General features: G+C 59.5%; 53 protein-coding genes and 1 other RNA gene (1 of these 54 cut by a window edge). 35 read left to right on the top strand and 19 right to left on the bottom strand.

Going from position 1 to position 56,851, the window contains the following annotated elements; genetic code table 11:
• The first annotated feature begins 1 nt into the window (after position 1).
• Positions 2 to 781, top strand: a complete 780-nt coding sequence (locus LHAB_RS13385) for an IclR family transcriptional regulator (RefSeq protein ID WP_090047152.1) — start codon at positions 2 to 4, stop codon at positions 779 to 781.
• A 58-nt stretch (positions 782 to 839) separates the two neighbouring features.
• Here the strand turns inward: LHAB_RS13385 and LHAB_RS13390 are convergent, their stop codons facing one another.
• From LHAB_RS13390 to LHAB_RS13415, 6 genes are all read right to left on the bottom strand, one after another.
• Complete coding sequence (locus LHAB_RS13390; RefSeq protein WP_369814133.1) at positions 840 to 1,934, bottom strand: serine hydrolase; 1,095 nt, start codon at positions 1,932 to 1,934, stop codon at positions 840 to 842.
• A gap of 116 nt (positions 1,935 to 2,050) precedes the next feature.
• The gene (locus tag LHAB_RS13395; protein WP_090047155.1) at positions 2,051 to 3,589 is read right to left on the bottom strand and encodes a 2-isopropylmalate synthase; all 1,539 of its coding nucleotides are present in this window, start codon (positions 3,587 to 3,589) and stop codon (positions 2,051 to 2,053) included.
• Positions 3,590 to 3,785: 196 nt separating this feature from the next.
• A complete protein-coding gene (gene pssA, locus LHAB_RS13400) occupies positions 3,786 to 4,601 on the bottom strand; it encodes a CDP-diacylglycerol--serine O-phosphatidyltransferase (RefSeq protein WP_090047158.1) in 816 nt (271 codons plus the stop codon).
• Positions 4,602 to 4,719: 118 nt separating this feature from the next.
• Positions 4,720 to 5,736, bottom strand: a complete 1,017-nt coding sequence (gene ilvC / locus LHAB_RS13405; protein ID WP_019425312.1) for a ketol-acid reductoisomerase — start codon at positions 5,734 to 5,736, stop codon at positions 4,720 to 4,722.
• Between the two features lie 40 nt (positions 5,737 to 5,776).
• Positions 5,777 to 6,268, bottom strand: coding sequence for an acetolactate synthase small subunit (gene ilvN, locus LHAB_RS13410; RefSeq protein WP_089953931.1), 492 nt, complete (start codon positions 6,266 to 6,268; stop codon positions 5,777 to 5,779).
• 2 nt (positions 6,269 to 6,270) lie between these two features.
• Positions 6,271 to 8,034, bottom strand: coding sequence for an acetolactate synthase 3 catalytic subunit (locus LHAB_RS13415; RefSeq protein ID WP_090047161.1), 1,764 nt, complete (start codon positions 8,032 to 8,034; stop codon positions 6,271 to 6,273).
• A gap of 314 nt (positions 8,035 to 8,348) precedes the next feature.
• On the opposite strand from LHAB_RS13415, the gene LHAB_RS13420 reads away from it, so the two are divergent.
• Genes LHAB_RS13420 through LHAB_RS13445 form a run of 6 tightly spaced genes read left to right on the top strand, consistent with a single transcriptional unit; the run spans position 8,349 to position 11,634 of the window.
• Complete coding sequence (locus LHAB_RS13420) at positions 8,349 to 8,915, top strand: RNA polymerase sigma factor (protein WP_090047164.1); 567 nt, start codon at positions 8,349 to 8,351, stop codon at positions 8,913 to 8,915.
• The gene (locus LHAB_RS13425) at positions 8,912 to 9,358 is read left to right on the top strand and encodes a DUF3619 family protein (RefSeq protein ID WP_090047166.1); all 447 of its coding nucleotides are present in this window, start codon (positions 8,912 to 8,914) and stop codon (positions 9,356 to 9,358) included. Before LHAB_RS13420 ends, LHAB_RS13425 begins: the two co-directional genes overlap by 4 nt.
• The gene (locus LHAB_RS13430) at positions 9,351 to 10,070 is read left to right on the top strand and encodes a DUF3106 domain-containing protein (RefSeq protein WP_090047168.1); all 720 of its coding nucleotides are present in this window, start codon (positions 9,351 to 9,353) and stop codon (positions 10,068 to 10,070) included. The genes LHAB_RS13425 and LHAB_RS13430 overlap by 8 nt, the downstream gene beginning before the upstream one ends.
• Positions 10,067 to 10,609, top strand: a complete 543-nt coding sequence (locus LHAB_RS13435; RefSeq protein ID WP_090047170.1) for an RDD family protein — start codon at positions 10,067 to 10,069, stop codon at positions 10,607 to 10,609. Before LHAB_RS13430 ends, LHAB_RS13435 begins: the two co-directional genes overlap by 4 nt.
• 18 nt (positions 10,610 to 10,627) lie before the next feature.
• A complete protein-coding gene (locus LHAB_RS13440) occupies positions 10,628 to 11,029 on the top strand; it encodes a diacylglycerol kinase (protein WP_090047173.1) in 402 nt (133 codons plus the stop codon).
• 5 nt (positions 11,030 to 11,034) lie between these two features.
• Positions 11,035 to 11,634: an LOG family protein gene (locus LHAB_RS13445; protein ID WP_090047175.1), complete on the top strand. Its 600-nt coding sequence runs from the start codon at positions 11,035 to 11,037 to the stop codon at positions 11,632 to 11,634.
• A 42-nt stretch (positions 11,635 to 11,676) separates the two neighbouring features.
• On the opposite strand, the gene LHAB_RS13450 is transcribed toward LHAB_RS13445, so the two are convergent.
• Positions 11,677 to 12,015: a P-II family nitrogen regulator gene (locus LHAB_RS13450; protein WP_090047178.1), complete on the bottom strand. Its 339-nt coding sequence runs from the start codon at positions 12,013 to 12,015 to the stop codon at positions 11,677 to 11,679.
• Between the two features lie 35 nt (positions 12,016 to 12,050).
• Entirely contained in the window at positions 12,051 to 13,724 is a 1,674-nt protein-coding gene (locus LHAB_RS13455; protein ID WP_090047180.1) for an NAD+ synthase, read from the bottom strand.
• Between the two features lie 4 nt (positions 13,725 to 13,728).
• Between LHAB_RS13455 and LHAB_RS13460 the strand changes: the two genes are divergently transcribed.
• On the top strand, positions 13,729 to 14,916 hold the full coding sequence (locus LHAB_RS13460) for a GNAT family N-acetyltransferase (protein ID WP_228763431.1): 1,188 nt from the start codon (positions 13,729 to 13,731) through the stop codon (positions 14,914 to 14,916).
• A gap of 80 nt (positions 14,917 to 14,996) precedes the next feature.
• Here the strand turns inward: LHAB_RS13460 and ppa are convergent, their stop codons facing one another.
• Positions 14,997 to 15,533 (bottom strand): inorganic diphosphatase, encoded by a 537-nt coding sequence (gene ppa, locus LHAB_RS13465; RefSeq protein ID WP_090047183.1) that lies wholly within the window; start codon positions 15,531 to 15,533, stop codon positions 14,997 to 14,999.
• Positions 15,534 to 15,749: 216 nt separating this feature from the next.
• Between ppa and LHAB_RS13470 the strand changes: the two genes are divergently transcribed.
• The 16 genes from LHAB_RS13470 (at position 15,750) to LHAB_RS13550 (ending at position 33,493) form a co-directional block, all read left to right on the top strand.
• Positions 15,750 to 17,819: a sodium-translocating pyrophosphatase gene (locus tag LHAB_RS13470; RefSeq protein ID WP_090047187.1), complete on the top strand. Its 2,070-nt coding sequence runs from the start codon at positions 15,750 to 15,752 to the stop codon at positions 17,817 to 17,819.
• A 116-nt stretch (positions 17,820 to 17,935) separates the two neighbouring features.
• Positions 17,936 to 19,369 carry an aldehyde dehydrogenase family protein gene (locus tag LHAB_RS13475; protein ID WP_090047190.1) on the top strand — a complete coding sequence of 478 codons (1,434 nt, stop codon included), beginning with the start codon at positions 17,936 to 17,938 and terminating at the stop codon, positions 19,367 to 19,369.
• A gap of 87 nt (positions 19,370 to 19,456) precedes the next feature.
• Positions 19,457 to 20,599 (top strand): GTP 3',8-cyclase MoaA, encoded by a 1,143-nt coding sequence (gene moaA, locus LHAB_RS13480; RefSeq protein ID WP_090047192.1) that lies wholly within the window; start codon positions 19,457 to 19,459, stop codon positions 20,597 to 20,599.
• Between the two features lie 5 nt (positions 20,600 to 20,604).
• A complete protein-coding gene (gene mobA, locus LHAB_RS13485) occupies positions 20,605 to 21,228 on the top strand; it encodes a molybdenum cofactor guanylyltransferase MobA (RefSeq protein WP_090047195.1) in 624 nt (207 codons plus the stop codon).
• Between the two features lie 31 nt (positions 21,229 to 21,259).
• Entirely contained in the window at positions 21,260 to 22,558 is a 1,299-nt protein-coding gene (gene glp, locus LHAB_RS13490; protein WP_090047983.1) for a molybdopterin molybdotransferase MoeA, read from the top strand.
• A gap of 704 nt (positions 22,559 to 23,262) precedes the next feature.
• Positions 23,263 to 23,985 (top strand): SDR family NAD(P)-dependent oxidoreductase, encoded by a 723-nt coding sequence (locus LHAB_RS13500; RefSeq protein ID WP_090047201.1) that lies wholly within the window; start codon positions 23,263 to 23,265, stop codon positions 23,983 to 23,985.
• 50 nt (positions 23,986 to 24,035) lie between these two features.
• Positions 24,036 to 25,340, top strand: coding sequence for an ABC transporter substrate-binding protein (locus LHAB_RS13505; protein WP_090047203.1), 1,305 nt, complete (start codon positions 24,036 to 24,038; stop codon positions 25,338 to 25,340).
• A 119-nt stretch (positions 25,341 to 25,459) separates the two neighbouring features.
• The gene (locus LHAB_RS13510; RefSeq protein WP_228763432.1) at positions 25,460 to 26,215 is read left to right on the top strand and encodes a carbohydrate ABC transporter permease; all 756 of its coding nucleotides are present in this window, start codon (positions 25,460 to 25,462) and stop codon (positions 26,213 to 26,215) included.
• On the top strand, positions 26,212 to 27,024 hold the full coding sequence (locus LHAB_RS13515; protein WP_228763433.1) for a carbohydrate ABC transporter permease: 813 nt from the start codon (positions 26,212 to 26,214) through the stop codon (positions 27,022 to 27,024). Before LHAB_RS13510 ends, LHAB_RS13515 begins: the two co-directional genes overlap by 4 nt.
• 4 nt (positions 27,025 to 27,028) lie before the next feature.
• Entirely contained in the window at positions 27,029 to 27,994 is a 966-nt protein-coding gene (locus tag LHAB_RS13520; RefSeq protein WP_090047211.1) for an alcohol dehydrogenase catalytic domain-containing protein, read from the top strand.
• 7 nt (positions 27,995 to 28,001) lie between these two features.
• The gene (locus LHAB_RS13525; RefSeq protein ID WP_090047213.1) at positions 28,002 to 29,057 is read left to right on the top strand and encodes an ABC transporter ATP-binding protein; all 1,056 of its coding nucleotides are present in this window, start codon (positions 28,002 to 28,004) and stop codon (positions 29,055 to 29,057) included.
• Positions 29,054 to 29,959 (top strand): PfkB family carbohydrate kinase, encoded by a 906-nt coding sequence (locus LHAB_RS13530; RefSeq protein ID WP_090047216.1) that lies wholly within the window; start codon positions 29,054 to 29,056, stop codon positions 29,957 to 29,959. The genes LHAB_RS13525 and LHAB_RS13530 overlap by 4 nt, the downstream gene beginning before the upstream one ends.
• Entirely contained in the window at positions 29,956 to 30,762 is an 807-nt protein-coding gene (locus LHAB_RS13535) for a DeoR/GlpR family DNA-binding transcription regulator (RefSeq protein WP_090047218.1), read from the top strand. Before LHAB_RS13530 ends, LHAB_RS13535 begins: the two co-directional genes overlap by 4 nt.
• On the top strand, positions 30,749 to 31,624 hold the full coding sequence (locus tag LHAB_RS13540) for an aldolase (protein ID WP_090047221.1): 876 nt from the start codon (positions 30,749 to 30,751) through the stop codon (positions 31,622 to 31,624). The genes LHAB_RS13535 and LHAB_RS13540 overlap by 14 nt, the downstream gene beginning before the upstream one ends.
• A 23-nt stretch (positions 31,625 to 31,647) precedes the next feature.
• Positions 31,648 to 32,391: a class II aldolase/adducin family protein gene (locus LHAB_RS13545; protein WP_090047223.1), complete on the top strand. Its 744-nt coding sequence runs from the start codon at positions 31,648 to 31,650 to the stop codon at positions 32,389 to 32,391.
• Positions 32,392 to 32,443: 52 nt separating this feature from the next.
• A complete protein-coding gene (locus tag LHAB_RS13550; protein WP_090047226.1) occupies positions 32,444 to 33,493 on the top strand; it encodes a tagatose 1,6-diphosphate aldolase in 1,050 nt (349 codons plus the stop codon).
• 81 nt (positions 33,494 to 33,574) lie between these two features.
• Here the strand turns inward: LHAB_RS13550 and LHAB_RS13555 are convergent, their stop codons facing one another.
• The 4 genes from LHAB_RS13555 to LHAB_RS13570 form a co-directional block, all read right to left on the bottom strand.
• A complete protein-coding gene (locus LHAB_RS13555; protein ID WP_090047229.1) occupies positions 33,575 to 36,649 on the bottom strand; it encodes an efflux RND transporter permease subunit in 3,075 nt (1,024 codons plus the stop codon).
• Complete coding sequence (locus tag LHAB_RS13560; protein WP_090047232.1) at positions 36,636 to 37,967, bottom strand: efflux RND transporter periplasmic adaptor subunit; 1,332 nt, start codon at positions 37,965 to 37,967, stop codon at positions 36,636 to 36,638. Before LHAB_RS13560 ends, LHAB_RS13555 begins: the two co-directional genes overlap by 14 nt.
• A gap of 151 nt (positions 37,968 to 38,118) precedes the next feature.
• Positions 38,119 to 38,565 carry a ribonuclease HI gene (rnhA, locus tag LHAB_RS13565; protein ID WP_090047234.1) on the bottom strand — a complete coding sequence of 149 codons (447 nt, stop codon included), beginning with the start codon at positions 38,563 to 38,565 and terminating at the stop codon, positions 38,119 to 38,121.
• Positions 38,552 to 39,382 carry a class I SAM-dependent methyltransferase gene (locus LHAB_RS13570; protein WP_090047237.1) on the bottom strand — a complete coding sequence of 277 codons (831 nt, stop codon included), beginning with the start codon at positions 39,380 to 39,382 and terminating at the stop codon, positions 38,552 to 38,554. The genes rnhA and LHAB_RS13570 overlap by 14 nt, the downstream gene beginning before the upstream one ends.
• On the opposite strand from LHAB_RS13570, the gene gloB reads away from it, so the two are divergent.
• Positions 39,381 to 40,151 carry a hydroxyacylglutathione hydrolase gene (gene gloB / locus LHAB_RS13575; protein WP_090047239.1) on the top strand — a complete coding sequence of 257 codons (771 nt, stop codon included), beginning with the start codon at positions 39,381 to 39,383 and terminating at the stop codon, positions 40,149 to 40,151. The genes LHAB_RS13570 and gloB overlap by 2 nt on opposite strands.
• A complete protein-coding gene (locus LHAB_RS13580) occupies positions 40,133 to 41,719 on the top strand; it encodes a transglycosylase SLT domain-containing protein (protein WP_090047241.1) in 1,587 nt (528 codons plus the stop codon). Before gloB ends, LHAB_RS13580 begins: the two co-directional genes overlap by 19 nt.
• Positions 41,720 to 41,757: 38 nt before the next feature.
• Here the strand turns inward: LHAB_RS13580 and LHAB_RS13585 are convergent, their stop codons facing one another.
• The 4 genes from LHAB_RS13585 to dnaX all read right to left on the bottom strand — a co-directional run bounded on the left by LHAB_RS13585 (position 41,758) and on the right by dnaX (position 45,949).
• Positions 41,758 to 42,744 carry an ABC transporter substrate-binding protein gene (locus LHAB_RS13585; protein ID WP_228763435.1) on the bottom strand — a complete coding sequence of 329 codons (987 nt, stop codon included), beginning with the start codon at positions 42,742 to 42,744 and terminating at the stop codon, positions 41,758 to 41,760.
• Between the two features lie 232 nt (positions 42,745 to 42,976).
• Complete coding sequence (gene recR, locus LHAB_RS13590; RefSeq protein ID WP_090047245.1) at positions 42,977 to 43,567, bottom strand: recombination mediator RecR; 591 nt, start codon at positions 43,565 to 43,567, stop codon at positions 42,977 to 42,979.
• 10 nt (positions 43,568 to 43,577) lie between these two features.
• Entirely contained in the window at positions 43,578 to 43,901 is a 324-nt protein-coding gene (locus LHAB_RS13595) for a YbaB/EbfC family nucleoid-associated protein (protein WP_090047248.1), read from the bottom strand.
• 38 nt (positions 43,902 to 43,939) lie between these two features.
• The gene (gene dnaX / locus LHAB_RS13600; protein ID WP_090047250.1) at positions 43,940 to 45,949 is read right to left on the bottom strand and encodes a DNA polymerase III subunit gamma/tau; all 2,010 of its coding nucleotides are present in this window, start codon (positions 45,947 to 45,949) and stop codon (positions 43,940 to 43,942) included.
• A 106-nt stretch (positions 45,950 to 46,055) separates the two neighbouring features.
• On the opposite strand from dnaX, the gene ffs reads away from it, so the two are divergent.
• An RNA gene (gene ffs / locus LHAB_RS13605) (signal recognition particle sRNA small type) lies at positions 46,056 to 46,152 on the top strand.
• Positions 46,153 to 46,203: 51 nt separating this feature from the next.
• Here the strand turns inward: ffs and LHAB_RS13610 are convergent.
• Positions 46,204 to 47,502 carry a serine hydrolase domain-containing protein gene (locus tag LHAB_RS13610; RefSeq protein ID WP_090047251.1) on the bottom strand — a complete coding sequence of 433 codons (1,299 nt, stop codon included), beginning with the start codon at positions 47,500 to 47,502 and terminating at the stop codon, positions 46,204 to 46,206.
• A 173-nt stretch (positions 47,503 to 47,675) separates the two neighbouring features.
• On the opposite strand from LHAB_RS13610, the gene LHAB_RS13615 reads away from it, so the two are divergent.
• Positions 47,676 to 49,373: an AMP-binding protein gene (locus LHAB_RS13615; protein WP_090047253.1), complete on the top strand. Its 1,698-nt coding sequence runs from the start codon at positions 47,676 to 47,678 to the stop codon at positions 49,371 to 49,373.
• A gap of 80 nt (positions 49,374 to 49,453) precedes the next feature.
• Positions 49,454 to 49,840: a hypothetical protein gene (locus tag LHAB_RS14715; protein ID WP_194943184.1), complete on the top strand. Its 387-nt coding sequence runs from the start codon at positions 49,454 to 49,456 to the stop codon at positions 49,838 to 49,840.
• A 5-nt stretch (positions 49,841 to 49,845) separates the two neighbouring features.
• Here LHAB_RS14715 and LHAB_RS13625 read toward each other — a convergent pair whose 3' ends face one another.
• Positions 49,846 to 51,162 (bottom strand): BaiN/RdsA family NAD(P)/FAD-dependent oxidoreductase, encoded by a 1,317-nt coding sequence (locus LHAB_RS13625; protein ID WP_090047257.1) that lies wholly within the window; start codon positions 51,160 to 51,162, stop codon positions 49,846 to 49,848.
• Positions 51,163 to 51,266: 104 nt separating this feature from the next.
• On the opposite strand from LHAB_RS13625, the gene trxA reads away from it, so the two are divergent.
• From trxA to LHAB_RS13655, 6 genes are all read left to right on the top strand, one after another.
• Positions 51,267 to 51,599, top strand: a complete 333-nt coding sequence (gene trxA, locus LHAB_RS13630) for a thioredoxin TrxA (RefSeq protein ID WP_090047259.1) — start codon at positions 51,267 to 51,269, stop codon at positions 51,597 to 51,599.
• A 246-nt stretch (positions 51,600 to 51,845) separates the two neighbouring features.
• Positions 51,846 to 53,108, top strand: coding sequence for a transcription termination factor Rho (rho, locus tag LHAB_RS13635; RefSeq protein WP_090047261.1), 1,263 nt, complete (start codon positions 51,846 to 51,848; stop codon positions 53,106 to 53,108).
• 85 nt (positions 53,109 to 53,193) lie between these two features.
• Complete coding sequence (locus tag LHAB_RS13640; RefSeq protein ID WP_019425345.1) at positions 53,194 to 53,457, top strand: type B 50S ribosomal protein L31; 264 nt, start codon at positions 53,194 to 53,196, stop codon at positions 53,455 to 53,457.
• A gap of 72 nt (positions 53,458 to 53,529) precedes the next feature.
• The gene (locus tag LHAB_RS13645; RefSeq protein ID WP_369814121.1) at positions 53,530 to 55,311 is read left to right on the top strand and encodes a hypothetical protein; all 1,782 of its coding nucleotides are present in this window, start codon (positions 53,530 to 53,532) and stop codon (positions 55,309 to 55,311) included.
• A gap of 3 nt (positions 55,312 to 55,314) precedes the next feature.
• Positions 55,315 to 56,676, top strand: coding sequence for an MATE family efflux transporter (locus tag LHAB_RS13650; RefSeq protein ID WP_090047266.1), 1,362 nt, complete (start codon positions 55,315 to 55,317; stop codon positions 56,674 to 56,676).
• Between the two features lie 36 nt (positions 56,677 to 56,712).
• Positions 56,713 to 56,851 carry the 5' end (the start) of an antibiotic biosynthesis monooxygenase family protein gene (locus tag LHAB_RS13655; RefSeq protein WP_090047268.1) on the top strand. 164 nt of this gene lie beyond the right edge of the window, so the window shows 139 of its 303 coding nt (coding positions 1-139); the start codon lies at positions 56,713 to 56,715; the stop codon falls past the right edge of the window.

Raw genomic sequence — 56,851 nt, forward strand, 5'->3', positions numbered from 1 at the left:
CATGAAAAAAGACCCCGCATTCACGCCATCGCCCACCATCCAAGTCATAGAGCGGATGTTTTCGCTGATTGACGTGCTCGCATCTCGGGAAGAGGCCATTTCCCTGAAGGAAATCAGCGAAAAAACAGGCCTGCACCCCTCGACCGCACACCGCATCTTGAACGACCTGGCCACCGGCCGATTTGTCGATCGCCCCGAAGCGGGCAACTACCGCCTGGGCATGAGGCTTCTGGAACTGGGCAATTTGGTCAAAGGCCGGCTCAATGTGCGCGATGCAGCGCTCGCTCCCATGCGCGAATTGCACAAGCTCATTCAGCAACCTGTGAATCTCAGCATGCGCCAAAGCGATGAAATCGTTTACATCGAGCGCGCCTACAGTGAACGCTCAGGCATGCAGGTGGTTCGGGCCATCGGCGGGCGTGCACCTTTGCACCTGACCTCGGTGGGCAAACTTTTCCTGGCAGCAGATGACCCTCTGCGTGTTCGCTCTTATGCCACCCGCACGGGCCTGCTGGGCCAAACACGCAACAGCATCACGCAGCTGCAAGTCCTTGAACGGGAGCTGACACGCGTCAAGCAGCATGGCATTGCCCGCGACAACGAAGAGCTGGAGTTGGGCGTACGCTGCATCGCAGCTGGCATCTACGACGACCAAGGCAAGCTGCTGGCAGGCTTGTCGATCTCTGCGCCTGCTGACCGCCTGGACGAGGGATGGCTGCCCAAGCTGCAGGCCACGGCCCATGAAATCAGCAAAACATTGGGTTATCACGGCGACCATTGAGGCGCTTGACCCCATGAAAAAAGGCCTCTGAGAGGCCTTTTTTCATGGGACTGGCGGGTCAGCCGGGCTGGCGTTCGGCCAAAGCCGAATGCCTGACACCTGAGGCGCCCGATGACTTTTCCAACCAGCGGCGTACACGCTCTGCATCGGCAGTGCGGCTGAGTTTGCCTGCCGAATCCAAAAACACCATGATCAGTTTGCGCCCGGCCACTTGCGCCTGCATCACCAAGCACTGACCCGCTTCAGAGATGTAGCCGGTTTTTTGCAAACCGATGTCCCACTCGGCGCTTTTCACCAAGCGATTGGTGTTGTTGTACTGGAGGGTTCGACGTCCGACTTCGATCTCTCGGCCATGCGATGTGGACAGTTCACGCAAAACAGGTTCTTGGTAGGCCGCCCCCACCAAAACGGCCAGATCACTGGCGCTGGACTGGTTTCGGCTGGACAAACCCGTGGGCTCCACATAGCGTGTATCGGACATGCCCAAATTTTGTGCACGGGCATTCATACGCGAGACAAAAACAGCCAATCCACCCGGAAAACTTCTGCCCAAAGCATGTGCTGCACGGTTTTCGCTGGACATCAAAGCCAGATGCAACAAGTCACCCCGGCTGAGCACCGTGCCCACAGCCAAACGGGAAGAACTGCCTTTTTCTGTGTCCACATCGGCCTGGGTGATGGTGATCATCTCGGACATGGGCAATTGGGCCTCTGAAATGACCAAGCCGGTCATCAGCTTGGTCAAAGAGGCAATGGGCAAAACGGCATGGTCGTTTTTGCGGAACAAAACTTCCCGGGTGTCTTGGTCAATGACCAAGGCCACGCTCGAGCGCAAATCCAGAGGATCGTTGGCACTGTGAAGACCAGCCATTTGCCCGTAAGACGCACGCATGGGCACGGCCTTGCGGTTGGCTGCCCCAGGGCGCTGGCCTTTGGTTTTTTGAGCAACCGTCTGCTTCTTTTTCTGAACGGTTTTGGGCGCACTTGCAACCGGGCGCTTTTTGGCATTGGCAGTATTGTTTTGCGCCAGCACCGTGGTGGGCCATGCGGATACGGCCAGCAACACCCCTGCGGTCAAAGCGGCCAACAGACTTTGAGGCCATCGGCCGCTGGCCATTGGGGTGAAGAGTGCAGTCAATCGCATCAGGGGCATCATCATGGCGTCATTGGGTTAATTCCCGCAAGTTTACCCAAATAAAAAAAGTCACGCAAGAACAATAACTTGCGTGACTTTATTGAAGCCAGACAGTACGTCTAAATGCTTAAATCTCAGCCTTGGGCTGCCACCCTGTCAGCCTTGCTTTGCAACTTATTGAGTGCACTCAGATACGCCTTGGCAGAGGCCACGACGATATCGGGGTCAGAACCGACGCCATTGACCACACGACCACTGTTTTGGAGTCGTACTGTGACTTCGCCCTGACTTTCGGTGGAGCCACTGATGGCGTTGACCGAATAAAGCACCATCTCGGCGCCACTTTTGACATGGGACTCGATGGCTTTCAAAGAGGCATCGACTGGGCCATTGCCATCCGACTCGGTGCGGACTTCCTTGCCCTCGACCGTGAAAACCACGGCCGCATGAGGACGCTCACCGGTTTCGCTGTGCTGCGACATCGAGACAAAGCCGTATTGCTCTTTTTCAGCGGTCACGCTCTCGTCACCCACCAACGCCAGGATGTCTTCGTCAAAAATTTCGCTCTTGCGGTCGGCCAACTCCTTGAACTTGGCAAAGGCGTTGTTGATTTCGGTTTCGCTGTCGAGCGTGACGCCCAAATCTTGCAAACGCTGTTTGAAAGCATTGCGGCCGCTGAGCTTGCCCAGCACGATCTTGTTGGTGGTCCAACCCACGTCCTCGGCGCGCATGATTTCATAGGTGTCACGCGCCTTGAGCACGCCATCTTGGTGAATGCCCGAGGCGTGGGCAAAGGCGTTGGCCCCGACCACCGCCTTGTTGGGCTGCACCACAAAACCCGTGGTTTGGCTGACCATGCGGCTGGCCGCCACGATGTGGCTGGTGTCAATGCCGATATCAAGGCCAAAATAGTCGCGTCGCGTCTTGACGGCCATGACCACTTCTTCGAGTGAGCAATTGCCCGCGCGCTCCCCCAATCCGTTGATGGTGCACTCCACCTGGCGCGCGCCGCCGATCTTCACGCCCGCCAGGGAGTTGGCCACCGCCATGCCCAGATCGTTGTGGCAGTGCACAGACCAGATGGCTTTGTCCGAGTTGGGAATGCGCTCGCGCAAGGTGCGGATGAACTCGCCGTACAACTCGGGCACGGCATATCCCACGGTGTCGGGCACGTTGATGGTGGTGGCGCCCTCGGCAATCACCGCTTCGAGCACACGGCACAAAAAGTCCATGTCGCTGCGGTAACCGTCTTCGGGACTGAACTCGACATCGCCCACCAAATTGCGCGCAAAGCGCACCGATTGCTTAGCCTGTTCAAACACCTGATCAGGTGTCATGCGCAGCTTCTTCTCCATGTGCAAAGGGGAAGTGGCGATGAAGGTGTGAATGCGGCCGCTGTTGGCGCCTTTGAGGGCCTCGGCAGCGCGCGCAATGTCCCTGTCATTGGCACGGGACAAGGAACAAATGGTGGAGTCCTTGATCGCGTCGGCAATGCTTTTGACGGCCTCGAAATCACCGTTGGAGCTGGCGGCAAAACCGGCTTCGATCACATCCACGCGCAGACGCTCCAGCTGGCGGGCAATGCGCAGCTTCTCGTCGCGGGTCATGGAGGCACCGGGCGATTGCTCGCCATCGCGCAAGGTGGTGTCGAAAATAATCAGTTTGTCAGTCATGTTCACTCCTGGTCAAAAACCCGCAAGTCCAAGCAAAAATGCAAAAGGCCCGATGCGGATGGCATTCGGGCCTTTTGGGAAAATGTTTGCGTGTGCTACACATCCCGCCCGAGAGGCGCTAGCAGTAGTGCAAACAAAGAAAAGTTCATGAGAATACTGTAGCACAGTTCAAAACAAGCTTTCTCGTGCACATGACTCACTGGTGCAAGCCGCGCTCTTCTGGCTCATCGGTTGAGGTACTGATCATGCTGGTCGGTTGACCTTTGGCCTTGCGCCAAACATAAATCACATAACCGCTCAAACCATAGGCGACAAAAACGCCAAACAACACGGTTGGGGGGTCGATGTTGACCACCGCAATGCCCAAGGCGACCAGAACGAGTGTGGCGAAGGGCACGCTCTTTTTCATGTGCATGTCCTTGAAACTGTAAAACGGCACATTGGTCACCATGGTCAGGCCCGCAAACAAGCACACAGCAAACATGCCCCAGGACACGGCTTTGGCGGGCACGGCGTTTTCAAACATGATCCAGACAAAACCCATCACCAAAGCCGCTGCAGCTGGCGAGGGCAAGCCCTGGAAATAACGCTTATCGACCACGCCCGTATTGACATTGAAACGCGCCAGGCGCAGCGCCGCACAAGCGCAGTAAACAAAAGCCGCAATCCAGCCCCAACGACCGAGCTCCTTCAGGGTCCAGACATAGGCGATCAAAGCGGGCGCGGCACCAAAGGACACCATGTCGGAGAGCGAATCCATTTGCTCACCAAAGGCGCTTTGGGTGTTGGTCATGCGTGCCACTCGGCCATCCAGGCTGTCGAGCACCATGGCACTGAAGATGCCCACTGTGGCCAAGTCAAAACGGCCATTGATGGCCATCACGACGGCATAAAAACCAGCAAACAGGGCAGCCAAAGTGATCATATTGGGCAGCATGTAGATGCCCTTGGAGGGCTTGCGCACCGGTGCTGGGCCCTCTGCGTCTTCAGCGGTGTCGTTGGCTTTGTTCATTGTCCATTCCTGTTGTGGTTTTTTGGATCCATCCCATGTCAGCAGAGTTTAAGGCAGACCCAGCGCCCAAGAAAAAGGCCACCTGAGTGGCCTTTTCCAATATTGCCCAAAGGACCGATCAGTTGCGGGTCTTGTCGACCAGCTTGTTCTTGGCGATCCAAGGCATCATGGCGCGCAGTTGGGCGCCCACGACTTCGATGGAGTGCTCAGAAGTCAAGCGACGACGCGCGGTCATGCTGGGGTAGTTGGTCTTGCCTTCCAAGATGAACATCTTGGCGTATTCACCCGTCTGGATGCGCTTCAAGGCATTGCGCATGGCGACGCGCGACTCCTCGTTGATGACTTCAGGACCGGTCACGTACTCGCCGTACTCGGCGTTGTTCGAGATCGAGTAGTTCATGTTGCCGATGCCGCCTTCGTAGATCAGGTCCACGATCAGCTTCAACTCGTGCAAGCACTCAAAATAGGCCATTTCAGGGGCGTAACCGGCTTCCACCAGCGTCTCGTAACCCATCTTGATCAGCTCAACCGCGCCACCGCACAGAACAGCCTGCTCGCCGAACAAGTCGGTTTCGGTCTCTTCTTTGAAGTTGGTCTCGATGATGCCGGCCTTGCCGCCACCGTTGGCCATGGCGTAGCTCAGGGCCAAAGCGCGGGCCTTGCCGCTCTTGTCCTGGTGAATCGCGACCAAGTGGGGCACGCCGCCGCCTTGGGTGTAGGTGTTGCGCACGGTGTGGCCTGGGGCCTTGGGGGCGACCATCCACACGTCCAAGTCTTCGCGGGGCACAACTTGGTTGTAGTGCACGTTGAAACCGTGGGCAAAAGCCAGCGAGGCGCCTTGCTTGATGTGAGGGGCCACGTTGTTGTTGTAGACCTCGGCGATCATTTCGTCGGGCAACAAGATCATGACCACGTCAGCGGCTTTCACGGCGTCATTGACTTCCATCACGGTCAAGCCGGCTTTGCCGACTTTGTCCCACGATGCGCCGCCTTTGCGCAGACCGACGACCACTTTGACGCCGCTGTCGTTCAGGTTCTGGGCGTGTGCGTGGCCTTGCGAGCCATAACCAAGAATGGCAACGGTCTTGCCCTTGATAACGCTCAGATCACAATCTTTGTCGTAAAAAACTTTCACAGGGTTCTCCTTAGGAATAAAACAGGTTCAAGAGTTAAGTTTAGACGCGCAGGATGCGCTCGCCGCGCCCGATACCGCATGCACCCGTGCGCACGGTTTCCAAGATAGCGCTGCGGTCGATCGCCTCCAAAAAGGCGTCGTTCTTCGATTGGTCACCCGTGAGCTCAATGGTGTAGCTCTTGTCGGTGACATCAATCACACGGCCACGAAAAATGTCGGCCATGCGTTTCATTTCTTCGCGTTCCTTGCCCACGGCACGCACCTTCACCAGCATCAGCTCGCGTTCGGTGTAAGCGCCTTCGGTCAGGTCCACCACCTTGACCACCTCGATCAGGCGGTTCAGGTGTTTGGTGATTTGCTCAATCACATCGTCAGAGCCGGTGGTCTGGATGGTCATGCGCGACAGGCTGGGGTCTTCGGTCGGGGCCACGGTCAAGGACTCGATGTTGTAGCCGCGGGCAGAGAACAAGCCCACCACACGGGACAAGGCGCCCGCTTCGTTTTCAATCAATACAGCGATGATGTGTTTCATGATTACAGGTCCTCCACGCCCATGAGCATCTCGGTGATGCCCTTGCCAGCCTGAACCATGGGGAACACGTTTTCAGTCGGGTCCGTGCGGATGTCCAGGAAAACCGTGCGGTCCTTGAGTCTGCGGGCCTCGCGCAAAGCAGGCTCCACATCTTCGGGTTTTTCAACCAAGATGCCGACGTGGCCATAGGCTTCGGCCAACTTCACGAAGTTGGGCAAAGCATCCATGTAGCTGTGGCTGTAACGACCGGAGTAATCAATCTCCTGCCACTGGCGCACCATGCCCAAGTAACCGTTGTTCAGGGCCACCACTTTGATGGGCGTGTTGTATTGCAGGCAGGTCGAGAGCTCCTGAATGCACATCTGCACCGAACCTTCACCCGTCACACAGAACACTTCGCTGTCCGGTTTGGCCAGTTTGATGCCCATGGCATAGGGAATGCCCACACCCATGGTGCCCAGACCACCCGAGTTGATCCAGCGGCGCGGCTCGTTGAATTTGTAATACTGCGCCGCCCACATCTGGTGCTGACCCACGTCCGAGGTGATGTATGCATCGGCGTCCTTGGTCATGTCCCACAAGGTCTCGATGACCTTTTGAGGTTTGATGACTTGGGTATTGCTGTTGTCGTACTTCATGCAATCGCGTTTGCGCCAGCCTTCGACCGTTTCCCACCACTGGGCCAAGGCCTGTGGGTCCGGTTTGAGACCGGACTCGCGGATCATGCCCATGAGTTCTGTCAAAACGTCTTTCACGTCGCCCACGATGGGCACATCCACCTTGACGCGCTTGGAAATGCTGGACGGATCGATGTCGATGTGGATGATCTTGCGGTCCACCGAAGCAAAGTGCTTGGGATTGCCGATCACGCGGTCGTCAAAACGGGCCCCCACCGCCAACAAAACATCGCAGTTTTGCATGGCGTTGTTGGCCTCGAGCGTGCCGTGCATGCCCAACATGCCCAAGAAACGGCGATCGGTTGCGGGGAAAGCCCCCAAACCCATCAACGTGTTGGTGACCGGCGCATTGAGCATGTCCACCAGGGCGCGCAGCTCTGCGCTGGCATTGCTCAGCAAGACGCCGCCGCCCGTGTAGATGTAAGGGCGCTTGGCGGACATCAACAACTGCAAAGCCTTGCGGATCTGGCCGCCATGGCCCTTGCGCACCGGGTTGTAAGAGCGCATCTCGACCGACTCGGGGTAGCCGGTAAAAAGCGTTTTGTTGAAAGACACATCCTTGGGCACGTCCACAACCACAGGGCCAGGACGGCCACTGCGCGCAATGTGGAAGGCCTTTTTCATGACCTCGGCCATGTCCTTGGCGTCTTTGACCAGGAAATTGTGCTTGACGATCGGGCGGGTAATACCCACGGTGTCGCACTCTTGGAATGCATCCAGACCAATGGCCGCAGTGGGCACCTGCCCACTGATGATGACCATGGGGATGCTGTCCATGTAAGCCGTGGCGATGCCAGTCACGGCATTGGTCAGGCCGGGGCCCGAAGTCACCAGCGCCACACCCACCTCACCCGTGGCCCGGGCGAAACCGTCGGCCGCGTGCACGGCAGCTTGCTCGTGACGCACCAAAACGTGCTGAATGGTGTCTTGCTTGTAGAACGCGTCATAAATGTGAAGAACGGCACCCCCAGGGTAACCCCAGACGTACTGCACGTTTTCAGCTTGAAGCGCTTTGACGAGAATTTCTGCGCCGCGCAATTCTTGAGCGCCCGCAGAAGGGTGAGCCGTATCGGCCTTGTTCATTTCCATATTCAACCTTTGTGAATTTCTCTAACGAAAAACCTTGGGTGCCCCTGGGCTCGACTCTTGTGAAGTGGCTTTGGGACTTAAGACCACAGACATGGGCACCAAACTGTAAAAGTGCCGGACGGTGATCCGTTTGCTTTTTTTCAATTGCAATCGCGCATTATCGCATTTGTAAAGCGCCCTTCCCGAATTTCGGGGTGCGCCGTCATCGGATGCCATAATTCAGACCCACCGGGCTGTGACCCACTTCGGTCATCAGGTCCAAACCATTTCCATCAAACTGGCAAAAGCACCGCTGACACGGGCGCTCAAAAAAGTTGGCATCCGACTCCGAACTCTCAGAATTTCTGAAAAATATGGAAAAGAAAGCGTTCAAACGCGCTTTCTACCATGTTCGGAACGAGGATGCGGCCCTGGACATCCTGCAAGACAGCATGATGAAGCTGTGCACCAACTACGCCGACAAACCTGTCGGCGAGTTGCCTTTGCTGTTTCAGCGCATCCTGTCGAACACCATGCTGGACTGGTTTCGCAGGCAAAAAACCCGCAATGCCGTTTTCACCAATTTGGGGGATTTCGGCGGAGCCGATGCAGAGGGTGACTTCGACCTGCTGGAAGTAACCTCTGACAGCTCAGGCGAGGTTGCGCACGAAAGCGCCGAAGCATGGCTCGGCCGAATTCAGACGCTGGAACACATTGAAACAGCCGTCATGGCACTTCCGGCACGTCAACGAGAAGCCTTCCTGCTGCGTTATTGGGAGGAGCTGGATGTTGCAGAGACAGCTGCAGTGATGGGCTGCTCAGAAGGCAGCGTCAAAACCCATTGTTCTCGGGCCATTCAAGCCCTGAGCCAAACATTGGGAACTCAAGGAATCAGACCATGAAATACCCCAACACAACGACCGAGCAAACCATGGACCGATGGGGACAGTTTTTTTCACAACAACTGACCCTGGCCACCCCGGATTTGCCACATGACATCAGCGAACGGCTGCGCGTGGCCCGGCAGTTGGCTGTGGCTCAGCGCAAGCCGCTGTTGCAGTCACGGAGGGCGAAAAGTGCACACATCAACAACAACGGTACCTTGACCGCTCCAGCCGATGAAGGCCTGAGCGTTTGGAGCATCTTGGCTTCTGCCGTGCCCCTGCTGGCTTTGGTGATCGGTTTGATGGCCATTCAATGGGTCCAGCAGGACCACATCACATCTGAAATCGCTGCGACCGACTCGGCCTTGCTCACCGACGAATTGCCACCTGATGCCTATACGGACGCTGGTTTTGCCCAGTTTTTGAAGCAGGGCCTGGGCACCAGCAAGACCCATGACTGATCTGTTAGCCAACTGCCCAAAGTGCCTGATTGCCGCCCTGAAACTGGGTGGCGCTTGGCTTTTGTCGGCTGGTTTGAGCACCGTGGCGGCCCAATCGACACCTGCGCAGACGCCTGCGGCTGTGCCGGCTCAGGCCAGCACAGCACAAGTTCAGCCCCCCCCTGTTTCAAAGGCGTGGCAGCAACTGACCCCCAAACAAAAGCAAGCCTTGGCACCTTTGGGTGCCCAATGGGGGGCCTTGACTGGACGTCAACAAAATAAATGGCTGGCGATTTCAACCAATTTCACGCAGCTGTCCGTGGCGGACCAGATCACCATGCATGAGCGGATGGCCGACTGGGTGGCCCTGAGCCCTCAGCAACGCAATTTGGCGCGTCTGAACTTCAACAAACTTCAGAATTTGCCCAAAGAAGACAAAAAAGCCAAATGGGAGGCTTACCAAGCGCTGTCCAGCGAAGAAAAACGCCTGCTGTCGGCCGGCTCCACGGTCTTGCCCAAGAATGCGGCGCCCACCGCCAAACCCCTGGAGCCTCATCGCCAGGTCCAAACACCCCTGAAATCGGCTCCTGGCAATACGCCAGCAGCCCCCATCGCCATCGACCGCAAAACCCTTCTGCCAAGGCCTGCTGCGATGGCAGCGCCTACGCAAGAAGTGCCTTCGACGGAGACGCCAGAGGGCGGTCGGCCAGCCACAGAAACAGCCCCCTCATGACGCAAAACGGCTCGCCCCCCTCAACTGCCCTGGACCTCTCACCCCCCTCCATCACCCGCCGCATGGCCTGCTGGCTCTATGAAGGCATGCTGCTGTTTGGTGTGATGGTGTCCTCCGGCTTGGTTTATTTCATCGCGGCCTATTGGCTGACTGGCCTGGCGCCCGGTGACATGAGCCTCCACCCCCAACTGAAATCCGGACTGCAAGCCATCAGCTTTCTCGTGCTGGGGATGTATTTCATCTGGATGTGGCGCCGTGGCCAGACTTTGGCCATGAAAACCTGGCGCATTGAAATGGTGGATCTGCAGGGCCAACGCGTGAGCCATCAACTCGCGCTCAAGCGTTATGTGTCCAGCTGGCTCTGGTTCATTCCGCCCTTGGCTGTGGCTGCACCCTTGCATTTGTCTGTCATCGAAATCACGTTTTTGACCGCGGCTTGGGTGGCTGTCTGGGCCCTCCTCAGCCGCTTTCATCCGCAGCGCCAGTTCTGGCATGATGCGCTCGCGGGAACGCGTCTGATCACCGCTCGCCCAACTTGAACACGCTGAGCACCCTTCATGCAAGACCCGTCCTCCCCTCACTCAGAAGTCAACCCTCAAAAAGCCCGTCAAGGCCTCAACCGCATCGTGCATGCAGGGGGCTATTCCATCCAAGGCCTGATGGCTGGTTGGGGCGAAACGGCCTTTCGCCAAGAAGCCATGTTGGCCATGGTCTTGCTGCCACTGGCTTTCTGGCTGGGGCAAGGCTGGGTCGAAACGGCCTTGCTCGCCGGATCGGTCATCCTGGTCTTGGTCGTGGAATTGCTCAACACCTGTGTGGAGTCGGCCATTGACCGCATCGGTCCGGAGTGGCATGACCTGTCCAAACGCGCCAAAGACATGGGCAGCGCAGCCGTTTTGCTCAGTTTGCTGTTGTGTGGCGGCATTTGGGTCGGCGCACTTTGGCAGCGACTGGCTTGAAGCCCATGCAAGCCAAGCCTACGACACCCCCTTTCTCCATCTGCGTCTATTGCGGCTCCAAACCCGGCAACTCGCCTGAATTTGCACAGGTGGCAAGACAAGTGGGCACCTGGATCGGTGCACATGGCGGCCAATTGGTCTATGGTGGCGGGCGCAACGGCCTGATGGGCCTGGTGGCCGAAGCCACGCTGTTCGCAGGTGGCACCGTGGTGGGCATCATCCCAAAGGCATTGGTCGAAAAGGAATGGGCGAACCACGGCTGCACTGAGCTGCATGTGGTGGACACCATGCACGAGCGCAAACGCCTGATGGCCGAGAAGGCCGACGCGTTTTTGGCTTTGCCCGGGGGCATTGGCACCTTCGAAGAACTTTTTGAAGTCTGGACCTGGCGGCAACTGGGTTACCACGACAAACCCGTGGGCATCCTCAACAGCCAAGGCTATTACGATGGTCTGATGACCTTCATCGACCAAGTGGTCAAAGAGGGCTTCATGTCCGATTGGCAAACCGGACTGGTGAGCGTGGGGACCGCGCCTCAGGACTTGCTCCAAGCACTGGTGGAAGCGGCGGGTTTTTCACCCACGGCCAAACTCGAACTGCTTTGAATTGAAGCGAATGACAGGCCTGTATGCCCAGGCCCGTACCCCTCAAATCGCGGTTTCGTCTTGCTCGCCGGTGCGGATGCGCACCACACGCTCAACCGAGGTCACAAAAATCTTGCCGTCACCGATCTTGCCCGTGCGGGCGGCTTTGACAATGGCGTCGACACAGCTGTCGACGTCTTCGTCCTTGACGACCACTTCGACCTTGACCTTGGGCAAAAAATCCACCACGTACTCTGCACCCCTGTACAGCTCGGTGTGGCCTTTTTGGCGGCCAAAACCTTTGACTTCGGTCACCGTCAGGCCGGTCACGCCACATTCGGCCAAACCTTCGCGCACTTCTTCGAGCTTGAAGGGTTTGATGACAGCAGTGATCTGTTTCATGGGTGAAATCCTCAATAAATGGTGTTGGCCCGAACTCAGGCGCGGAATTTGTTGGTCATAGGATAACGCCAATCTTTGCCAAAACTGCGGTGGGTCACGCGAATGCCCACAGGGGACTGGCGGCGTTTGTATTCGTTGAGCTTGATGAGGCGCGTGACTTTTTCCACATCTGCGCGCTCAAACCCATCGGCAATCAAGGCCTCCACACCTTCGTCATTTTCCATGTAGCGTTGAATGATGGCATCCAGCACTTCGTAGGCCGGCAGGCTGTCCTGGTCTTTCTGGTCCGGGCGCAACTCGGCGCTGGGCGGGCGGGTGATGATGCGCTCCGGGATCGGCTGGCTGCCGCATCCATAGGGGTCGTTCAGGTTGCGCCAGCGGGCCAGGTCAAACACGCGGGTCTTGACCACATCCTTGATGACCGCAAAACCGCCCGCCATGTCGCCATACAAGGTGCAGTAACCGGTGGCCATCTCGCTCTTGTTGCCGGTGGTCAGCACAATCGCCCCAGTCTTGTTGGACAGGGCCATGAGCAAAGTGCCACGAATGCGCGCCTGGATGTTTTCTTCGGTCGTGTCCTCTTTGAGCCCCTCAAACTGCGCCGAAAGCGCTTGTTTGAAACCGTCAAACAAAGGCGCGATCGAGATTTCGTCGTAAGGCACATTCAGGCGTTTGACCATCTCACGCGAGTCGATCCAACTGATGTCGGCCGTGTAGGGAGAGGGCATCATCACCGCGTGGATTTTGTCAGCCCCGATGGCGTCCACCGCAATGGCCAGCACCAGCGCGGAATCGATGCCGCCCGACAGGCCCAAAATCGCGCCCTTGAAACCGTTTTTGCCCAAGTAGTCACGCACGCCCAGCACAAGCGCATCCCACAATTCGGCGTCGGCATCGGCCATGGGCACCAGGGCCTCGGGCGCAGCGCTCAAGTCCACACTCGATGCCGTGGGCTGAACCTGCACCGTCATGGCCGCTTCACGAAAGCCTTCGGCCCTTGCCACCGCCTGGCCCTGGGCGTTCAGGGCAAAAGAGCGGCCTTCAAAAATCACCTCGTCTTGCCCGCCGACCAGGTGGGCATAAATCAGGGGCAAACCGCTGTCGGCCACGCGCTCGCGCATCCGTTGCTCACGCTCCGGGCCTTTGCCCGCATGGAAAGGTGAAGCGTTCAACACCGCCAACACCTGAGCCCCCGCGTCACGCGCCAATCGGGCCGGCTCGTCAAACCAAGCGTCTTCGCAAATGAGCAAGCCCACCCGCACGCCCTCGACCTCAAACACGCCTACACCGTTGCCGGGGGTGAAATAGCGGCGCTCGTCAAAGACCTGGTAGTTGGGCAGCTCGCGCTTGTCGTAAGCGCAGACCACCTGTCCCTCGCACAAGACGCTCGCGCGGTTGTGGCGGCGCGTCACCGCCACGCTGCGGGTGCGCAGGCCGCCGCCTTCGGGGTGGCCCACCACCACATGCAAACCCTTTAACCCAGCCAGTTCGCGGGCCACTGTTTTCAGGGCATCATCACAGGCGTCCATGAAGGCGGGGCGCAGCAACAGGTCTTCGGCCGCGTAGCCGCAAATCGACAACTCGGGCGTCAGCACCAGGCGCGCACCGTCGGCATGCGCCCGGGTGGCGAAATCGATGATCTTGCGGGCATTGCCCGGCATGTCACCGACAACAAAGTTGAGCTGGGCCACACGAATTTGGAGAGTCATACAGGTGCTGGAAAATGTGAGCTTGAATTATGTCACCCGGGTGCAAGACGACCTGAGTGCCATCGCGCCCGAGGCTTGGGACGGCTTGCTCGCCCAGCAGGATGCCCCATCCCCCTTCATGCGGCATGCCTATTTGTCGGCCCTGCACGCCAGCGGCTCGGCCGTGCCCGAGACCGGTTGGACCCTGCAAGTGATCAGTTTGTGGCACGACACCCCCACAGGCCCCACATTGGCCGCCGCCTGTCCGCTCTACCTCAAGACCCATTCACGCGGCGAGTATGTGTTCGACCACGCTTGGGCCGACGCCTACGAGCGCCATGGCCTGAACTATTACCCCAAGGCCCTGCTGGCCTCGCCCTTCACGCCCGTGCCCGGCAGCCGTTTGCTGGCCGAAAGTGCTGCCGCTCGGCAAGCGCTGCTGGCCGCCTTGCTGGATTTGTGTCAAACCAACGAGATCCCCTCGCTGCACATCCTGTTTGGCAGCCCGCAAGACCTGCAGGCCTGCGAACAAGCCGGGCTGCTGCAGCGCAGCCAGGTGCAATTCCATTGGCAAAACCAAGGCTGGCGCGACTTTGATGACTTTTTGGGCAGCCTGAACCAGGAAAAGCGCAAAAAGATCCGGCAAGAACGCCGCAAAGTGGCTGAAGCTGGGGTCAGCTTTCGCGCCGTGCGTGGCCCCGACATGACGGGCGATGACTGGGCCTTGCTGTTGCGCTGCTACCAGCAAACCTATTGGGAACACGGCAACGCGCCGTATTTGACCCCAGCGTTTTTTGAATCGATGCGCACCGACATGGCCGCCAATTGGCTGCTCTTTGTGGCTGAACACGAGGGGCAAGCCATTGGCATCAGCCTGATCGGCTTGCACCTGAACGCCGCTGGCCAGCCCGAAGTGGCCTACGGCCGTTACTGGGGGGCGCTCGCGCGGGTGGACTGCCTGCACTTTGAGGCCTGTTACTACCAGCCCATCGCGTGGTGCATCGCCAATGGCGTCAAGCGTTTTGAGGGCGGAGCCCAAGGCGAACACAAAATGGCCCGCGCCCTGCTGCCCACCCCCACCCACAGCGCCCACTGGCTGGCGCATCCGGCGTTTTCTGAGGCGGTGGCGCGGTTTTTGGAGCGGGAAAAAGCAGGGGTGGAGAACTACCTGGAAGCGCTGCAGCAGCACTCGCCATTGAAGAAGGCCCCATAAAAAAACGCCAGCGCGGCGCAAACCGGGCAGGCGTTCACAGTGTGGCAAGCGCTCAAGGGGCGAGCGCTCAACCAGCCGCATCAGGCCTTGGTTTTGTTGTAGGCCGCGATGCCGTCCAAAATTTCCTTGTGGGCAGAGTCCTTGCCTTCCCAGCCCAGCACTTTGACCCACTTGCCTTTTTCAAGGTCTTTGTAGTGCTCAAAGAAGTGGGCAATCGCGTTGCGGCGCATCGCGTTCACATCCGAGATGTCTTGCCAGTGGTCGTACATCGGCAAAATTTTGCTGGTCGGCACAGCAATCACTTTGCCGTCCACTCCGGCCTCGTCTTCCATCATCAAAATGCCCAAGGCGCGGCAGGGCACCACCACACCGGGGTGCAAGGCGTAAGGGGTGATCACCAACACATCCACCGGGTCTCCGTCGCCAGACAGGGTTTGGGGCACGTAACCGTAATTGGTGGGGTAGTGCATGGCGGTGGTCATGAAACGGTCCACGAACAAGGCGCCGGTTTCCTTGTCCACTTCGTACTTGATCGGATCGGAGTTCATCGGGATTTCGATGATCACGTTGAAGGTCTCGGGTGCTTTGCTGCCGGGGGTCACGTTGTCGAGGGACATCTTGCGGGTCTCTTTGTGAAAAGTTAAGAAAAAACGGAATCGCTAGGGATTAACCCCGATTTTACTTTCACAGGCCTTGCGCAAATCCCCATACAGCCTCTTTAATGAATTGTTGGCCAATCGTTCTCAAGTTTCGGGGACTGAGGAAGCAACGCCGTGGAGGGGTCTCCAGTGCGTTGCCCCTCTGTTCTGCGACAACCATCGAGGAGTTCAACGATGACAGGAAATTCAGCGCTCATTTTGGCGCTCGTATGTGGTCTTATTGCCGTGGCTTACGGCATTTGGGCCCGAGGGTGGATCCTTTCTCAAGATGCTGGCAATGCCCGGATGCAGGAAATTGCCGCTGCCATTCAGGCTGGTGCGGCGGCCTATCTGGCGAGGCAATACAAAACCATCGCCATCGTCGGCGTCGTGCTGGCCATCTTGATGGGCATCTTTCTGGATGGCATCACCGCCATCGGCTTCGTGATCGGCGCGGTGCTTTCTGGCGCGTGCGGTTTCATCGGCATGAATGTGTCGGTCAAAGCCAACGTTCGCACGGCACAGGCCGCCACCAAAGGCATTGGCCCAGCGCTCGACGTGGCGTTTCGGGGCGGTGCCATTACCGGCATGCTGGTGGTGGGTTTGGGTCTGTTGGGTGTGTCCGGTTTTTACTGGTTTCTGGTGGGCAACGGCAACCTGACGCCCGACAAGAACCTGGCCAATTTGCTCAACCCCCTGATTGGCTTTGCCTTCGGCTCTTCGCTGATCTCAATTTTTGCCCGACTGGGCGGCGGCATTTTCACCAAGGGTGCAGACGTCGGGGCTGACCTGGTGGGCAAGGTGGAAGCGGGCATTCCCGAAGACGACCCGCGCAACCCGGCCGTGATTGCCGACAACGTGGGTGATAACGTGGGTGACTGCGCGGGCATGGCTGCCGATCTGTTCGAGACCTACGCGGTCACACTGATCGCCACCATGGTGCTGGGCGCATTGCTGGTTTCGGCAGCGCCGGGTCAAGCCGTGCTGTACCCGTTGGCCTTGGGCGCGGTGTCCATCATCGCCTCCATCATTGGCTGCTTCTTCGTCAAAGCCTCGCCGGGCATGACCAATGTGATGCCCGCGCTCTACAAAGGCCTGGCCATCTCGGGTGTGCTGTCGCTGATCGCCTTTTACTTTGTCACCACATGGTTGATGCCCGACAACGCCCTAGGCGCTGCGGGCAGCCAAATGAAACTGTTTGGTGCCTGCACCGTGGGCTTGGTGCTCACGGCCGCCTTGGTCTGGATCACCGAGTTCTACACCGGCACGCAATACGCCCCGGTGCAGCACATCGCCCAGGCTTCGACCACCGGCCACGGCACCAACATCATTGCCGGTTTGGGCGTGTCCATGCGCTCCACCGCCTGGCCGGTGATGTTCGTCTGTCTGGCCATCTGGACGGCGTATGCGCTGGGTGGCTTGTACGGCATTGCCGTGGCGGCTACCTCCATGCTGAGCATGGCGGGCATCGTGGTGGCGCTGGACGCCTATGGCCCCATCACCGACAACGCGGGCGGCATTGCCGAAATGGCTGAAATGCCCAGCAGCGTGCGCGACATCACCGACCCGTTGGATGCAGTGGGCAACACCACCAAGGCCGTGACCAAGGGCTACGCCATCGGCTCGGCAGGCCTGGCCTCGCTGGTGCTGTTTGCCGACTACACGCACAAACTGGAAGCGTACGGCAAGGCCATCAGTTTTGACTTGTCCGACCCTCTGGTCATCATTGGCCTGTTCATTGGCGGTCTGATCCCCTACTTGTTCGGGGCCATGGCCATGGAAGCGGTGGGCCGGGCAGCAGGCAGCGTGGTGGTTGAAGTGCGCCGCCAGTTCAAGGAGATCCCCGGCATCATGGAAGGCACGGCCAAGCCCGAGTACGGCAAAGCCGTTGACATGCTGACCACGGCCGCCATCAAGGAAATGGTCATCCCGAGCCTGCTGCCCGTGGTGGTGCCAGTGCTGGTGGGCTTGATCCTGGGGCCCAAGGCGCTGGGCGGTCTGCTGATGGGCACCATCATCACCGGCCTGTTTGTGGCGATTTCCATGTGCACCGGCGGCGGTGCTTGGGACAACGCCAAAAAATATATCGAAGACGGCCATCACGGCGGCAAAGGCTCTGACGCCCACAAGGCAGCCGTGACCGGTGATACGGTGGGTGACCCTTACAAGGACACCGCTGGCCCTGCCATCAACCCACTGATCAAGATCATCAACATCGTGGCCCTGCTGATTGTGCCGCTGGTGATGAAGTTTCACGGGGGCTGATGGGCCCTGCGGTTTAAAAGGCCCGCTTTGGCGGGCCTTTTTTTGCCCGGCTGCGCCGCAAAGGTCGATGTCCCATGGGTGATTTTCAAAATCCTGCCCGGTTTCACAATAGCCCCATGCAATTGAATCTCATCGCCAACCAATCCGTCCCTGCCCTGGCAGGCCAAACCATTGACGTGCTCGACCCGTCTGACGGACAAGTGTTCGAACAAATCCCGCGCAGCCAAGCGGCCGACATCGATGCCGCTGTGGTGGCGGCGCGAACGGCCTTTAATGGTCCTTGGGGCAAGCTGAGCGCCATGGAGCGGGGTCGCCTGCTCATGAAGCTGTCGCAAAAAGTGAGCGAGCACGCCGCCGAACTGGCCGCGCTGGAGCAGCGCGACTGCGGCAAACCCACTAAACAGGCCGCTGCCGATTCGGTGGCTTTGGCGCGTTACTTTGAGTTTTATGCCGGAGCATGCGACAAGCTGCACGGCGAGACCCTGCCCTACCAAAACGGTTACAGCGTACTGACCTGGCGCGAGCCACACGGCGTGACGGGCCATGTGATCCCCTGGAACTACCCCATGCAAATTTTTGGCCGCAGCGTGGGTGGCGCTTTGGCTGCGGGCAATGCCTGCGTGGTCAAACCCGCCGAAGACGCGTGCCTGAGCCTGATCAGGGTGGCGCAGTTGGCGGCCGAAGTCGGCTTCCCGGCCGGTGCCTTGAACATCGTCACGGGTTACGGCCACGAGGTGGGTGACGCGCTGGCCCGCCACCCCGGCATCGACCACATCAGCTTCACCGGCAGCCCCCGCGTGGGCACGCTGATCCAGCAGGTGGCCGCCGAGCGCCACTGCCCCGTGACGCTGGAGTTGGGTGGCAAAAGCCCCCAAATCATTTTTGACGACGCTGACCTGGACGCCGCCATTCCCGTGGTGGTCAACGCCATCGTGCAGAACTCGGGCCAAACCTGCAGTGCAGGCTCCCGCGTGTTGATTCAGCAAGGCATTTACGAGCCCCTGCTCAAGCGCTTGGGCGAAGCCTTTGGCCGCCTGCAAGTGGGCTCGGCCAGCATGAATCTGGACTTGGGTCCCCAGATACGCGCCAGCCAGTTGGAGCGGGTCACCGGCTTTTTGGACCAGGCCAAGGCGGATGGCATTGCCACCGTGGCCCAGGGGAAAATTGCGGCGGGTGTGCCTGCGGGCGGCTTTTACCAAGCCCCCACTTTGCTGCGCGATGTGCCGGTGATGCACCGCGTGGCGCAAGAAGAAGTGTTTGGCCCGGTGCTGTCGGCCATGTCCTTCAAAGACGAAGACCATGCCATTGAATTGGCCAACGCCACCGAGTTTGGCCTGGTCGCAGGCATCTGGACACGCGACGGCGGTCGCCAGTTCCGCATGGCCAAACGCGTGCGCAGCGGCCAAGTCTTCATCAACAACTACGGCGCAGCGGGCGGGGTGGAGCTGCCATTCGGTGGCGTCAAGTCCTCAGGCTACGGCCGCGAAAAAGGCCTGGAAGCGCTGCTGGGCTTCACCACCCTCAAGACCGTGGCCATCGCACACGGCTGATCACACGGCTGCCCGTCTGCCGACCAGCACCCCCGGGGAGTCCTTGCCCGGGACTCCCGCTTGGGTTTGAGGGCACAATTGCCACCTATGTCTGAACGCGTCATTCCGCTGGTTGATCAGCGCCATCCCAGCTTGCCTTTGCCCACGCCAATGGCGGGCCAAGACCTGAGCACCTTGCCCCTGGACGGGCTGCGCCGACCGCTGACCGATTTGCGCATCAGCGTGACCGACCGCTGCAACTTCCGCTGCAGCTACTGCATGCCCAAAGAAGTCTTTGACAAGGACTACGCCTACCTGCCGCACAGCCACCTGCTGAGCTTCGAAGAAATCACCCGCATCGCCACCGTGTTTGTGGGCCGGGGCGTACGCAAAATCCGTTTGACGGGTGGTGAGCCTTTGCTGCGCAAAAACATCGAGATCCTGATCGAACAACTGGCCGCGCTGCGCACACCCGACGGCCAGCCGCTCGATTTGACCCTGACCACCAACGGATCGCTCTTGGCCCGCAAGGCCCAAAGCCTGAAAGACGCGGGCTTGCAACGCGTCACCGTCAGCCTAGATGGGCTGGACGACACGGTCTTTCGCCAAATGAACGACGTGGACTTTCCGGTGGCCGATGTGCTGGCCGGGATCGAGGCGGCGCGCGCTGCGGGTCTCCGGCCGATCAAGGTGAACATGGTGGTCAAGCGCGGCACCAACGCGCACGAAATCTTGCCCATGGCGCGGCATTTCAGAGGCACGGGCATTGTGCTGCGCTTCATCGAATACATGGACGTGGGCGCGACGAACGGCTGGCGCATGGACGAGGTGCTGCCCAGCGCCGACGTGATCCGCCTGCTGCAAACCGAGCTGCCTCTGGTGCCACTCGACCCCGCCGCCCCTGGCGAAACCGCCGAACGCTGGGGTTATGCCAATGCACAGGGTGAATACGACCCGTCTTTGGGGGAAGTGGGTGTGATCAGCAGTGTGACGCAGGCCTTTTGCGGCGACTGCAACCGCGCACGCCTGTCCACCGAAGGCCGCCTGTATTTGTGCCTGTTTGCCAGCCAAGGCTTCGATCTGCGCCAACTCTTGCGCGACCCCGCGCAAAGCGACGCCACACTGGCCGCAACGGTGGATGCCATCTGGCGCGGACGCACCGACCAATATTCGCGTCTGCGCAGCCTGCGCGCGCCCGACACCGCCAGCGGCAATGGCCGTCGGGTGGAAATGAGCTACATCGGAGGCTGAAGGCCATGAACCACCACACACCAGGCATCACCGGCCTGATCCTCTCAGGCGGGCGCGGCTCGCGCATGGGCGGCATCGACAAGGGCCTGCAAAATTTTCGTGGCCTGCCCCTGGCCCTGCAAACCCTGATGCGTCTGCAGCTGCAAAGCCTGCCGCTGCAAGAAGTACTGATCAACGCCAACCGCAACCTGTCCGCCTATGAATCGCTGGGTGTGCCGGTGTGGCCCGACAGCATCGACGGTTTTGCCGGGCCGCTGGCGGGTTTCCTCACGGGTCTGGAGCGCTGCGAAACCCCGCTCTTGCTCACCGTGCCTTGCGACACACCGCTGTTTCCGCTGGATCTGGTGGAACGCCTCGAACAAGCCATGCAGGATCAAGCCGCCGACATGGCCATGGCCGCCGCACCCGAGGGCGATGGCGCGGTGCGCCCGCAGCCGGTGTTTTGCCTGCTCAAAACCGAGCTGCTGGAGAGCCTGGTGAAGTTCACCCAAGGCGGTGGCCGCAAGATCGACGCCTGGACCGCTCAGCACCGCTGCGCGATCGTGCCTTTTGACTTGCCCGGCGACAGCCCGCAGGCCTTTGCCAATGCCAACACCCTGGCCGAGTTGCAACAGCTCGAAGCCCTCTGAATTCCTTGGCCACACAATGGCCGCGCCGACCATGACCACGCCACTGACGCCCTCCTTGACCCTGAATGAGATCGCCGAACGCCTGCAAGGCTACGACCCACAGGCTCTCTCGGCCCGCCATGTGAACGACTTTTTGGCCCAGCTGGTGCAGCCGGTGCGCGAACAAGAAACCTTACCGCTGATGCAAGTCCATGGCCGCATCTTGGCGCAGGATGTGGTCTCGCCCATCAGCGTGCCACCGCACGACAATTCGGCCATGGACGGCTACGCGCTGCGCGGCGCTGAACTTTTGAGTGACGCCCCCACCCCTTTGACCGTAGTGGGCACAGCGTTTGCCGGTGCCGCCTGGCAAGGCACTGTGAATGCGGGCGAGTGCGTGCGCATCATGACCGGGGCCATCATGCCTGCTGGGCTGGACACCGTGGCCCCCCAGGAGCTGGTGCAGGTGGCAGGCGACTCAGTGCACATCCCGCCCGGCCTGCTGCAAGCGGGGGACAACCGGCGCCTGTTGGGCGAAGACTTGATGGCCGGACAGCCCGCACTGCACGCAGGCACCCGCCTCACCCCTGCCGCCTGCGGTCTGCTGGCCAGCCTGGGCTTGCCCAGCGTGCCTGTCTGGCGCAGGCCCAAAGTGGCCTACTTTTCGACCGGTGACGAAATCCTGAGCCTGGGCGATGCGCCCCGAGAAGGCGCGGTCTATGACAGCAACCGCTACACCGTGGCGGGCATGCTGCAGGCGCTGGGCTGCGAGCTGATCGACATGGGCGTGGTGCGCGACGACCCTGTCGCACTGGAAGAGGCCTTCTTGGGTGCTGCCGAACAGGCTGACGCCATCATCACCAGCGGTGGCGTCAGCGTGGGCGAGGCCGACCACACCAAAGCCATGATGAAAAAACTCGGTGATGTGGCCTTTTGGCGCATCGCCATGCGCCCGGGCCGCCCCATGGCGGTGGGGCGCATTCAGCGCGGCGAACGCTCGGCCGTGTTGTTTGGTCTGCCCGGCAACCCGGTGGCCGTCATGGTCACCTTTGCGGCCTTTGTGCGCCCCGCCCTGCAGCAACTCATGGGCTGGCATGCGCCTGCCCTGCCACTGCTCAAAGCGAAAAGCACTGAGGCCCTGCGCAAAAAACCCGGCCGCACCGAATACCAGCGGGGCATCGTCAGCACCGATGCTGCGGGCCAGTTGCAAGTCAGCATCACCGGCAACCAGGGCTCGGGCGTGCTCAGCTCCATGGTGCAGGCCAACGGCCTGATCGTGCTGGGCCACGCCCAAGGCAACGTGGCCGTGGGCGACGAGGTGGATGTGATGATGTTTGACGGGCACCTGTAAGACCTTGTGCGGATGTCCGATGGCCCGCCAATGGAGCCTACCCGCAAAGTGTCTACAACGCGTTCAGCCTATGCCAGTTGCGGATCGTCGGATCTGGTCTTGATCACATCGTCTCCCCGATCATGTGCGCAGCTTCACCCAGAGCAGACTTTGCGTATAGGTATTCTTCAAAACAGCTGCCTGCATGCTTGATGGTGTGTGACTCTGGGTCCTTGAAGCAGTCTTCGGCCTTGGCCGGCATCAGGATGGCAGCCAGCAGCTAAGGCTTGCCAGCTTTGGGTTTACCGTCTAGCCCCCCTGCTGTTGCGATCAACATCATGGCTTCGACCTCATCCGTGTTGGTGACGCTGTGCATGAACCGGTCATCTGTGCTTTAAGTTCGGCCTCGGTGGTCTGCACGTGAGTACATAACTCATGGCTTTAGGCTGTTGGCCTTGATCTTGATCTCGTTGCCATCGACCACAATGTCGCCCCGCTTGTGCAACCCCATCTCGCGTTCTGGGAGCACCGCCCAGATAAACAATTCAGTGAATTCAGCCACTGGCAGCAGCCGAAAGCCCCGTATCGTCTGATGCGTCGAAAGTTGGCTGCCCAAAGTCGCCTAAGGGAAATCCTTAGGTTTCGAAGTCGAAAATGGCCTTGCGAAATCGAAAGAACCTGCCATCATTGGTTCATCCAGTTGAATACAGGTTTTGGGAATTCACATGAGCCCCATCAGTTTTTCGGTTCAGGGAAAGCATGTCTTGATCAGCGGTGGTTGCGGAGGAATTGGCAGCGCCTTCGCCCACGCGTTCCTTGAACAGGGCGCCAATGTGATCGTCACAGACCTCAAGCCGCCGCCAGACGACCTGATCCGTGCAGGCGCACGTTTCGAGCCACTGGATGTGACCAGCGATGAAGGGGTGGTGGCGTTATCGAAAAAAATCGACAAGCTTGATGTGTTGATTCACTGCGCCGGAAAGCTCAAACGCTGGGAGGAGCATCAGCCTGAAGTCTTTCGCGAGATCGTCGACATCCACCTTTTCGGCAATGTACGTCTAGCCGCCGCCTTCAGGCCCCAATTGAAAGCAACACAGGGCTGCCTAATCAACATTGCCTCAATGTACAGTTACTTTGGCGCCCCCCAAGTGCCCGCCTATGCTGCGGCCAAGACGGCTATCGTTGGACTGACCCGGTCATTGGCCTTGGCCTACGCCGAAGACGGGATTCGGGTGAACGCGATTGCTCCTGGCTGGATCGCCACCGACATTAGCCGCGGCGGGCGAGAAAACCCCGAATTCAACGACAAACTCATGACACGCTTGCCCAACAAGCGGTGGGCGGAGCCAGAGGAACTGGCTGGCACGGCGATATTCCTCGCATCCTCCGCTTCGGCGTTGATCAATGGGGTGACGATTCCAGTAGATGGCGGCTACACCTCCGCCTGATTTCGCAAGTAGTGTTGGTACATAGGCGTTTTAACAAAAAGGAGTTCAAGATGAGGCATACCCTTGGCGTTCTGGCCGCTGCGGCCGCGATGGTTTTCAGTTCTGGTTCTGCCGTTGCGCAGGCCTTCAACTGGAAAAAACACGACGGACAGACAATCAATCTGCTCCTGAACAACCACCCTTGGTCGCAGGCGATCAAGGACATGTCAGGCGATTTCACCGCCAAGACGGGTATCAGGCTGCGCGTGGAGATCTTCAACGAAGAACAATACCGCGCCCGCCTGAACACCATGCTGCAGGCCAAATCCAGCGATATCGATGTGTTCATGTCGCTTAAGTTCCGTGAAGGTGCCATGTACGACAAGGCTGGTTGGTACGCCAACTTGAGCCCGCTTCTTGCGTCATCGGCCTCAACCTCGCCCGATTTCAACTTCACCGACATCGGCGAAGGTCTTCGTCGCGCTGAGACAATCGGCGACAAGCTGGTGGGCCTCCCTATCAACCTTGAAGGTCCCCTCTTTTACTGGAACAAGGAGATCTTTCAAAAGTGCAATGTGGCAGAACCCATGTTTCTGGAAGACCTGCCAGAAGCTGCTGCCAAACTCAAGGCTTGCCCTGCCCGCGGTGACGCGACGGTTTGGGCCGCACGCGGTATCCGCGGTGCGATCTCTTATGCGGTCTCAGGTTTCATCTACAACAGCGGCGGCGATTTTTCGGGGGCCAATGGCAAGCCAAGCATGTGCAACCCGAACAGTATCAAGGGAGCAGAACTCTATGCGACGCTGCTCAAGGACTACGGACCTCCCGGTGCCGCCAACCACACCTTCACCCAAGTGATTGAAATGCTGGGCCAAGGAAGGCTGGCAATGACGCACGAATCTTCCAATGAATTCGCCAACATCATGAAGTTCCCTGGGCGAGACAAGGACATCGGCATCAAAGTGCTGCCCAAGGGAAAGGCTACCGGCATTTCCAAGCCCATTGTGTTCGGTTGGGGCGTTTCGGTGTCCAACTTCTCAACCAAGAAGGACGCAGCATGGTTCTTTCTGCAATGGGCCACCAGCGCAGAGATGCAGACTAAGCTTGTCAAGAACGGCGTAGCACCCCCACGCGCATCGGTGTTCAATGGCCCAGAGTTTAAGACGTGGACCACGGAGTTGCCCGTACGTCAGTCCTGGGCCAATGCGTTGGTCGAGATCAGCAAGACCGGAACGGCCATCTCTTACCCACCCACAGAGCGTGTAGTTGAAGCACGCGAGATGGTAGGTGCCGCCGTCCAAAAGGTCTTCTTGGGACAAGGCAACGCAAAGGACACCTTGTGCGCGCTTGACGGCGAATTGGCCAAACTGCAGTAAGACATAAAGCAATGAAGGCACAGCGGGCGGCATCACTCCACGGGCTTATGTGGCCCGCAGTGGCCTTCGTCATATTGATGGTGGTATTTCCATTCGGCTATGCCTTTTGGCTGAGCCTGATGGATTACAAAATCGGACAGCCCCACCAATTTATCGGTCTGGGTAACTATAGGGCGCTCCTGATCGACGAACAGTTCTGGAATGGAGCGCGACTGAGTGCAATCCTTTATGTCAGTGCACTCGCAGTGCAACTCGTTTTAGGAGTTGCCTTGGGGATGCTTTTGCACCGCGTGCAGGTCATGCGTGGCCTGCTACGGACACTGATGGTCTCGCCTTTTATGCTCCCTCCGGTGGTCATCGGAATGATGTCCATCGTGATTCTCGACCCTGGCATGGGGGTTGCTAATTTTTTACTGAAGTCAGCCAACCTGCCAACCAGTCTTTTCTTGGCTTCCACCGATTACGTGATCTTCACTGTAGTGATGATTGATACTTGGCAGTGGACGCCTTTTGTGGCCCTGATCGTACTGGGCGGGTTGCAGTCGCTGCCCACGAAAATTTATGAAGCAGCGTCTATCGATGGTGCCACGGGATGGCGTGAATTTTTTTACATCACCCTGCCAATGTTAGGCCCCACGATCTTGACCGCCGCTGTGCTTCGCAGCGTTGACCTGCTGCGCTTTTTTGATGTGATATACATCACCACACAGGGCGGACCGGGCTATGCCTCCTCAACCCTCAATATCTACGCTTATCGCAAAGCGTTCGAATTTTCAGACTTGGGCTACGCGTCAGCCCTGATGATCACATTGAGCACCATCGTACTGGGTGCTGTGCTGGTGTTTTCGCAAATGCGAAAGAAGGTGACTTGGTGAGAAAAATCCTCCTAAAGTACCTGATGGGGCTTCAAGTTTTCATCTTGTGCATCGCACTTTTTGCCCCCATTGCATGGATGATTTTGGCCAGTTTCAAGAACCGCGCCGACATCACCAAGTATCCACCCCAGCTGCTTTTTACGCCTACCCTGGAAAACTACACCCAGCTGTTCACTAGAACTGATTTTTTGGAAAACACCCTCAATAGTTTTTATGTCGCTGGGGGCTCCACCTTGCTAGGCTTGTTACTGGCGGTGCCAGCAGCCTATGCCATCTCTTGGCACCGGCTGGTCTGGCCAGCCACCCTGACCCTGTTCGCTCGCATGGCACCCGGCACGCTGTTTTTGTTGCCGTGGTTCATCATGTTTTCCAATGTTGGTCTGTCCGGCACCCACTTCGCTCTGATCATCACGCACGCGGTGATCACCGTGCCCATCGCCTTGTGGACCTTGCTCCCACACTTTGATGGTCTGCCAAGGGAGTTGACTGAGAGCGCTCAAATCGACGGCTGCGGTGCACTCAAGATTTTGCTGCTTATTGCCCTGCCAGTCGTGATGCCAGGGCTGATTGTGGCGGTGATCCTGTCCTTCATCTTCTCGTGGAACTATTTCCTTTTTGCGCTCGCACTTTCAGGCATCTCCTCAAAGACGGCTATTGTTGCGTCCTTTAATTTCATCGGCGAAGGTGTGACCAACTGGGGGGCACTCATGGCAGCCGCCACAGTCATCGCCCTGCCACCGATCATCCTGACCTTTGTGATCCAGCGAAAACTGGTGGCAGGTCTTGCCTTTGGCGCAGTGAAAGGTTGATGACATGAAGGCAGCGAGGTTTGATGGCGAAGGCCAAATTTCGATCGCAGAGGTCCCTACACCCGTCGCCCCCGCTGGTGAGGTGTTGCTTCGGGTTAAGGCATGCTCTCTTTGTGGAAGCGACTTGCGCCCGTGGCGCAAGGGCTGGCCAGTGACGCCTGGGCACGAAATTTTTGGGATCGTCCAACATCCCGGTCATGCCCTTCATGGGAAAAGGTGCTTGGTTTACATCCCTGTCTGGTGCGGCCAATGTCCTGAATGCTTAGCCGGTCAACACCACATTTGCCGTAACGCCAACGAACTGATTGGTTGGCAAAGGCCTGGTGGCTACGCGCAATATGTCAGCGTGCCTGATCAATGCCTCTTGCCGGTACCCGATGACATCCCTGATCATCTGGCCCCCTTGCTGCTGGATACGATCGGTACGGCCGGTCACGGTGTTCGCCTGAGCCGCAAGATCGTCAATTCGGGCAAAGCATTGGTGATGGGCGCTGGCCCTATCGGGCTGGGGGGATTGCTGGTTCTACAGAACTTTGGCTTTGAGCGAGTTGAGGTGTTTGATCCGAATCGATTTCGTCGCGAATTTGCCGCTTCACTCGGTGCTGTCGCGCTGGAATCGGTAGACCTTACTGCGGCCTACGATCTTGTCCTAGAGTGCAGCGGCAAGGATGCCGGGCGCCAGACTGCCCTAGAGGCGGTCAGAGCCCATGGCGCTGTGGTGCAATTGGGTGAATCTGACACATGGCAGGTCCATGAGACGAAGGCTATTCGGCGCAAGGATTTTTACTACATCCGCTCGTTTTACTTCCCAATCAGCGAGTACGCAGAAAACATCGAGATTCTGCGCAAGAAAAGACCCCAATTCGAGCAACTGGTCGATGCTCAAGTCCCTCTGGAGGGTCTTTCTGACCTGTTCGTTAGATTTGCAGCAGGCGACCGCATCAAGCCCCAACTTCATATTCATGATTGATTACCCTATGGCTGGCGTCACCATTCGCAATGTCAAAAAGAACTACGGCGACGTCAAGGTCATTCGTGATCTGAGCGTTGAAATTCAAGCCGGCGAATTTCTAGTCTTTGTCGGACCATCAGGATGCGGGAAATCCACACTCCTGCGCATGATCGCTGGACTCGAGAGTTTTGAGTCTGGCGAAATCCATATCAATGGCAATCGCGTCAATGACCTGCACCCGAGCAAGCGCGACATCGCCATGGTCTTCCAAGAGTACGCACTGTATCCGCACATGTCAGTAAGAAAGAACATGGGATTTGGGCTGAAGATGCGTGGCTACCCAGCGCAAGAAATCGACCAGCGCATCGACAGCGCAGCGGCGATTTTGCAGATCGAACCTTTGCTCGAACGCAAGCCGCGAGAACTCTCTGGCGGCCAGCGCCAACGTGTGGCAATGGGTCGCGCCATTGTGCGAAACCCCCAGGTTTTTTTGTTCGATGAGCCGCTGTCCAACCTAGATGCCAAGCTTCGCGTGGACATGCGAAGCGAGATCAAGGCGCTCCATCAGCGCTTAAAAACCACTTCAGTCTATGTCACCCATGACCAGGTCGAGGCGATGACCATGGCTGACCGAATCGTCGTGCTCAATAAGGGTGAAATTGAGCAAGTGGGCACCCCACTGGAGCTTTACAACGCCCCGGTTTCGCGCTTTGTCGCCGGCTTCCTTGGCTCGCCGCCGATGAACTTTTTACCGGTGCAATTGCAGCCAAATCGTATCGACCTGCCAAACGGTCAGTCGATACCTTATGCGGGCTCTTTTTTGGGCGCTGCGGACTTGGGGATCCGGCCAGAAAACTTGTCTGTCGTACCTGACGGAGAAAATGCACACCTCAGTGGCGAAGTATCCCTGATCGAGCCCCTTGGTGCCGATACCCTCATCACCATCAAGACCGGCGTGCACAAAATTGTCGCACGCGTGATTGGTGCCTCCTCGATGCGACTTGGCGAGCAAGCAGGCCTCACCTGGCGCGCGCAGGACCATCATCTTTTTGAAGGTGCCAGCGGACAGAGGCTGACATGAGCCGTCTCGTCTGTTTAGGAATGGTCGTCAAAGATATCGTTTTTCGAGTCCCCAAGATCCCTTCTCTACCCCAAAAGCTGACCGCATTTGAATTGCGAAGCCAGTTCGGCGGGATGGCTGCGACCGCTGCGGCTGCGGCGGCTGCGCTCGGGGGCAAGGTCGAATTTTGGGGGCGAATTGGTGATGACGAATCGGGCCAAGAGGCCATGCACGCATTTCGACGTCGAGGAGTCGAGCCACGATTGAGCGTCACCATCGGTTCGCAGTCGCCCATGTCCGCAGTCATTGTTGATGAAGCTGGAGAACGCATGCTGGCGGTCTACACTGGCCTGCTTGATCCAGCAACGGATTGGCTGCCGCTTGAAAAGCTCCAAGGCGCAGGTGCAGTACACGCCGATTTTCGCTGGGTCGAGGGAGCCCGTGCACTTTACGAAGCCGCACGCGCCCAAGGTATTCCGCGGGTACTGGATGCGGACGCGGGCAACAATGAGGCGGTCCGGTCCCTCATCGCACTCGCAGATCACGTTATTTTTTCCGAGCGCGGCCTGGCAGAAATAGCCGGTGACATGCCGGCCGATCAGGCACTGCTCCAAGTGGCACAGGACGCAGCCGAGGATCCGTCGAGGGTGATGGGTGTCACGTTGGGCGACCGGGGCAGCCTCTTTTGCCACGCGGGTCGCATTCATGCCTTTGCTGCGCCTCGCATCAAGCCCACAGATACCAATGGCGCTGGAGATGTTTTTCACGGTGCCTACGCATTGGCGTTGGCGCGAGGTCAGTCTTGGGTCCAGTCTGTGAACTACGCCACGACCGCGGCTAGCCTCAAATGCACGCGTGACCACGGTTGGGACCAACTGCCCGATCACGAAGAAGTGACAGCCTTCATGCAGGCTCATTCATGACCGACGCGCTCACCCCCCGTTCACGCCGCGAAAAGATTTTGGAACTCGTCAAGCAGGCGGGTTACATGCCTATTGAGGCTCTGACCTTGAATTTCCAGGTGACACCGCAGACGATCCGTGTAGATCTCAATGTGCTGGCCGACGAAGGCCGGGTCGTACGCCATCACGGGGGCGCTTCGATCCCCTCAAGTGTGACCAACACCGACTACGAATCCCGTCGATCAGATTTTGCTGGCGTCAAATCCAGTCTGGCTCAAGCCGTTTCGAACACCATCTCTGACAAAAGCGCGGTGTTCATGGCGCTGGGAACCACAATGCTGGCGATGGCTGCGGCGTTGTCAAATCGCAAAGGTTTGAAGATCATCACCAACCACACCGAGGCAGCCTTGATGCTCGCCAAGCAACCAGGATTTGACGTGGTCGTACTCGGCGGTCGACTTGATCCGAGGAATCTCGGAACCACGGGGCCCATGACCCTCGAGGCTGTAGCCAACTACCGACCAGACGTTTGCATTTTCAGCGCGGGTGGCATCGACACTGAAGGAAACATCTTGGACTACTACGAGCACGAGGCAGCCATCGTGCGCCTCATGATCAAGCGCTCGCGCCGGAGTATTTTGGCAGTGGATCACAGCAAGTTTGGCCGCAGCGCTTCAGTGCTTGTGGGCAATGTGGCGGACATCCACCAGCTTTTTACCGATAAGCCGCCGCCCGCCGGCATCAAGAAGCTCTTGAAGCTACACAAGACCGACCTGATCCAGGTTCCCCAACGACATGCAGGAAATTTCCATGGCCGCTCCTAAACCTATTGATGCATTAACCCGGCCCTCGGGCGCCTTTGCCATGCTTGCGATCGACCAGCGTGAATCGATGCGCGCCATGTTTGGCGAGTATCAAAAAACACCGGTGAGCGACCAACAACTCACCGACTTTAAGTTGGCAGCGCTTCGAGCTCTTTCACCACTGGCTTCTGCTGTCCTGATAGACCGCCAGTTTGCCTGGCGCCAGGCGATCGACCAGCACGCCGTGGCGCCCAGCTGCGGGTTGATCGCTGCAGCAGATGATTTCATTCCCAGCCCCAACGAAATCGTCTCTGACGTGAGGATCGACGAGAAAGTCGAGCCGCTGTCGGTCAAGGCCGATGGTGCATTGGCACTCAAGTTGCTGGTGCTGTGGCGTCCAGATGAAAGCGCGGAGGTTCGCAAGGACATGGTGCGTGATTTCATCGGTCGATGTCGACAGGCGGGGCTCGTGAGCATCATCGAGCCGGTATCTCGTAAGCCTCGTGACGGACGAGCCTGGGACACAAATGACGGCATACAGGCCGCGGCCGAAGAATTAGGCAACCTGGGCGCTGACCTCTACAAAGCCGAGGTACCTTTGCATGGACAAGGCGGTGAACGCGCAGTGCGTGGGGCGAGCGCGCGTCTCAATCAGACAATCAAGGGGCCTTGGGTGGTGCTGTCCTCGGGCGTATCGCCCGACGATTTTCCGCAGGCTGTTGAATGGGCATGCAGGGAAGGTGCAAGCGGATTTCTGGCCGGTCGTGCCGTTTGGCGAAATGTCATTGGAAGCCGTGACATCCCGCGAGCCCTGATCGACGACGCTGCGGTGCGCCTGCAACGTCTGATCGATGTGGTGGATCGCGTGGTCGTTCGCTGCTGAGACAGGCTCGCACCAGGCCCCATATGGCTGAGAACAACTTCATATCACCCATCGAAGCCCAGGTTCGCCGGGAATTGGCCGCCTTTTATAGGCTGATGGCGCACTTCAATATGACGGATTTGATCGACACGCATATCAGCGCGCGCGTGCCCGGAACGCCCGACCATTTCCTCATTAACCGCTATGGCGTTCTCTTTGACGAAATGCGTTCGCAGGATTTGGTCAAGATCGATCTGCAGGGGCGTTTGGTAGAAGGCCAAGACCCTGCGAACTCACGCATCAACCTAGCGGGTTTCACCATTCATTCCGCAATCCATGCCGCGCGACACGATCTGGCCTGTGTGGTTCACACCCACACAACCGATGGAATAGCAGTTTCTTGCCAAGCGGAGGGACTATTGCCTATCAGCCAGCACGCTCTGAAGTTCTTCAACCGGATCGGTTACCACGACTACGAAGGTGTTGCGCTCGATCTGGACGAGCGCGCCCGCCTAGCCAGGAGCATGGGTCCGCATGAGGTGATGATCCTGCGCAATCACGGCTTGGTGGCTGCGGGCTCGTCTATCCCTAAGGCATTTCACAACATCATGTTTTTGGAGCGTGCCTGCAGCGCACAGATCAAGGCACTGAGTGGTGGACGCCCGTTGTCGATCCCAAGTCCCGAGGTCTGTGCGCGAGCAAGCGAGCAAGGCTCTGATCGAGCCGAGGTGTCCGAGATCGTGCAACTAGGTTGGGATGCAGCTTTGCGGCTGTTACGCCCAATCTGATCAGCCGGCTGGGCTCATTTTTGATCTCGAAATTTTTGAAGGCCACCTCGACATGCTATTGACGCCACTGAACTTGGGCAAGACTCGAGGCATGCGACGCCTGGCCAATCAAACCGGGCATTTCACGACCATTGCCCTGGACCAACGTCCACCGATTGCTCAGATACTGGCAGCGCGAAGGGGTGTCGCTCCTGATCAGGTAGGTTTTGACGACATGATGGCGGCCAAGCGCGTCATCGTGGAGACCCTGGGCCCTAGCGCAAGCGCCATGTTGTTTGATCCAAATTACGCACTACCCGCTGCGATCGCTTGCTTGCCAGCGCACACAGGTCTGATCGTGACACTCGAGGACCATCGGTTTCAAGATACGCCAGGTGGGCGTATGTCGAACTCGATTGCCAATTGGAATGTCGACAAGATCAAGCGCTTAGGCGGCGATGGGGTTAAGGTGCTGGCGTGGTACCGTCCCGATGCCGCGCCCGAGGTCTTGGCCCATCAAAAAGCCTATGTGAAACACGTGGGCGACGAGTGTCGTCGCTGTGATATTGCGTATGTGCTTGAACTCTTAACCTATCCGTTCAAGAGGCTCGACGGCAAGCCTTGTCCACAATTGCCAGAAGTACAGGCGCAAAACGTGATCGACAGCCTGCGCGAATTTTCAAAGCCCGAATATGGGGTGGATTTGTTCAAATTGGAAAGCCCACTGCCGGGCGCAAGCTTGCCTGAAACGGACGGATCGGTTCCGCATCAGTTGGCGCTCAATTGGTTCAACGAGATGGGACGAATCTGCCGCGAAGCGAGCGTGCCGTGGGTGATGTTGTCCGCGGGGGTGACGCCTGAGCAGTTCTTGCGGGTCATGCATTACGCTTACGCCGCGGGTGCCAATGGCTTCTTAGCTGGACGAGCGATCTGGTCTGAAGCACTGCAATGTTTTCCTGATTTGCAAGCTTGCCGCGAGGTACTGCGCGTGCAGAGCCTGCAGACTCTCCAGCGCCTTATGGATCTCACGCACAGAGAGGGGCAAGCTTGGACACCGAGCTATAACGGCTTGGATCAAATTCAAGTCGAGGGCGATATGTGCAACGCCTACACCAGCTCCTGAGAGCGACTTGGTCATCGGTCATTCAGGGCAAACAGTGAATTGTCTGTCAATCATGGCCGTGTCTTGAGCCGTCGATGTAGATCAGTGACTCAATTGATCGTCCATAGCCACCGCCTTGTTCGGACCTGGCACCACCTTGCGGGCCAGCAGTGAATACATGGTGGGTACCACAAAGATGGCCAGCAAAGTCCCCAGGCTCATGCCGCCCACAATCACCCAGCCGATTTGGGTGCGGCTTTCGGCACCTGCCCCGGTGGCCAGCGCCAGCGGCACGGCACCGAGCACCATGGCACCTGTGGTCATCAGGATCGGGCGCAAGCGCTGGGCAGAGGCCTTGATCAGCGCTTCTTGCATCGCCATACCCTGCTCGCGCAATTGGTTGGTGAACTCCACGATCAAAATGCCGTGCTTGGTGATCAGGCCCACCAAGGTGATCAAGCCGATTTGCGAATAGACGTTGAGCGATCCACCCGTGAACTTGAGCGCCAACAACGCCCCGATCGTGGACAGCGGCACGGACAACATGATCACAAACGGGTCCACAAAGCTCTCAAACTGGGCCGCCAGCACCAAAAAGATGAAGAACAGCGCCAGCACAAACACGATCACCAAGGCGCCCTGCGAGCTCTTGAATTCGCGCGAAGTGCCGTTGAGCTCGGTGGTGTAGCCCGGCTTGAGCACCTTGGCTGCGGTGTCGTCCATGAACTTGATCGCTTCGCCCAAGGAATAGTCAGGCGACAAGTTGGCTGTGATCGACACCGAGCGGCGCTGACCAAAGTGGTTCAACTCGCGAGGTGACACGCTCTCGCGCACCTTCACCAGGCTCGACAAGGGGATCATGGTGTCGTTGCGGCCCCGCACCTGGATCACGTCGATGTCGTCCGGCGTATTGCGGGCGGAGGGCAAGGTCTGCACGATCACATCGTACTGCTCGGCATCGCGCTTGTAACGGGTCACCACGCGTCCGCCCAGCATGGTCTCGATGGTTTTGGCCACCACCTCGATACTGACGCCCAACTCGGCGGCCTTGACGCGGTCCACTTCGACGCGCAGTTCTGGCTTGTTCAGGCGCAAGTCCACATCAGGCTGCAAAATGCCCGGGTTTTTGGCCACCTCGTCCATCATTTGCCGAGCCACCGCGCTCAGGTTTTGGTAGCTGTCCGAAGTCTGGATCACGAAGTTCAAAGGCCGCTCACGGAAACCCTGGCCCAGCGATGGCGGGGTGATCGGGAAGGCATTCACGCCCGACAAGGCACCGAATTTCGGTCCCATTTCTCGGGCAATTTCCAGCGTAGTGCGTTGGCGCTCATCCCAGTCCTTGGCCCGGTAAATCACCGAGCCCTGACCCACCGTGGGGTTGCCCATGCTGGCAAAAATACGGTCGAATTCAGGGTAAGACTGGCCAATTTTTTCCAGCACACGCGCATAGCGGTCAGTGAATTCCAGGGTCGAGCCGTCGGGCGCGTTGATGGTCGCCAAAATCGTGCCCCGGTCCTCCAGCGGCGCGAGTTCTTGCTTCATGGTCGGGTAGATGTAGGCAATGCCTGCCCCGCAGGCCAACATCACGAGCAACACCAACCATCGGGCACGGGTCAGAATCAGGCGCAATAGATTTTCATAACCGGTTGACAAGGCCGTGAGCCAGCGCTCCATGCTGTGGTCAAACCAGCCGGGGTTGGGGTTATGTCGCAGCAGTTTGCTGCTGAGCATGGGCGCCAAGGTCAAGGCCACAAAACCGGACACGATCACCGCCCCAGCCAATGCCAGGGCAAACTCGCCGAACAATTTGCCCGTTCGCCCAGGCGTGAAAGCCAGGGGCGCAAACACGGCCGCCAGTGTCATGGTCATGGCCACCACGGCAAAACTGATCTCGCGCACGCCTTTGATGGCGGCAGAAAACGGGTCCAACCCTTCTTCGATGTGCCGGTAAATGTTCTCCAACACCACGATCGCATCGTCCACCACCAAGCCAATGGCCAGCACCAGTGCCAGCAAGGTCAGGGTGTTGATGGTGAAACCCGCCAAAGCCATCATGGCAAAGGCGCCAATCAGGCTGACCGGGATGGTGATGATCGGGATGATGGACGCTCGCACAGTGCGCAAAAAGACAAAGATCACCAAAGCCACCAGCACCACAGCTTCGACGATCGTGCTGAACACGTTCTTGACGGAGCGGTCAATGAAGACCGAGTTGTCGTTGGCGATGTCGATGGTGATGTCCCCGGGCAAATCGGCCTTCAGACGGGGGATCATCTCGCGCACCCCAGTCGACAAGTCCAGCGGGTTGGCCGTGGCTTGGCGGATCACGCCGGCCGATATGGCCGATTGGCCGTTCAGGCGCACCAAGCTGCGGTCGTTGGCCGCGCCTTCCCGGATTTGCGCCACATCGCGCAACTTGACCGGAAAGCCATTCACACTGCGGATCACGATCTCGCCAAACTGTCCAGGGCGATTCAAATCGGTTTGAGAGGACACGCTGAATTCGCGGTTGGTCGACTCGATGCGCCCGGCCGGTAACTCCAGGTTGTTGCGGCGGATGGCGTCTTCCACGTCTTGCGGCGTGAGCTTGTAAGACGACAAGCGAGCGTGGTCGAGCGACACCAGCATGGCGTATTTGCGCTCGCCAAAAATGCGCACATCGGCCACGCCGGTCACGGTCTGCAGGCGCGGCTTGACCACACGGTTGACCAAATCGTTGATCTGCAAGGCGTTGAGTGTGTCGCTGGAAAAAGCCAGCCAAATCACCGGGAAGGCGTCGGCTTCCACCTTCGCAATGACGGGCTCTTCGATGGCCTGTGGCAATCGGTTGCGCACCCGAGACGTGCGGTCACGCACTTCGGCCGCGGCCGTGTCAGCGTCTTTTTCCAGCCGGAATCGGACCGTGATCTGGGACTGCTCGGCACGGCTGATGGAGGTGATCACATCCACCGCGTCGATGCCCGCAATCGAGTCCTCCAGCGGTTTGGTGACCTGCGACTCCACCACCTCGGCCGATGCGCCCACATAGCGGGTGGTGACGGTGACGGTGGGTTCGTCGATCTTGGGGTACTCGCGCAGCGAGAGGCTTTTGAAACTGACCGCACCGATCAGCAAGATCAGCAAGGACATGACGACCGCCAAGACTGGCCGCCGGATGGAAACTTCAGCGAGCTGCATCGGCACCCCTCAGGCAAGGGTTGGGACCCGACAGGGCCACAGGCTTGGCTGGCGGCTGTGCTGGCTTGGCCGAGGCACTGGGTGCGCCGGCAGCTGCAGGGGCTGGGCCACCCGGGACTGAGGCCGATGCGGCAGGCGCAGCCGATGCGCCAGCCGCTGGTGCGCCAGCCGGCGCCGGCCCACCAGCGGGACGGCCACCGCCAGGCTGTGACAAATCCACCACGCGCACAGCAGTGCCGTCTTTTTGCAAACGCTGATGACCTGCAGTCACCACGGTGTCGCCTGCGGCCAGGCCTTCCAGAATCTCGACCTTGCCCGGCAGGCGCAGGCCGACCTTGACCGCCACGCGTTCGGAGACCCGGACATCGGGCTTGTCTCCTGCCACGACTTTGACCACAAAGGTGCGACCGCCTTGCGGGATGATGGCCTCTTCAGGGATCACCAGCGCGTTGTCACGCACACCAAACACCACATTGACCCGGGCAAACATGCCCGGACGCAGTTGTTGTTGGCGGTTGTCGATGCAGCCCCTGACCCCCACAGAGCGGCCATTGGCCTCGATCAAGGGGTCCACCGCCTGAACGATGGCCGAGAAGGGGCGGCCCGGCAAGGCGTCCACCGTCAGCTGGGCCTTTTGTCCAGCCCGGATCTTGGCCTGAAAGCGCTCGGGCAAACGGAAATCGACCAGCACGGCATCGATGTCCTCGATGTTGACCATGTCGGCGCCGTCCTTGAGGTAATCACCCACGTTGATTTGCTTGAGACCAGTGATCCCGTCGAACGGGGCCAGCACTTTGAGGCGCTGCAAGGTGGCATCGGCCAAGGCCAGCTTGGCCCGCGAGACTTCCAGCGCAGCCCCGCTTTCATCGAGGGATCGCTTGCTGATGAAGTTTTGCGTCACCAGCTCCTGGTTGCGCTTGTGGTTGGCCTCGGCAATCGACAGCTCGGCCTTGGCCTGTGACAACTGGGCTTGCTGCAGCTGGTCTTCAAATTGAACCAGCACCTGGCCTTTGCGCACACGCTGGCCATCGTTGAAGAAAATCTTCTGGACTCGCCCACCCACCTCGGGTCGCAGCATCACACCTTGGCGAGAGCGCAAACTGCCCACCGCTTGGGTTTCGTCGACCAGGGTCATGGTGTCCACCTTGGCCACCTCCACAGCGGGGGCTCGAGCAGGGCCTGCTGGTGCGGCTGCCGTGGTGGCAGGTTTGGCCGCTTCGCCCGACGCACTGCCTTTGTTTTGAAGCCACCAGGCCGCACCGGACGCCACGCCCACACCCACCAACGCCAACACAGCGTATTTTTTCTTGTAAGCCATTCAGATCTCTCTCAGGTTGAATTCACCAAGACTGACAGAATGTAACAGCGCCGCCCCATTTGCCCAATGGGCTGCGCTCAGCTGTTTGGAGGCATGGGGTCGCGGGGGGGGGAGCAGGTCAACGGCGGCCAGCCCGGCCCAAACAGCGCTTTCAGCGGCCCAAAGCTTTCTCAACGCCTTGGTTGGCCAGCGCATCCGCCCGCTCGTTGCCCGGATCGCCGTTGTGGCCCTTGACCCAGCGCCAGTCGATTTGGTGTCCCGAAGTGGACACCACCGTGTCCAGTTTTTGCCACAAGTCGGCATTTTTGACGGGCTGCTTGGCGGCAGTGCGCCAGCCCCGGGCTTTCCAGCCGTGAATCCACTCGGTGATGCCTTTGCGCACGTATTCGCTGTCCAGGTACAGCGTGACCCGGCAGGGGCGCTTCAAAGCCAGCAGGCCTTCGATGACGGCGGTCATCTCCATGCGGTTGTTGGTGGTGTTCAGCTCGCCGCCAAAGAGCTCTTGAACGTGCTGGCCCGACTGCAGGCGAACGCCCCAGCCACCCGGGCCGGGATTGCCCTTGCAGGCACCATCGGTGTGAATTTCAACGTGGGTCAACAAACTCTTTCGGGGCCGTGGCTTGGCCCATGGTGGTGTCTGAACGGGCCACCGGTACGGTGGCCGCAGCGGGCGATCGTACCGTGCGCCAGCGGCGTCCATCGATCAAGCGGCCGCCGGGCACCCTTTTGGTGGCCATGATCAGGTACACCCCGCCCAAAATCGGCCACCAGCGCTCCCCCAGCGTGTCCATCCACTGCAACCGCTGCATCCAGCGTTCGCTGCCCAAGGCTGGGGTCCATCCGCCAAATCGGCTGACCTGCACCTCAAAACCGAGCAAACGCAACCAGTCACGCAAACGCCGGTAGCCAATCAAGGCGGCCACATGTGCATCGCCCAGCCCTGCGCCGCGCCCTCCACGTGTTTGCGGCCAACCCCACAAACTCCAAGGATTGAGCCCGGTGATCAACACCTGTCCCTCCGGGATCAGGACACGCTCGACTTCGCGCAAACAGGCATGCGGATCGGCCGAGCGCTCCAGCGTATGGGGCAAAACCACCAAGTCCAAGCTGTCGGCAGCCCAAGGCCATGCCCGGCTGTCCAGGCAGACATGCGCCCCCTCAGCTTGGGCCTCTGCTGGCTGCGTCAAGATGGGTTCGAATTCGGCCCGGGCCATCCAGCGGTGCGGCATCCGGTTGCTGCGCAGGGCCTGCAACTGGGGCCAGCCCAGTTGCACCGCGTGGTATCCAAACACATCAGCCAGCAAGTCATCGGCCTGCTGCTGCTCCCAAGCCAGCAGGCGCGAAGCCACCGGCTGCCCCAAACGGGCCAACCAAGCGTCACCTGAATACTGGCTTTCTATAATCTGACTCTCCATGAAACTCATTGCACTGCCCGCATTCTCGGACAACTACATCTGGTTGTTGCACGACGACCACCACGCCTTGGTGGTGGACCCCGGGGACAGTGCGCCTGTGCTGGCCTGGTTGGGACAGCACCCTGGGGTGCGGCTGGACTTGATTTTAGTCACCCACCACCATGCAGACCACACAGGCGGCCTCGCCGACCTGGTGGAACGCACGGGGGCGCAGGTGGTCGGCCCGGCCTTGGAAAAAATGCCCGTTCAGGCCCGCGGGCTGCAGCAAGGCGACCGCCTGGACTGGCACGGCTTGTGTTTTGAGGTCCATGAGGTTCCGGGGCACACCTTGGGACACATCGCTTTTTGGGCACACCCTGCCCCACAAGACCCGCTCCTTTTTTGTGGCGACACCCTGTTTTCGGGCGGCTGCGGTCGTCTGTTTGAAGGCACGCCGGCCCAAATGCTCGACTCCCTGGACCGTTTGGCCGCCCTGCCTGGCAGCACCCGCGTTTGCTGTGCCCATGAATACACCCTGTCGAACCTGAAATTTGCCCGGGCGGTCGACCCCGACAACCTGGTCCTGCGGGAATACACCGAAACTTGCACCGCCCTGCGCCAGCAAAACCTGGCCACCCTGCCTGTTGCGCTGTCGATCGAGCGCGCGATCAACCCATTTTTACGCAGCCGCAGCAGTGCTGTTGTCCGCGCCGTGCGCCAGCGCGATTCCCACGCGCAGGACGATGTCACGACTTTTGCCGCACTGCGCTCATGGAAGAACGAATTTTGACCACCCCACTTTCCAGCCACAGCCCGACAAAGGCGTTTGTTGAATGCGGTGCCGCCAGGCACTGGCTGCCTGCCGTTTGCTTGGGCCTGAGCCTGCTGCTGGGGGCCTGCGCGAGCGCGCCAACGTCCAGCTCGGAACAGCCCCCCCCCTCGACACCGGTGCCTGCCACCCCGCAAGCCGAGCAAAAGGTCGCATCCGAGCCCGAAAAAGTCCCGGCCGTGACGGCCGAGGCTTCTGTGGCGCTCAAACCCCAAGGTCATTTGGGGTTGACCCCACCCACCGATGTGTGGGAACGCATTCGGCGCGGTTTTGCCATGCCCGATCTGGACAACGACCTGGTCCGCAACCGAGAGCAGTGGTATTCCAGCCGTCCCGACTACATGCTGCGCATGACCGAGCGCTCGCGCCCGTACTTGTTTCATGTGGTGGAGGAGCTCGAGCGACGCAAAATGCCCACCGAGCTGGCCTTGCTGCCCTTCATCGAGTCGGCCTTCAATCCCCAGGCTGTCTCCAGTGCCAAAGCGGCAGGCATGTGGCAGTTCATGCCCGCCACCGGCAAGTACTTCGACTTGAAGCAAAACCTGTTTCGGGACGACCGCCGGGACGTGCTGGAATCGACACGCGCTGCGCTCGATTACCTGCAAAAACTCTACAACCTGTTTGGCGACTGGCACTTGGCGCTGGCCGCCTACAACTGGGGCGAAGGCAGTGTGGGCCGTGCGCTCGCACGCAACAAAGCCCAGGGCAAACCGCTGACCTACAGAGACTTGAGCATGCCCAATGAAACCCGTTACTACGTGCCCAAGCTGCAAGCGGTCAAAAACATCATCGCCCACCCCGAAGCATTCAACGCACAGCTGCCCCTGATCCAGAACCACCCCTACTTCAAAAGTGTCCCCATTGAGCGGGACATTGACGTGGCCGTTGCCGTCAAGCTTGCAGCCGTGAGCCTGGGAGACTTCAAGGCACTCAACCCTTCGATGAACCGCCCGGTCATTTTGGCGGCGGGCACCCCCCAAATCCTGCTGCCCTGGGACAATGCCACGGTGTTTGAGCGCAACTTGCAAGCCCATGCCAACCGGCCCTTGGCCACCTGGACAGCATGGCAAGCTCCTCGCACCATGAAACCGGAGGACGTGGCGCAGCTGCTGGACATGCCTGTTGAGCAACTGCGGTCGGTCAACGGCATCCCCCCAAGGATGATGGTCACAGCCGGCTCCACTTTGCTGGTCCACCGCAAAGGGCGACTGGACAAAGATGTGACGGAACACCTGGCTGACAACGGCCACCTGGGCCTGGCCCCTGAAGTGGTGCTCAAAAGGATTGCCGTCAAGGCACGCCAAGGTGACTCACTGGCCAGCCTGGCCGCACGACATGGTGTTTCAGAAGCGAACATGGCCTCTTGGAACAAACTCAAGCCCAATGCCCGATTGAGAGCAGGCCAAAACCTGACCATTCTGGTGCCTTCTCAAGCCTCGAGGCGCGTGGCCCGCAGCAGTCCGGGCCAGTCCGCCAAACCCAAAGCGTCCGCGAAACCGCTCAACAAGTCCAGCCAGCCCCAACGCTGATGGGGGTGCGCTGAAAACGCTGCCCGTCCGCAGACCGCTCAGGCTGCGAAACGGTTTTTGGACTTCACCGCAAAGCCATTGGTGTAGGTCGGCATCAAAGGCAGGCGGGCGCTGTTCAAACGTCCGGGCAAACGGGTGTGCACACGCCAGGCATTGGCCACGGCGTCCGCAGCAAACAAGCCGTCCAGCGCATAGGACTCGCGCAATTTTTCGAAAGCGCCCAGATAAATGGCCCGATCGCCCATCCAGTGGTAGGCAGGGACCGTCTTCAGGATATCGGTCAAGCCAGCCGTTTGGAGCCATTTCAGGGCATGCACCACCGCGTCGCTCAAGGCCTGGGCCAGCTCGGTCTGACGCTGCAAAAAATCAGCCTTTGCAAACAAACACGCCCCAGGAACCGGGCCACCCATCAGTTTGCGCGTGGACATCAGGGTGCGCGCTTCAGCCAACACCCGAATGTCGTTTTTTTGTTCCAGTCCGTACATGAGCGGATCGGGGTTGCACAAAAGGTCGATGGCACCACCGCGCAGGGCATCGGCCGCTGCCGCAGAAGAGCCCACTTCGACAAAAACCACGTCTTCTGGCAACAAGCCATTTTGCAAAAGCCACTGGCAGGTCATCCAATAAGTGCTGGAGTCCAGTGAGGTCACGCCAAAACGGGCGCCTTTGAGCGACATGGTGGAACGAAGCTCCAGCCTAGAAGCCACACCCAGGCTGACCTGGGGCGTTCGCCCGATTTGTACAAAGGCTTGGTAATTCAAGCCTTTGGCCTGCAAGCCAAACACATGGTCAAAGGCTCCGGCCACCACATCGGCCTGGCCCTGCAAAGCACTGGTCAGGGCTTTGGCGCCGGATTCGTGCGCCAGCCAATCGACCGAAATTCCCGCTTGCCTGAAGTAGCCCAATTGATCGGCCAGGGTGAGCGGTAAGTGGTAGAGGCTTTGGCGGGCCGGCAATGCGATGGTCACCCTGCGCAATGACTCCGCCGACGCGTTGGACGCGCAAGTGCCTGCCCAAGCGCCCATGCCTGACAGCAAAAGTTGTCGTCGTCGCCCATTGACGCCAGACACAAACCGACTCCTGTGAACATCGAACATTCGATGTTCACAGGATAAGGACTGGCGCTGAGCGGCGCATCGGGATTGTTCCCGAGCGGGTTTTCACGTAATGGATTTCGGGTAATTGACAAGTCCCGATCTCCAGCACATCCAGCCCTGGCGCTGTGCACCGCCCCTTGATGGGGGGCTGGCCAGCCGTTCAGCGGCGGTCGACCAAGGCGTGGGCGATGGTGCCCAGGTCCACGTACTCCAGCTCGCTGCCTGCGGGCACGCCTCGGGCCAGGCGCGTGACCCTCAGGCCCTGCTGGCGGATCATCTCCGAGATCACATGCGCAGTGGCCTCGCCCTCTGCGGTGAAGTTGGTGGCCAAAATCACCTCGGTCAAGACACCGTCGGCCACACGTTTTTTCAGTTTGGCCAGGCCAATGTCATGCGGGCCAATGCCGTCGAGCGGGCTGAGCTTGCCCATGAGCACGAAATACAAGCCCCGGTAGGTGCCGGTGCGCTCAATGGCCGACTGGTCGGCCGGGGTTTCGATCACGCACAGCTGGGTACGCTCGCGCGTGGCGTCCAGACAGGTGTCGCACAACTCGGCCTCGGTGAAGGTGTGGCAGCTTTCGCAATGGCGAATGTGTTCCACCGCATTGTGCAATGCTGCCGCCAATTGCCGGGCCGTGGCCCGGTCGTTTTGGAGCAGCTGAAAAGCCATGCGCTGGGCCGACTTGATGCCCACCCCCGGCAAGCCCTTGAGGGCTTGCACCAAAGTGGCAAGGGCGTGGGTGTCGGCCATGGTCAAGCGCTCAGAATGGCAGTTTCATGCCCGGTGGCAAACCGGCGGTGAGCTTGCCCATTTTTTGTGCAGAGACCTCCTCGGCCATGCGCACGGCATCGTTGAAGGCCGCGGCCACCAGGTCTTCCAGCATGTCCTTGTCGTCGGCCAGCAAGCTCGGGTCGATGGTCACCCGGCGCACGCTGTGTTTGCAGGTCATCAGGACCTTGACCATGCCCGAACCGGCTTGACCTTCGACCTCGACAAAAGCGAGTTCATCCTGGGCTTTTTTGAGGTTGTCCTGCATGGCCTGAGCCTGTTTCATGAGACCGGCAAGTTGCCCTTTGTTGAACATGGTGTTTCCTTTGAAATGAGGTGGGGAATGAGGGGAAATCAAATCAGCTGGATGCTGCCGGGCACGATTTTGGCTCCGAAATCACGCACCATGGCCTGCACCAATGGATCGTTTTGAATGAGCTCTTGTGCGGCCAACATTTTTTCTGCAGCCTTCACAGCCAGACGCCGGGCAGGGCTGTCGGTCACGGTGCCCAGTTCGATGGCGAGCTTGACATCGCCATGGCCTGCAGCCTGCAAAGCCGATTGCAAACGCTCGCGGCTGGCCGGGTGGTTGAGTGTCTCGCGCTCCACACGCAGTTGCCAGTGGTCCGCGTCGCGGGCCAACAGCTGCGACTGCAGGGCCAACTCGCGCACCAAGGCGGTGATGACGTCTTGCGCCATCAAGCCTTGGACCGCCTCCAGCCAGACATCGCCTTCGGGCGTGGCCTGAACGGCAGCCAGTGCGGATGGGGTGGGCACATCGGCGCGCCCTGAGGTGGCCTCGCGCACCGGCAAAGACCGCAAAGCGGGGGCGGCCTGACGATGCTCGGGCACAGCAGCGTGTTCCACATTCACATGGACCTGGACATCGGCGTAGTCGGTGGTGTCGGGCCAATCCTCCCATGGGGGGGGCTCAGACAGGGTTGGCTCGGCTTGCGCATGGCTGATGACAGGCCCGGCGGGCGGCACCGAGCCCGGCGGCCTGGCCCTCGGAGTCGCCATGGGTGCCGCTATGGGTGGCATGGCATCACTGGGCGGGGCAACTTGCAGGGCTGGCTTGGGCTGCGGGGCGACAGCCGCAGGCGCAACAGGTGCCACAACGGGCGGCAGAGGCGCATCAATGGCCGTGGCAGCAGCCATTGATGGGGCAGGAACGGCTGGGGTGACAGCTCGGGTGGACTCAGGGTTGGCCTGAGGGGTGGCCCTAGGGCTGGTCAGCGGGCTTTTTTTTTCCGCCGATCCCGCCTGGGGCTTGAAGGCCAGCAAGCGCAACAGCACCATGGTCAGGGCCGCGTATTCATCGGGCGCAAGACCCAGCTCGGTGCGCCCATGCAGGCACAGGCTGTAAAGCAATTGGGTTTCTTCGGCGGGCATGGCCTGGGCCAGATCGGCCAAGCCCTGGGTGTCGGGGTCGTCACCGTCTTGCGCCATGCTGGGCACCATCTGCATCACGGCCATGCGCTGCAGCAGCACAGACATGTCTTCCAGGGTGGCGGCAGCCGACACGCCTTGCAGGCGCAGGGCGTTGACCTGGTTCACCACCGCCGCGCCGTCGCCCTCGGTCAGGGCGCGGATCATGTGCAGGACGTGGCTGCGGTCCACACTGCCCAGCATCTGGCGCACGCCGGCTTCTTGCACCAAGCCATTGCCAAAGGCAATCGCCTGGTCGGTCAGGCTCAGGGCATCGCGCATGGAGCCGCGTGCGGCGCGGGCCAGCAGGCGCAAAGCCAAGGGCTCGGCGCTCAGCTGTTCGGCGGCCAGCACCTGGGTCAGGTGCTCGAACACGGTCTCGGGCGCCATGGGCCGCAGATTGAATTGCAGGCAGCGCGAGAGCACTGTCACGGGAACTTTTTGCGGGTCGGTCGTGGCCAGCACGAACTTCAAATATTCTGGGGGTTCTTCCAGGGTCTTCAACATCGCGTTGAACGCGGTGTTGGTCAGCATGTGCACCTCGTCGATCATGAAGACCTTGAAGCGCCCCTGCACCGGTTTGTAAACCGCCTGCTCCAGCAGGCTTTGCACCTCGTCCACACCCCGGTTAGAGGCCGCGTCCAGCTCGGTGTAGTCCACAAAACGCCCGGCGTCGATGTCGCGGCAGGCTTGGCACACGCCACAAGGCTCGGCGGTGATGCCACCCTGCCCGTCTGCCCCTTGGCAATTGAGCGACTTGGCCAAAATACGCGAGACCGTGGTCTTGCCCACGCCCCGGGTGCCGGTGAACAAATACGCGTGGTGCAGACGTTGCTGCACAAGGGCATTGGTCAGGGCTTGAACCACGTGCTCCTGCCCTACCATTTCAGTGAAATTGCGGGGGCGGTATTTGCGCGCGAGGACAAGGTAAGACATGGGGGTTGATTCTATCGGGCTGGGGGGGGTGGTTCTGGGCAGAGGGTTTCGACAAAATTACAGCCCGACGGACAAAGCTGCCGCCCGCTCGCCTACAATCGACAGCGACGGGCCTTCCCGCATGGTGAAGCGGCCAACCGGGTCAGGTGGGGAACCAAGCAGCCCTAACTGTGAATCCAGTGCCGGGGTCAAGGCTCGTCACCTTCCATCTCAAAAAGTGAGTCGAATCAAGGACTTGCCCAGAGGTTTGTGCCTCATTCAGTGATCCCGCCCAGACTCTTGAGCACGCCCAACCACAGTGCATCGCGCATCTGATAGGGCCGTGGATCTTGCCGGCCGCTGGGCTGGTCATTCACGGAGGTTTGAACCATCACGATGCCCGATTTGGGCTGAACCATGATGTGTTGACCGTGGATGCCTTGCAGCGCAAACGTGCGCTCTTTGAAAGGCGCAATCCATGTTTGGTAGCCATATCCCATGCCGGGTGTCGCGCTGCGCGGTCGAAATGCCGGTGGCTGGCGCGCCGCGTCTGTGGCATCCAGCAGGTAATCTCGGGGGATAACTTGAACAGCGCCCCTGAGGCCATCATTGGCCAGCAGCACGCCAAACCGGCCATAGTCGCGCAGCGTCGCGTTGAAGCTGCCTCCGGTGCCTTCGCCTTGGTCGGCACCTGCCAGCAACCAACGCGCCTCGGCCTCTGCGCCCATGGGTTGCCACAGCCAATCCTGGGTCATCTGGGAAATGCTCATGCCAGCGGCCCGACTCAACACCCTGCCCAGAATTTCCGTCTCGATGGTGGCGTATTTGAAGCGCGCACCTTGCTCTGCTTCGCGGCTGGTTTTGGTGTTGAGGTATTCCACGATTTTTTCGGGTCGCATGCGGTTTTCTGGCAAGAACAAGACCCGGCCCCAAAGCCATATGTCGTCATCCGGCGTCCAGGTGTAGAGCTCCCTGAAAGGCACACCAGACGACATGCGCAACAAATTGCGGATGGTGGTTTGTCCGTATGCCGAAGGGGCGATTTCGGGCCAGTAATCGGCCGCCTTGTCGTCCAGTGAGCGAATCAAGCCTTTGCCGTGGGCAATGCCCACCAGCATGGCTGTGAAGGTCTTGGCCATGGAAAAAGAGCGGAACCGCATGTCGGGCTGCCGGCCATATTGGTAGCGTTCGGCCACCACGCGGCCGTCCTTGATCACCATCAGGCCCGTGGTTTTGGTGTCGGCCATGAAATCGTCCAGCGTCTTGCTCGAAAATCCCCATCGGTAAGCAATGGCTGGCGCGTCTGGCCATCGCGGCAATGGCATGGGGTCACCCGAGGGCCTGACCAAAGAGCTGGCGGCGACTTTTTCATTGGCAGACCAAGTCCCCACACGGCACTCGGGTCGGATCAGCGCTTGAGCGCAAACCGGATAAGCTTGTTTCATGCCCAAACGCTCGGCATCCGGGCCATCAGGCCGCATGTGCACGTCAACGGCCGCAGCCGCAGAGAAAAGACCGAAGAAGCCCACGCAAACCAGCGTCACGGCCCATTTTGAATTGGCGATAAACATCATTTCTCCTCTTGGTGCCAGCGCATCGAATCCAGGATTGTTCTCGACATTCACAGCGCTCCCAGATGGGCTGATCGGTCTGTTTTGTCCAGGCAAATCCCCGTGCACAGTCCCTTGTGCAGGCGCTAAACTGTTTTGAACTGTAAGCCCTTCACCCTTTCCCCGCCGAGGAGCCCATGAGCGAACTTGCACAATTTTTGGCCAGCCGCGATGCTTTGCTGACCCACCGCACCGACTACGAAGCCGCTGTGGCGGCGTTTCGCTGGCCTGTTTTGACGCATTTCAATTGGGGGCTGGACTACTTTGACAGCATCGCGCGGGACAACCCGGCCCCGGCTTTGCACATCGTGGAGGCTTCGGGTGAGCAGTTTCGCCTGAGCTATGCCCAACTGTCACAGCGCTCCAACCAAGTGGCCAACTGGTTGGTGGCCCAGGGTGCGCGCAAGGGCGATCGGATTTTGCTGATGATGGGCAACGAAGTGCCGTTGTGGGAGACCATGCTGGCCGCGATCAAACTGGGTGTGGTGCTGATTCCCGCCACCACACTGCTGTCGGGCGATGATTTGCAAGACCGCTTGGAGCGCGGGCGGGTCAAATGCATCATCACCAATGCGGGGGGCATGGCCAAGGTGCTGGATTTGCCCAGCGCCGTGACGAATGGGCTGACCTTGGTGAGCGTGTCGGGCGGTGCGGGCTTGCCTTCAGGGTGGCTGGATTACGCGCTGTCGCACCAAGCCAGCACCGGCTTCACACCGCCCGAGCCGACCCGGGTGACCGATCCTTTGCTGGAGTATTTTACCTCGGGCACCACGGCCAAACCCAAGCTGGTGCAGCACACCCAGCAAAGCTACCCGGTGGGGCATTTGTCCACCTTGTATTGGCTGGGCCTGCAAAAAGGCGATGTGCACTGGACCATCAGCTCGCCGGGCTGGGCCAAGCACGCCTGGAGTTGCTTTTTTGCGCCGCTCAACGCGGAGGCCTGCGTGTTCATTTACAACTACACGCGCTTCAATGGGCCGGACATTCTGGGTACGTTGGTGCAGCACAGGGTCAACACCTTGTGCGCGCCGCCCACGGTGTGGCGAATGCTGATTCAAGAAGACCTGAAAGCCTGGCCCGTGCAATTGCGCGAGCTGATTTCAGCGGGTGAGCCGCTCAATCCCGAAGTGATCGATCAGGTGCGGGCCGCTTGGCAAATCACCATCCGCGACGGTTATGGCCAAACCGAGACCACGGCCCAGATTGGCAACCCGCCGGGTGCGCCGCTCAAGGCGGGCTCGATGGGGCGGCCTTTGCCAGGCTACCGGATGGTGCTGTTGAATGCCGATGGCCAACCCGCCGAAGAAGGCGAGATCTGCATTGACCTGGCACACCGCCCCACCGCACTCATGAACGGTTATGCCGACGATGCGGACAAAACCGCCGAGGCCATGCGCGATGGCCATTACCACACGGGCGACGTGGGCCAACGCGATGAGCAGGGTTACATCACCTACGTGGGAAGGGCCGACGATGTGTTCAAGTCCTCGGGCTACCGCATCAGCCCCTTCGAGCTGGAGAGTGCGCTGATCGAACACCCGGCGGTGGCCGAGGCGGCGGTGGTGCCCGCACCCGATCCGGTGCGCGGCTTGGTGCCCAAGGCCTATGTGATCTTGGCCCCGGGCCATGCGCCAGATGCGGCCACGGCGGGGGGCATTTTCAAGTTCATGCGGGAGCGGGTTTCGGGCTACAAATTGGTGCGCCGCATCGAGTTCAGCGACCTGCCCAAAACCATTTCGGGCAAGATCCGCCGGGTGGATTTGCGGGCCCAAGAAACTGCGCGGGCAAGCCAAGGTGGCCGTTACGCAGGCGAGTTCAGAGAAGAAAACCCTTGAGCAAGGGTGTCTGCGGCGCCTTGGGTTGATGCGCTAGGGCCACCAGTCGCACCCGCGCAAAAAAGACAGCGGCAAGCCCTATGCGCCTAAAACACTCAGGCCATGCGCTGACGCAGCGCTGGAAAAGGCATGGTTTTGACCTTGGAAGCATTCACCAGCTGGGGCGCAGAAGGGGCTGCGCGGAGCAGTTCAGAAACCAATCTGTCGGCATTTTGATGGGCACCGGCTCGGTTGGTTTCAAAAGCCAACCTGGTTTGCTGAGACATCTGAGCCACAAAGTTTTGTGGGTAGTCACGGACATTGAATCCGCGCAAAGCCATCACTTTCATGAAAGCGTTGGCGGCCTCTTCAACGGCACGCTGGTATTCCTGGGAAGCTTCTGGCGTCATGTCGACCTCGTTGTAGATGAAGTTATTCACCAGCTAACAACGCAGCATATGGCCCGCAGGCATACACCAATTGTGTAAATTTGTTACAAATTTGTCAAAATAGCTTGTCCTGCAGACCATCCACTGGCCAAACAAGCGGTGAGCAAATACCCCCCCGTGGGCGCTTCCCAATCGAGCATTTCGCCTGCACAGTACACCCCAGGTCGGCCCGTCAGCATGCCCCCCGAGGTCATCCCAGGCCAAGCCACGCCACCGGCGGTGCTGATCGCCTCTGCCACAGGCCTGGGACTTTTGAGAGGCACGGACAAACTTTTTAGGCTGCGCGCCAAGGCTTCTGGCTGGGCCAAACAGGCCGGCGAGCAAAGCTCGAAAAGCAATCCCATCTTGACGCCATCGATGCCCAAACGACTTTTGAGGTGGCTGGACAGACTGCGACTGCCACGCGGCCAACGCACCTCGGCATGTACCTGGTCCAGGCATTTATCGGGCAGCAAATCCAGCGTCAAGCGGGCAGCGCCCTGCGCCAGATCGTCACGCAACAAGGCCGACGCAGCATAGATGAGACTGCCTTCAACACCCGTGTCGGTGATCACGAACTCGCCTTGCCGCTCAAATCTGGGCGGCGAGTGCGCCCCGTGGCCCTGAACTGAGGTGGCATCCACTCTTAGCACCACGGACTTCAGGGGATGGCCGGCGTAGCGGCTGCGAAAATGGTCGGTCCAGCCCAAACCTTCGCGACCCAGGACGTCAAAGCCGCAATTGGCAGGTTGAAGCGGCTCGACAACCACCCCCTGATCGGCCAACAAGGGGACCCAAGCACCATCAGATCCCAAGCGGGGCCAACTGGCCCCACCTAAAGCCAGCAAGGTGGCGCGCGCATGCACGCGACTCACGCCCGATGAGCCGGTGGGCTGAAAAACCAGGCTCTCCCCATCCCAGCCTTGCCAGCGATGGCGCATGTGAAACTGCACAGGCACACCAAAAGCTGGATGCCTCAAGCGGTGCAACCAAGCGCGCAACAAAGGCGCCGCCTTCATTTCCAGAGGAAATACGCGACCCGAGCTGCCCACAAAAGTTTCCACGCCCAGGCCCTTGGCCCAAGCCCTGACCGATTGGGCATCCATCTGGTCGAGCCACCGCCCAACTTGCGCTTGATGTGCGCCATACCGGCTGCGAAATTGGGGCATCGGCTCTGCATGGGTGAGGTTCAAGCCACCTTTGCCCGCCAGCAAAAATTTACGCCCCACGGAGGGCATGGCGTCAAACAAATGCACCGATACGCCCGCTTGCGACAACACCTGTGCCGCCATCAATCCAGCAGGCCCCCCACCGACAATCGCCACGTCCACCTCCAGTGCAGAGCCCGAGGACGAAACAGCAGATTCGGGAAAATAAGTCATGAAATGAAGTGTTGGCAACGCCTGTGAGACAGGTGAAAGCCCTAGGTTTCTGTCAAAATAGATGCAACTTTAGCCGCATCTTCAATGTTTATAAGGAATAGGCCATGGCCAGCGATCTGATCAAACACATTACCGACGCCACTTTCGAAGCCGACGTTCTCCAGTCCAGCCAACCTGTGGTGGTGGACTTCTGGGCCGAATGGTGCGGTCCCTGCAAAATGATTGCGCCCATCCTTGACGAAGTGGCCAACGCCTACGAAGGCAAACTGCAAATCACCAAGATGAACGTCGATGACAACCGCGACATCCCCGCCAAGTTCGGTATCCGCGGCATCCCCACTTTGATGATTTTCAAGGGCGGTCAGCTCGCCGCCACCAAAGTGGGCGCCATGAGCAAGTCACAACTGACGGCTTTCATCGACCAACAACTGGCTTGATGTTCGCAGGCTGCCGAAGGATTCGGTCGCCACGCGCTCAACCGGGCCGCAATGGCCCGGTTTTTTTGTTTTCTGAGCCTCTTCAAAACCTGTCATAATTTCCACAAGGCAACCCGAACAGGGATCAACGCCTTGATTGCCGCAAGCTCCCGCCCCCATCCCCGGGCGGCAACCGGTTCTGAACATTTCCACCCGCTTATCTGAAAACGGACCCTCAGCGGTCCGCTTTGACACAGGCCAATTCCCATGCATTTGAATGAACTCAAGGCACTCCATGTGTCCGAACTCCTGAAGCAAGCCGATACCCTCGAGATCGAGAACACCGGTCGCATGCGCAAACAGGAGCTGATGTTTGCCATCATCAAAAAGCGCGCCAAAGCGGGCGAACAGGTCTTTGCCGACGGCGTTCTGGAAATCCTGCCCGACGGATTTGGCTTCCTGCGCAGCCCCGACTCCAGCTACACGGCCAGCACCGATGACATCTACATCAGTCCCAGCCAGGTGCGGCGCTTCAACCTGCACACGGGTGACATGATCGAGGGCGAAGTGCGCATCCCCAAAGACGGCGAGCGCTACTTTGCCCTGACCAAGCTGGACAAGGTCAACGACGACCTGCCGGAGAACAACAAACACAAAGTCATGTTCGAGAACCTGACGCCGCTGTTCCCCAAAGAGCAAATGCGTCTGGAGCGTGACATCAAGGGCGAAGAAAACATCACCGCCCGCGTGATCGACATCATCGCGCCGCTCGGCCGGGGCCAGCGCGCGCTGATCGTGGCGCAGCCCAAGTCGGGCAAAACGGTGATGATGCAGCAGATCGCCCACGCCATCACCGCCAATTACCCCGATGTGCACCTGATGGTGCTGCTGGTCGACGAGCGACCCGAAGAAGTGACCGAAATGCAGCGCAGCGTGCGCGGCGAAGTGATCTCCTCCACCTTCGACGAACCTGCTTCGCGCCATGTGCACGTGGCCGAAATGGTGATCGAGCGCGCCAAGCGTTTGGTGGAGCTGAAAAAAGACGTGGTCATTTTGTTGGACTCCCTCACCCGTCTGGCCCGCGCCTACAACAACGTGGTGCCTTCGTCGGGCAAAGTTCTCTCAGGGGGTGTGGACGCCAACGCACTGCAACGCCCCAAGCGCTTTTTTGGCGCGGCGCGCAATGTGGAAGAAGGCGGCAGCCTGACCATCATCGCCACCGCCTTGGTCGACACCGGCAGCCGCATGGACGAAGTGATTTTTGAAGAATTCAAGGGCACAGGCAACTGCGAAATCCACTTGGAGCGCCGCTTGTACGAAAAACGCGTCTTCCCGGCCATCAACCTGAACCGCAGCGGCACCCGACGCGAAGAATTGCTGTTGCAGCCCGAAGTGCTGCAAAAAACCCGCATCTTGCGTCAATTCATGTACAACATGGACGAAATTGAGGCGATGGAAATGGTCTTGAAGAGCATGAAAGCGACCAAGAACAACTCCGAGTTCTTCGACATGATGCGACGCGGCGGCTGATGCCCTATAATCGACAGGTTTTGCGGAAAGTGCTATCAGATAGGCTGAGGAGTGGCTACCGTAGCGAAAATAAAAGGATTTCCCCATGAAAGACGGCATTCACCCGAATTACCGTGAAGTTTGCTTCCAAGACATGTCCAATGGTTTCAAGTTCGTGACCCGTTCATGCGCCAACACCAAAGAAATGATCAAAATGGAAGACGGCCGCGAGCTGCCTTGGTACAAGTTGGACACGACCAGCGAGTCGCATCCTTTCTATACCGGCACGCAAAAGTCGGTGGACAACATGGGCGGCCGTGTGGAGAAATTCCGCAACCGTTTCGGCAAGACCACCACCATCGCCAAGTAATTCGCGAATTGGTCTCTCCCAAAGGGCAGCCCGGGCAACCGGCCTGCCCTTTTTCTGTGGCGTTGCGTCCTGATGCTGGCGACAAGCTCCAGAGCCCCCGAACTGATATCTTCTGATCCTGTGAACCACCCCACGCCCGCCATCGTTGCACAAAACGCCGTGCGCAGACTGCCCCGTCTGGCCTTGCTTTTGTTGTGCGTGGCCTATGTTTTGCCTGGCTTTTGGGGCCGTACGCCCTGGAAAGCCCAAGACATCGAAGCCTACGGTTACATGCTGCAACTGGCACAAGCCGGTGTCGGTGGCTCCGTCTCCTGGCTCCACCCCACTTTGTTGGGCATCCCCGATGCCCAGCTGGCTTTGCTGCCTTATTGGCTTGGCGCTGTTTTCATCCAATGGGCGCCCGCAGGCTTTGAAGCCGCATTTGCCCGTTTGCCGTTCATCGGGATGTTGGGCATCACCTTGGCGTCCACCTGGTATGCGGTCTATGCGCTGACCCGTCAACCCTCCGCACAACCTGTGGCCTTTGCGTTTGGTGGCGAAGCCAAACCAGCGGATTACGCACGGGCCATGGCCGACGGCGGCTTGCTGGCGCTGCTGGCTTGCCTGGGCTTGGCACGGCTGTCGCACGAAACCACGCCCGCGCTGAGCCAGCTGTGTTTTGCGGCCCTGCTCTTTTTTGGCCTGTCCACATGGACCCGTCACCGCGTTCAGAGCGCTGCCGCGGTGGCTGCCGGCATGCTGGGTCTGACGCTGTCGGGCGCTCCCAGCCTGGCCTTGTGGCTGGGTATGGGTGGCTCGGTCATTTGCGCCACAGCGCAGACCGATCCGTCTCAACGCCGCTTGACCATGCTGGACGTGGGCCTGATGGCGCTCATTGCCCTGCTGTGCATCACCACGGCGGGTGCACTCGATCTGTGGCGCTGGCGCGTGGTGCCTCACACCATCGTCGACGTCCATGTGCTGGCCAAATTGATGGCCTGGTTCACCTGGCCTGCTTGGCCTATGGCCCTGTGGGCGCTGTGGCGCTGGCGAGGGCAACTCTCGCGTGGCTGGCGCTACCCGCATTTGGGTTTGCCACTGTGGTTTGTGATCGTGACGGTGGGGGCCACCTGGTTCACAGGACTGTCCGACCGGGCGCTTTTGACATCGCTGCCCGCCATTGCCGCCCTGGCCGCTTTGGCACTGCCCACGCTGCGCCGCAGTCTGGGCGCACTGATCGACTGGTTCACACTGCTGTTTTTCAGCGTCTGCGCGCTCATCATCTGGGTGATTTGGGTGGCCATGCAAACCGGCACACCCGTCAAAACAGCCGCTAACGTGACCCGCCTGGCACCAGAATTTGTTCCCGAATTTTCCATGGGTTCATTCGCCTTGGCATTGGCCGCCACCGTGGCTTGGGGGGCACTGGTGCGCTGGCGTACCGGCCACCACCGCGCCGCCATTTGGAAGAGCCTGGTGCTGCCCGCCAGCGGTGCCGCGCTTTGCTGGCTGCTGTTGACCAGCCTGTGGTTGCCTTTGCTCGACTACGCCCGAAGCTATGCCCCGCTGGTCCACAAGGTCAGTCGCATCACAGGCACTGGCGGCTGCCTGCAATACGCCGGCATCAGCAAGGCGCAAGGCGCAGCCTTGATGCACCACGCGCAGGCCAGACTCATTCCCATGCAGGCGCCACTGAGCGACTGCCCTTGGTTGATCATGGACAACGTCAACCGCTCCTTGCTGACAGCCAAAATCCAGGCCATGGGATGGGTGGAAGAAATGGCCATCAAACGGCCCACCGACAAAGACGAAACCCTGGTCATTTTCCGGCCCGCCAAAACCAACCCAGCACCTGTTGGCTTGCCAGGGCGCTGAAGCATGTCCGAGTTGCGAACCATCGCCCGCCATGCAGGCACTGTGCTGGTGGGGCAGCTGGCCGTCATGTCCTTCGGGATTGCGGACACCCTGATTGCGGGCCGATACAGCCCGCAAGCGCTGGCCGTGCTGTCATTGGCCTCTTCGATCTACATCAGTATTTACGTGGCGCTCAACGGTCTGCTGCAGGCCTTGCTGCCTGTGTGGGCCGAGTTGCATGGCGGTGGACGTCAAGCTGAAATGGGGCGCTCGGTCAGGCAAGCGCTCTACATCGCTGGCGCAGCCGCCGTGCTGGGCATCTGCGGTTTGTGGTTTCCGGATCTGTGGTTGTCGGCCACCGAGGTGCCCGAAGAACTCTGGCCTGATGTGCGTGCTTATTTGCGCATCTTGGCGCTGGCCTTGCTCCCTTCATTGCTGTTTCGCATGTACAGCACGCTCAACCAGAGTCTGGGGCATCCCCGCCTGGTGACCTGGTTGCAGGCGGGTGCTCTGCTGGTCAAAGTGCCGCTGTCGTATGCCTTGACTTTTGGCGTGGCTGGTTTGTCCGGCATGGGCGTGGTGGGATGCGCCTGGGCCACCCTGGTGGTCAATACGCTGATGATGCTGGCCGGCCTGTGGCTCTTGCGCACCCAGGACATCTACCAGCCTTACCATTTGTGGTGTCGCCCTGAAAAACCGGATTGGTCAGTGATACGGCGCTTTCTGGCCTTGGGTGTCCCCGCCGGTTTGTCCATCATGGTGGAGGTGACCTCGTTCACGTTGATGGCCCTGTTCATCGCGCGGCTGGGGGCGGTGGCCTTGGCCAGCCACCAGATTGCAGCCAGCTTGGCCGCTGTTTTGTACATGGTACCGCTGGCCATTGGCATTGCGAGCAGTGCACGCACAGGCTATTGGCTCGGTGCTGGGCAAGCACGCAAAGCCCGACGCGCGGCAGGTCTGGGCATTGGCATGGCCATCTGTGCCGCCTTGCTGGGTGCGGGCGTCCTGTTTTTGGGCCGAGAGGCCTTGGCCCAGGCATTCAGCACAGACCCCAGCGTGGTGCAAGCGGCCACGGTTTGGTTGGCTTGGGTCGCGCTTTACCACCTGGCCGATGCGGTGCAAGCGGTCTGCGCTTACCTGCTGCGCTGCTACCGCATCACCCTGATGCCCTTGCTCATTTACACCGCCTTGCTGTGGGGTGTGGGCTTGTATGGCGGTTATGTGCTGGCCTACCAAGGCATTGATGCGGCCTCTTGGCCCATGCGTGCCAGAGTAGACACCTTCTGGATGACCAGCACCGCCGCACTGGCCTTGGTGTCTGCCCTGTTCACAGTCATGGTCTGGCATGCCTCCAGGCTGACACCCCAGAGGGGCCAGATGCATTAAGGTAGAGGCCTCGCTCACTTTGAACACCTCCTCAACATGATCCTCGAACTCGCCGATATCCGCATCCATCCCGGCCAGCAAGCCGCATTTGAAAAAGCCATTGAGCTCGGCCTGAACACCGTGGCTTGCAAAGCCAAAGGCTTTCAAGGCGGCAAAGTCAACCGTGGCATCGAAA

This window comes from Limnohabitans sp. 2KL-27 (assembly GCF_001269345.1).
Classification (GTDB): Bacteria; Pseudomonadota; Gammaproteobacteria; order Burkholderiales; family Burkholderiaceae_C; genus Limnohabitans_A.

Bases quoted from the DNA above. Each gene is read 5' to 3' on its own strand.
- LHAB_RS13645 (WP_369814121.1), top strand. From the start codon at position 53,530: ATGCTGGCGACAAGCTCCAGAGCCCCCGAACTGATATCTTCTGATCCT.
- gloB (WP_090047239.1), top strand. From the start codon at position 39,381: ATGAAACTCATTGCACTGCCCGCATTCTCGGACAACTACATCTGGTTG.
- LHAB_RS13385 (WP_090047152.1), top strand. From the start codon at position 2: ATGAAAAAAGACCCCGCATTCACGCCATCGCCCACCATCCAAGTCATA.
- moaA (WP_090047192.1), top strand. From the start codon at position 19,457: ATGTCTGAACGCGTCATTCCGCTGGTTGATCAGCGCCATCCCAGCTTG.
- LHAB_RS13540 (WP_090047221.1), top strand. From the start codon at position 30,749: ATGGCCGCTCCTAAACCTATTGATGCATTAACCCGGCCCTCGGGCGCC.
- LHAB_RS13580 (WP_090047241.1), top strand. From the start codon at position 40,133: ATGGAAGAACGAATTTTGACCACCCCACTTTCCAGCCACAGCCCGACA.
- LHAB_RS13435 (WP_090047170.1), top strand. From the start codon at position 10,067: ATGACGCAAAACGGCTCGCCCCCCTCAACTGCCCTGGACCTCTCACCC.
- LHAB_RS13415 (WP_090047161.1), bottom strand. From the start codon at position 8,034: ATGGAAATGAACAAGGCCGATACGGCTCACCCTTCTGCGGGCGCTCAA.
- LHAB_RS13440 (WP_090047173.1), top strand. From the start codon at position 10,628: ATGCAAGACCCGTCCTCCCCTCACTCAGAAGTCAACCCTCAAAAAGCC.
- LHAB_RS13585 (WP_228763435.1), bottom strand. From the start codon at position 42,744: ATGGGCGCTTGGGCAGGCACTTGCGCGTCCAACGCGTCGGCGGAGTCA.
- ppa (WP_090047183.1), bottom strand. From the start codon at position 15,533: ATGTCCCTCGACAACGTGACCCCCGGCAGCAAAGCACCCGAGACCTTC.
- LHAB_RS13615 (WP_090047253.1), top strand. From the start codon at position 47,676: ATGAGCGAACTTGCACAATTTTTGGCCAGCCGCGATGCTTTGCTGACC.
- LHAB_RS13550 (WP_090047226.1), top strand. From the start codon at position 32,444: ATGCTATTGACGCCACTGAACTTGGGCAAGACTCGAGGCATGCGACGC.
- LHAB_RS13555 (WP_090047229.1), bottom strand. From the start codon at position 36,649: ATGCAGCTCGCTGAAGTTTCCATCCGGCGGCCAGTCTTGGCGGTCGTC.
- LHAB_RS13610 (WP_090047251.1), bottom strand. From the start codon at position 47,502: ATGATGTTTATCGCCAATTCAAAATGGGCCGTGACGCTGGTTTGCGTG.
- LHAB_RS13390 (WP_369814133.1), bottom strand. From the start codon at position 1,934: ATGCCCCTGATGCGATTGACTGCACTCTTCACCCCAATGGCCAGCGGC.
- LHAB_RS13475 (WP_090047190.1), top strand. From the start codon at position 17,936: ATGCAATTGAATCTCATCGCCAACCAATCCGTCCCTGCCCTGGCAGGC.
- LHAB_RS13650 (WP_090047266.1), top strand. From the start codon at position 55,315: ATGTCCGAGTTGCGAACCATCGCCCGCCATGCAGGCACTGTGCTGGTG.
- LHAB_RS13450 (WP_090047178.1), bottom strand. From the start codon at position 12,015: ATGAAACAGATCACTGCTGTCATCAAACCCTTCAAGCTCGAAGAAGTG.
- LHAB_RS13510 (WP_228763432.1), top strand. From the start codon at position 25,460: ATGGATTACAAAATCGGACAGCCCCACCAATTTATCGGTCTGGGTAAC.
- LHAB_RS13470 (WP_090047187.1), top strand. From the start codon at position 15,750: ATGACAGGAAATTCAGCGCTCATTTTGGCGCTCGTATGTGGTCTTATT.
- LHAB_RS13430 (WP_090047168.1), top strand. From the start codon at position 9,351: ATGACTGATCTGTTAGCCAACTGCCCAAAGTGCCTGATTGCCGCCCTG.
- recR (WP_090047245.1), bottom strand. From the start codon at position 43,567: ATGGCCGACACCCACGCCCTTGCCACTTTGGTGCAAGCCCTCAAGGGC.
- LHAB_RS13445 (WP_090047175.1), top strand. From the start codon at position 11,035: ATGCAAGCCAAGCCTACGACACCCCCTTTCTCCATCTGCGTCTATTGC.
- mobA (WP_090047195.1), top strand. From the start codon at position 20,605: ATGAACCACCACACACCAGGCATCACCGGCCTGATCCTCTCAGGCGGG.
- LHAB_RS13625 (WP_090047257.1), bottom strand. From the start codon at position 51,162: ATGACTTATTTTCCCGAATCTGCTGTTTCGTCCTCGGGCTCTGCACTG.
- LHAB_RS13560 (WP_090047232.1), bottom strand. From the start codon at position 37,967: ATGGCTTACAAGAAAAAATACGCTGTGTTGGCGTTGGTGGGTGTGGGC.
- dnaX (WP_090047250.1), bottom strand. From the start codon at position 45,949: ATGTCTTACCTTGTCCTCGCGCGCAAATACCGCCCCCGCAATTTCACT.
- LHAB_RS13455 (WP_090047180.1), bottom strand. From the start codon at position 13,724: ATGACTCTCCAAATTCGTGTGGCCCAGCTCAACTTTGTTGTCGGTGAC.
- LHAB_RS13640 (WP_019425345.1), top strand. From the start codon at position 53,194: ATGAAAGACGGCATTCACCCGAATTACCGTGAAGTTTGCTTCCAAGAC.
- LHAB_RS13570 (WP_090047237.1), bottom strand. From the start codon at position 39,382: ATGGAGAGTCAGATTATAGAAAGCCAGTATTCAGGTGACGCTTGGTTG.
- LHAB_RS13425 (WP_090047166.1), top strand. From the start codon at position 8,912: ATGAAATACCCCAACACAACGACCGAGCAAACCATGGACCGATGGGGA.
- ilvN (WP_089953931.1), bottom strand. From the start codon at position 6,268: ATGAAACACATCATCGCTGTATTGATTGAAAACGAAGCGGGCGCCTTG.
- LHAB_RS13500 (WP_090047201.1), top strand. From the start codon at position 23,263: ATGAGCCCCATCAGTTTTTCGGTTCAGGGAAAGCATGTCTTGATCAGC.
- LHAB_RS13595 (WP_090047248.1), bottom strand. From the start codon at position 43,901: ATGTTCAACAAAGGGCAACTTGCCGGTCTCATGAAACAGGCTCAGGCC.
- LHAB_RS13520 (WP_090047211.1), top strand. From the start codon at position 27,029: ATGAAGGCAGCGAGGTTTGATGGCGAAGGCCAAATTTCGATCGCAGAG.
- trxA (WP_090047259.1), top strand. From the start codon at position 51,267: ATGGCCAGCGATCTGATCAAACACATTACCGACGCCACTTTCGAAGCC.
- LHAB_RS14715 (WP_194943184.1), top strand. From the start codon at position 49,454: ATGCGCCTAAAACACTCAGGCCATGCGCTGACGCAGCGCTGGAAAAGG.
- LHAB_RS13535 (WP_090047218.1), top strand. From the start codon at position 29,956: ATGACCGACGCGCTCACCCCCCGTTCACGCCGCGAAAAGATTTTGGAA.
- LHAB_RS13530 (WP_090047216.1), top strand. From the start codon at position 29,054: ATGAGCCGTCTCGTCTGTTTAGGAATGGTCGTCAAAGATATCGTTTTT.
- rho (WP_090047261.1), top strand. From the start codon at position 51,846: ATGCATTTGAATGAACTCAAGGCACTCCATGTGTCCGAACTCCTGAAG.
- glp (WP_090047983.1), top strand. From the start codon at position 21,260: ATGACCACGCCACTGACGCCCTCCTTGACCCTGAATGAGATCGCCGAA.
- LHAB_RS13545 (WP_090047223.1), top strand. From the start codon at position 31,648: ATGGCTGAGAACAACTTCATATCACCCATCGAAGCCCAGGTTCGCCGG.
- pssA (WP_090047158.1), bottom strand. From the start codon at position 4,601: ATGAACAAAGCCAACGACACCGCTGAAGACGCAGAGGGCCCAGCACCG.
- LHAB_RS13395 (WP_090047155.1), bottom strand. From the start codon at position 3,589: ATGACTGACAAACTGATTATTTTCGACACCACCTTGCGCGATGGCGAG.
- LHAB_RS13505 (WP_090047203.1), top strand. From the start codon at position 24,036: ATGAGGCATACCCTTGGCGTTCTGGCCGCTGCGGCCGCGATGGTTTTC.
- LHAB_RS13525 (WP_090047213.1), top strand. From the start codon at position 28,002: ATGGCTGGCGTCACCATTCGCAATGTCAAAAAGAACTACGGCGACGTC.